Below are 57,671 nucleotides of genomic sequence, written 5' to 3'. Positions count from 1 at the left end.
AAACCGACTTTATCCGCTACGTTTAAATCACGAATGGTTTCTAACATGATGCGTGCTGATTCTAAAGTTGCGTTTACCGGCACTTTGCCCGTTGAGGTTTTAATAAAATCTGCGCCTGCTTTAATTGAAATCTCACTTGCTTGACGAATTAATTCAGCGTTTTTTAGTTCGCCGGTTTCAATGATCACCTTCAATAATACGTTTGATGCTTGGCAAACCGCCTTACATTGTTGAACCAGCTCAAAACCAATTTGCTCATTACCTGCCACTAATGCTTTGTAAGGGAATACCACATCCACTTCATCAGCACCATAAGCCACAGCTGCTTTGGTCTCCGCGACTGCGATTTCAATATCATCATTACCATGCGGGAAATTAGTTACCGTGGCAATTTTAACTTGCTCCGTACCTTGTGCTTTTAGCGCTTTACGAGCAACCGGTACAAAACGCGGATAAACGCAAACTGCTGCCGGTGTACCGAATTCCGTCTTACCTTGCTGACAAAGAGAAATTACTTTCTCATCCGTGTCATTGTCATTCAATGTAGTTAAATCCATTAAAGATAAAGCGATTTTTGCCGAATCTTTTAAACTCATACGAGCCCCCGTTTTACTTTTGTAAAAATATAGAAAAATTAGACCGCTTAGTCTTATAGACCATACGCAAACGTTTACCTAAACTCAAAACAACAACACCACTGTTTCCAGTGGTGTTGTTTGCTTAAAAGTGTAACGCTTACATTACCGCTCCGCCGATACCGATAAATAAACCGGCAATCGCTGCACTCATTAAGTTAGAGAGTGTACCTGCAATGACTGCTTTAACCCCCATACGAGCAACATCACCACGACGGCTTGGTGCCATACCACCTAAACCACCGATTAAGATTGCGATTGAGCTTAAGTTTGCAAAACCGCATAGTGAGAAGGTGATGATTGCAATTGTTTTTGGACTTAATGCAACGGCTGCTTCAGGTTTTAAGTAATTCACGAAATCAGCATAAGCTACGAATTCATTTAAAATTAATTTCTGACCGATTAATGAACCTGCAACTTGAGATTCTGCCCCCCAAGGTACACCGATTAACCATGCTAAAGGTTGGAACACATAACCGAACAGTGATTGTAATGTCACGTTTTCATAACCGATAAGTGAAGAAACGCCACCGATAAAACCGTTAAGCATTGCAATTAATGCGATAAATGCTAATAACATTGCACCTACATTCATTGCTAATTGCATACCTGAGAATGCACCAACCGCTGCTGCTTCAATTACGTTAGACGGTTTTTCGTCAATGTCATCTGCGCTTAATTCATCTTTAAACTGTTCTGATTGAGGATGAAGAATCTTAGCAAATAATAAACCACCCGGTGCTGCCATAAATGACGCTGCAATTAAATACGGTAGTGGTACGCCCATGCCCGCATAACCAATCATTACTGCGCCAGCAACTGATGCTAAACCACCACACATTACTGCGAATAACTCAGAATTAGTCATTGATTTAATATAAGGTTTTACTAAAAGAGGTGCTTCTGTTTGACCAACAAAGATATTTGCCGCCGCAGACATAGATTCTGATTTTGATGTACCTAATACTTTTTGTAACGCACCACCAAGGATACGAATGACAATCTGCATGATACCTAAATAGTAAAGGACAGAAATGAGAGATGAGAAGAAAATAATCGGAGGAAGAACTTTTAATGCGAAAACGAAACCGCCGCCGCCAAATACTTCAAACATTTTATCGCTTACTAAGCCACCAAATAAGAAGCTGATACCATCGTTACCATAACTAATAACTTTACTTACACCTTCTGCTGCCGCTAATAAGCCTTTACGACCCGTTTCCCAATAAAGGATTACCGCACCAATCCCGACTTGTAGAATTAATGCACCTAATACTGTACGAAAACTAATTGCCTTACGGTTATTTGATAATGCAAACGCAATAAGCAGGAGTACAACAATACCTAAGATACTATTTAACGCACCCATTTGAAAAAACCTCAAAAGTAAAAGGAATGAAAACATCATTTCAAAAGAAAATGACATGTAAAAAAGTTACGCCACTATACCTTTTTTTACATAAAAAATCTCTAAAATTTTATTGTTAAACGCACGAGATTTTAAATTTGAGAGGTAAATCACGTTCTCTGAATTTCAGATACTATACATCCCCTTACATTTTGAACAAAAAAGCCATCTTAATTTTACTAAGAACTAAGATGGCTTTTTTACTTAAGCAGTAAGTTGAATAACCTCTTTGACTAACTTACCGATTTCATCCCAATTCTTCGCTTGAATCAAGGATTTCTCCACAAACCAAGAACCACCACATGCCACAATATTCGGAATCGCTAAATATTCTTTAATATTGCTCGGACTAATACCACCGGTCGGCATAATTTGCAAGTTACCATAAGGACCCAGTAAGGCTTTAATCATTTTCACCCCTCCACTCGCTTCTGCCGGGAAGAATTTGACCGCTTCAATACCTAATGCCAATGCTGCTTCAATTGACATCGGGTTATTCACACCCGGGGTAATTGGAAAGTCTAAATCTTGGCAAAGTTTCACGATAGTCGGATTTAATCCCGGTGTTACTACAAAATCCGCACCAGCATTTTTCGCTTTAACGACTTGTTCTGCCGTTAATACCGTACCGGCAGCAATTAATACTTCCGGATAGTGCTGACGGACTAAACGAATCGCTTCTTCTGCGGCTGCCGAACGGAACGTAATCTCTGCAACCGGCAAGCCGTTTTCCGATAAGGTTTTCACTAACGGTAAAATATCTTCCGCTTGTTCTACCGCAATTACCGGCACCACTTTTAGTTGGCGGAGTTTTTCAATAATTTGAGTTGTTGTGTATTTCATTCTCTTTTTCCTTACTACATTACGACATCGCATTAAACTCAGCAAAGAGATGCGCAGTTGCCGATTTCTCAATAATCGCCCCTTGATGCTGAATCACAATGCCTGCTAATTGATTACCTTGACGACAACACACCTCTAACGGTTTACCTTGTAAATAACCGGCTAAGAATCCGGCATTGAAGGAATCGCCTGCTGAGGTCGTATCCACCACCTGCTCTACTGGCTGAGTCGGTACGAAAGTTTGCTGTTGATGTTCGCACACCACCGCACCACGACTGCCTTGTTTGACAATGATTTTAGGAATCCCATATGCCGATAAACGCATGATTGTCTGTTGCTCATCGGTATCCTGCCATAACATCGCTTCATCATCGAATGTTACTAAAGCGACATCGACTAACGGTAATAAAGCTTGATAACAGGATTGTGCCTGCTCAACGCTTTCCCATAGCTTCGGACGAAAATTACTGTCAAAAGCAATTTCTACACCGGCTTGTTTTAATTTCACTAAATAGGTAATCAATAACTTTCGATCATTTTCAGGCAGGATCGCTAAAGAAATGCCACTTAAATAAATCATATCTACCGAATCTAGCTCACTTAATACTTGAGGGAAATTCGGATGTTGCAATAAATAACGAGCTGCCGATTGATTACGCCAATATAAGAAAGTCCGTTCTCCTTGCTCATCTAATTGAATTAAATATAAGCCCGGCGAACGCTGTTCGTCTTTTAAAACCCATTGGGTATCAATGCCGTCCGCCTGCCAATAAGCTAACATCCCTTGGCTTAATTTATCTGTCCCTAAGGCAGATACATAATACACTTGAATCTGTTCGGAAGTGGATACTCGTGCCAAATAGGTCGCTGTATTGAGCGTATCACCGCCATAAGTCTGACGCATCTGCCCAAACGGCTCTCCATTCAGCTCTATCATACACTCCCCTAAAAGGGCTATTTTTTTCATCTGTTTTACCGATTATTTGAAATAAGTTTTTGCATTATGGTAACAAATGTTTTTGACCATATTACCTAATAACTCAATATCATTAGGAGCCTCACCTTTTTCCACCCAAGTGCCAATCATTTCACATAAAATACGGCGGAAATATTCATGACGAGTATAAGAAAGGAAACTTCTTGAGTCTGTAAGCATGCCTACAAATTGGCTTAGTAAGCCTAATTGTGAAAGCTGTTGTAATTGCCTTTCCATTCCGTCTTTTTGGTCGTTAAACCACCAACCTGACCCGAACTGAATTTTCCCTGCAATACCGCCTGTTTGGAAATTTCCAATCATCGAAGCAATCATTTCGTTATCACGAGGATTTAAGCAATACAAAATTGTTTTTGGTAATTGGTTAGTTTGATCCATAGCATCTAATAGATGGGAAAGTTGTGAAGCATAGGTAAGATCAGCGATTGAATCAAAACCAGAATCCGCACCAAGTAATTTAAACATCCTTGTGTTATTGTTACGTAAAGCGCCAATATGCAGTTGCATTACCCAATTACGTTTACAATATTCTGAAGCTAGCCATACTAAAACGGCAGTTGTAAATTGAGCTGTTTCTTGCTCTGAAAGCGGTTTATTTCCTAGTCTTTTTTGCAAAATTTGATCTAAATCTGCTTCATCGGGAATAGATGCAAATCGTAAGACTTCAATCCCATGATCCGCAGATTTACAGCCGTGTAAATCAAAATGTTCAATTCGTTTTAGTAACGCTTTCTTCAAATCAGCAAATGAATTAATTTCAATATCGCTCACATTGCCGAGTTGCTCTATATAATCATTAAAAGCAGGTAATTCGATTTTAAATGCTTTATCTGGTCTAAAACTTGGAATAACTTCAATATCAAAATTCGGATCATCTTTAATTATTTTATGATATTCCAAGCTATCAATAGGATCATCTGTTGTACCAGATAATTTGACATTCATTTGTTGCATAATGCCACGAGCAGAAAATTCGGGTTGTTGGAGCATTTCATTACATTCATCCCAAATTTGCTTTTCTGTTTTCGGACTAAATAAGATATTGGTTAACAAAAATGGACGACGTAACTCTAAATGCGTCCAATGATAAATCGGATTACCAATACATTGTGGAACAGTTTTTGCCCATGCTTGATATTTTTCATAATTGCTGGCATTACCGGTAATTAAGTTTTCACTAACGCCAGCAGAACGCATTGCTCTCCATTTATAATGATCGCCTTCTAGCCAAATTTCGGAAAGATCTTTAAATTGTCGATTTTCAGCAATTTCTTTTGGCGAAAGATGGCAGTGATAATCAAATATAGGCTGCTCTTTCGCATAATTATGATATAGCTTACGAGCAATATCATTGGATAACAGAAAATCTTCACACATAAATTGTTTCATGATTTATCTCCTATACCCCACTGTATGCAGAGAAACCGCCATCAATCGGTAGCACCACACCATTAATAAAACTTGCGTATTCTTCATCCATTAAGAATAAAATTCCGCCCATTAATTCATTAGCTTCGCCAAAACGTCCCATTGGGGTATTAGTGAGAATTTTATTTGCTCTTGGGCTTGGATTTCCTTGCTCATCAAATAATAAAGTACGATTTTGGTTACTAACTAAAAAGCCTGGAGCAATGGCATTACAACGAATACCTACATGAGAAAAATATACTGCTAACCATTGTGTAAAATTGCTAATTGCTGCTTTTGCACCTGAATATGCTGGAATTTTTGTTAATGGAGTGTAAGCATTCATACTTGAGATATTAATGATATTTGCTCCTTTCTTGCCAATCATATCTTTAGCAAAGACTTGGGTTGGTAATAACGTTCCTAAGTAATTCAAGTTAAAAACAAATTCAATGCCTGATTTATCTAATGAGAAGAAAGATTTTGTAGTGTCCGGTAAATTCAGTTCATGAAACTCATTATCTGTTGTTGCTTTAGGGTTATTACCTCCCGCACCATTAATCAAAATATCACAAGTCCCAAAATCTTGGGCGATTAAATCACGCGTAGATTTGATACTATCTAAATCTAAAACATCAGTTTTATAGGCTTTCGCAATATAGCCTTCTTGGTTGATTTCATTTACATAATTTTGTGCAGCTTCCAAATTAATATCTAATAATGCAACTTTCGCTCCGGTTTTTGCAATTTCCTTAGCAAAATAAGCACATAGCACACCACCAGCACCTGTAATAACAACAACTTTATCTTTAAAATTATGATTTCTTGCTAATGTCATTTCTCAATTCTCCCGAACATAATTTGTAAAAAACAGAGGGCGTGCTCACTCACGCCCGAAGGTAACAATTATCTTGCAGCATCGATTTTTTTAACAAACGGACCAATTACAGTATCTGCAAGTGCTTTATCGTGCATTGGTTTTACAGCATCAACAAACGGCTGTTTATCAACTTTTACAAATTCAACACTGAGTGTTTCTTTTGCTTTCTTCACTTCTTCAGCAGTCATTTTTGACCAAAGTTCTTTATGGCTCATCATTGAATTATCCGCAGCTTGTTTTACTGTTGTTTGTTGTTCAGGAGTTAATTTTGCCCAAGATTTTTCACTGATTAATAAAACATCCGGAATAATTGTATGCTCATCTTCACTGAAGAATTTAGATACTTCACCGTGTCGCATTAACGTCAATGCCGTCGGATTATTTTCAGCTGCATCCACAACCCCTTGCTGTAATGCAGTATAAAGCTCACCAAATGCTAACGGAGTAGGAGATGCTCCCATTAATTTCACCATTTCTAACGCACTCGGACTTGGTTGAACACGTACTTTTAAGCCTTTCAAGTCAGCAGGTGTTTTAATTGGTTTTGATGCATAAAAACTACGAGAGCCTGCATCATAATAAGTTAAACCAATAAAGCCTTTTCCTTTTGTTGACTCTAAAATTTTTCCACCGATTTCAGGATCTTTTAATACTTTGTAATAGTGTTCGCTATCTTTAAATAAGTAAGGAACATTAAATGCACCATATACAGGCTCAAAAGCTTCCAATTCACTCGCATTTGATTTTGCCATATCTAACGAACCTGCTTGGATCAATTCCATTGATTCACGTTGATTACCTAATTGGCTGTTTGGATAAATACGAATAACAACTTCACCGTTAGTTAATTTTTTAACTTCATCTGCCATATTTTGCATAGAGATATGAACCGGATGGGTTTTATCATTATTATGACTTAGTTTTAGTGTTGTTTTTGCTGAAGCTGATAATGAAACAGTAGCAGCTAATAAACTGCTAATCGCAATTGCTAAGGCACTTCTTTTTGTGAACATATTTGAGTTCTCCATCGTGAATGATATGAAAATAGAAATAACACTATATCTAGATAAAATTATTTCCCGCAAATAATGTTAGACCAATTAACAAAACTGTTCTAGCCAATTTAATTAAATCTGTGATAAATCTCACAAAACTCACAAAAAAAACTGTTTAAACATCAAAAATAGAGTATATTTGGTTTACCAATTTTGATAAAACATCAAAATCAGTCGTATTTTATTATCTTTTTTAGGAGAAACTTATGGTTCGGTTCATATCTTTACTTGATCGCATCTTAGCCACATTTTGTGTTGTTTTATGTATCGGACTTGTTATTTCTGTTGTATGGCAAGTATTCTCTCGTTATGTTTTAAATGATCCCAGTACGGTAACTGATGAGTTAGCCCGATTTCTATTTATTTGGGTCGGACTTATCGGTGCGGCTTACGGATTAGGAAAGAAAAAACATTTAGCAATAGATTTATTGTTAATGAAATTAGAAACCAGTCCAAAAAAATACCTTTTACTCCAATTTGTTATCAATGCAATTAGTATTTTCTTCGTCAGTATCATTATGTGTTATGGTGGTGGACGTTTAGTCTTAGATACAATTGCTGCCGGACAAATATCTCCCGTTTTAGGGATTCAAATGGGGCTTATTTATCTCGCCTTACCTGTAAGTGGATTCTTTATGCTCGTATTTCTAATGAGAGATGTATTCACTGATATTTATAAACTTTCAGCTCTACATTAAGGAGTCTATTTATGGAATGGACAACGATTATCACATTAGCCGGTAGCTTCTTCTTTTTTCTTGCTATTGGTGTACCAATTTCGTTTGCTATTGGTGTATCTTCATTTTTAACTATTTTATTAGCTATCCCTTTTGATTCCGCTATTGCCGTTATTTCTCAAAAAATGGCATCCGGTCTAGATAGCTTTTCTTTACTCGCTATCCCATTCTTCATTCTTGCGGGTAATATTATGAACCGAGGTGGGATTGCTATTCGATTAATCGAATTTGCTAAAGTATTAGGCGGTCGCTTACCAGGTTCTCTTGCTCATGTAAATGTATTAGCAAATATGATGTTCGGTTCTATTTCAGGATCTGCCGTTGCAGCTGCAGCGGCTGTGGGCGGAACAATGGCTCCGTTACAAAAGAAAGAGGGATATGCTCCGACATTTTCAGCAGCGGTAAATATTACTTCTTCTCCGACAGGTTTATTAATTCCACCAAGTAATACCTTCATTGTTTACTCATTAATCTCAGGCGGTACATCTATCGGTGCTTTATTCTTAGCCGGATATATTCCCGGTATTTTAATGGGCTTAGGTATTATGGTTATGGCATATTTCTTTGCTAAAAAACATAAATATCCTGTATCTCCAAAGCCAACACTTAAAGAAGTAACACACCGTACATTAGATGCTTTACCGAGTTTAGGGCTAGTTATTGTCATTATTGGCGGTATTATCGGAGGGATCTTTACTGCAACTGAAGCCTCTGCAATAGCGGTCGTTTATACATTAATTCTTTCAATGATTATCTATAAAGAAATTACTTTAAAAGAATTACCGTCTATCATTCTTGATGCAATGGTTACCACATCGATCGTGTTATTACTAATTGGAGCTTCAATGGGTATGTCTTGGGCAATGGCAAATGCAGATATTCCTTACACAATTAGTGATGCCTTATTTGGTATTTCTGATAATCCGATTGTGATTCTATTAATTATCAATGTTATCTTACTTATTGTTGGTACATTCATGGATATGACTCCGGCATTATTGATTTTCACACCAATCTTTTTACCTATCGTAACTGAATTAGGAATGGATCCCGTTCACTTCGGTATCTTAATGGCATTTAACTTATCTATCGGTATTTGTACACCTCCAGTCGGTTCAACATTATTTGTCGGTTGCTCCGTTGCAGGTGTAAAAATTGATAAAGTCATCAAACCGTTATTACCATTTTATGCCGTATTAATCGTAACCTTATTTATGGTCACTTTCGTTCCTCAATTAAGTTTATGGTTACCACAAATGTTATTAGGTTATTAATATAAGGAATTGATAATGAAAACATTAAACTTAATAAAGTTTCTAAAAGAAGAAAATAATCGAATTGATATCGAATGTGAACGTGATTATTTATTACATATTTTTGTTTTGGAAAAAGATATTATCCGTGTTGCATTTAGTAAAAATTATCAATTCAAATTAGATAGAACATGGGCTATTACTCCACATCAAGAGGATATTAATTGGTCAGGTAGAAACCGTTTTTTAACGGATGGTTTTTCATTACCTAATTATCAATTAGAAATAAATGATAATGTTATTGAAATTGCTACGGATTTATTAAAACTTCGTATACGTAAACCATTATATTTAGAATGGCAATATAAAGTTAATAATAGTTGGCAACCTTTAAGTCAAGATAGAAAAACCGGTGCTTATTTATTTAGTACGGACGACAGCAAAATTAGCCATTATATCGAACGGAATGCTTCGGAGAATTATTATGGCTTAGGCGAAAAATCAGGAAATCTAAATAGAAAAGGTCGCCGCTTTGAAATGCGTAATCTTGATGCTATGGGGTATAATGCAGAAACAACAGATCCGCTTTATAAGCATATCCCATTCTATATTACTCGTAAACATGATGTCAGTTTTGGTATCTACTATGATAACTTAGCCTCGTGTTGGTTCGACTTAGGTAACGAATTAGATAACTATCACATTGCATATAAAAGTTATCGTGCAGAAGATGGTGATCTAGATTACTACGTTATTCTTGGTCCTACTGTGCTTGATGTTACTAAAAAATATACAGCATTAACTGGTGGTACAATCTTCGGTCCTAAATGGAGCTTAGGTTATAGCGGTTCTACAATGAGTTATACCGATGCCTCTGATGCTCAAGAACAGTTAAAAAAATTTGTAGATTTATGTGCTGAATATGATATTCCGTGTGATTCATTCCAATTATCATCGGGTTATACTTCTATCGGTAATAAACGATATGTGTTTAATTGGAACTACGATAAAGTCCCGGATCCTAATGCAATGTCAGCTTATTTTCATCAAGCAGGTATGCATTTAGCTGCCAATGTAAAACCTTGTTTACTCCAAGATCATCCTCGTTATGAAGAAGTAAAAAACTTAGGTCTATTTATCCAAGATTCTGAATTTAACCTGCCGGAACATTCGGTATTCTGGGATGACGAAGGTTCGCATTTAGACTTCACTAATCCGAAAACTATCGAATGGTGGAAACAAAATGTAACTAAACAACTTCTAGAATATGGTATTGATGCAACTTGGAACGATAATAATGAATACGAAGTTTGGGATGGTAATGCAAAATGTGTCGGTTTCGGCAAAGAAATTCCGATTAAACTTATTCGTCCGTTACAACCGTTATTAATGATGAAATCTTCCTACGAAGCACAACGTGAATTTGCTCCTAATTTACGTCCGTATCTAATTTCTCGCTCAGGAAGTCCGGGCATGAATCGTTATGTACAAACTTGGTCGGGAGATAATAGAACCAGTTGGAATACCTTACGTTACAACATTCGTATGGGGCTTGGTATGAGTTTATCTGGTTTATATAACTTAGGCCATGATGTCGGTGGTTTCTCCGGAAATAAGCCTGAACCAGAATTGTTTGTTCGCTGGGTTCAAAATGGTGTAATGCACCCTCGTTTTACCATTCATTCTTGGAATGACGATAAAACAGTTAACGAGCCTTGGATGTATCCCGAAGTCACTCATATTATTAGAGATACAATTAAACTTCGTTATCGTTTAATGCCTTATCTCTACAATATTTTTTGGAAAGCCCATAATGAACTAGAGCCGATGTTACGTCCAACATTCCTAGATCATGAACACGATGTAAATACCTTCGAAGAAAATGACGATTATCTTTTAGGTAAAGATTTACTTGTTGCATCTGTAGTAGAAGCAGGGCAACGTAAACGAGAAGTTTATTTACCGAAAAATAATGTGGGTTGGTATGATTTTTATGATCGTACGTATTACCTCGATGGGCAAACGATTATGGCAGATGCGCCTCTTGAGAAAATCCCACTCTTTGTAAAAGCAGGTACAATCATTCCGATGTCAGCAAGAGAAGCTTATGTAAATTCTCAAAACGATACCTATAGAGAGCTTATGGTTTTCCCATTTATAAAAGAGGGTGAAGCAATAAATACGATTTACGATGATGACGGAGACAGTTTCGAATATCGTAATAATGAGTATTTACAATTAATGGTAAAATTACGTTGTACAGATACGAGTGTCTATATCAATATCCATAAACAAGGTAATTGGATTCCGTCTTACAAAGAACTAAAAATAACCCTTCTAAATGATGAAAAAAGACAACTTATCGTAAACGGTAATATTTTCATAGAAGGTCAGTTATTTTCACTAAATGATATTCCTAAAGAGAGTTAAAAATGACAACAAATGCAGATTTACGTTCATATAAAAAAATTGGTTCAATTTTAAAACAAGAATTAATTGACGGTGTTTACCAAGTCGGTGAACGATTGCCTCCTGAACGAGATCTTGCAGAAAAATTAAATGTAAGCCGAACAGTCATTCGTGAAGCAATCATTATGTTGGAATTGGAAAATCTAGTTTCCGTTCGGAAAGGTTCTGGTGTTTATGTTATCCGTCAACCACTCTCCGAAGCACAGAATGATGCCATTTATGAATATGAAGATGTTGGTCCATTCGAATTACTACAGGCTAGACAGCTATTAGAAAGTAGTATTGCCGAATTTGCTGCTATTCAAGCGAATAGAAATGACGTATTAAGATTAAAAGAAATTTTGAATCAAGAACGCATTACTCTAGAACAAAATGATGAAGACTATTCCGCTGATGAAGAATTCCATAGTGCTATTGCTGAAATTACACAAAATGAAGTGTTGATCAAAATGCAAAAGGAATTATGGAAATACCGAACAAATTCAATGTGGAAAGGCTTACACACACATATTAGTGATCAAAAATATCGTCGTAAATGGCTAAAAGATCACGAAAATATTTTAAATAGCATTCAACGTAAAGACCCTGCTCTTGCTAAAAAAGCAATGTGGCAACATTTAGAAAACGTTAAACAAAAACTATTCGAATTATCCGATATAGAAGATCCTAATTTTGACGGTTTTTTATTTAATGTGAATCCTGTTGCTGTCGGTCTTTAAACCATAATTAAGATTAAGGAGTTTCTTATGGAACAAGCATGGCGTTGGTATGGTCCTAATGACCCGGTATCCCTTTCTGATGTTCGTCAAGCTGGTGCAACCAGCATTGTAACGGCTTTACACCATATTCCGAACGGACAAATTTGGACGGTAGAAGAAATACAAAAACGCAAAGATATTATTGAAGCGGCCGGATTAGTATGGTCCGTTGTGGAAAGTGTACCGGTACACGAAGAAATAAAAACTCAGACAGGAAATTATCAAGAGTGGATTGATAACTATAAACAAACTCTGCGTAATCTCGCTGATTGTGGCATTGATACGGTATGTTATAACTTTATGCCTGTTTTAGATTGGACTCGTACGGATTTGGCTTACGAAGTAGCTGACGGTTCAAAAGCACTTCGCTTTGATCATATTGCGTTTGCCGCCTTTGAATTACATATTTTAAAACGTCCGGATGCAGAAAATACTTATACTGAATCAGAACGTCAACAGGCAAAAGCCTATTTTGATAATATGACCGATGAAGATATTGCAACGCTAACAAAAAATATCATTGCCGGCTTGCCAGGTGCTGAAGAAGGCTATACGTTAGAAGAGTTTCAAGCACAGCTAGATCGTTACAATGGAATTACTCCGGAAATTTTCCGCACTCACTTAGCTTATTTCCTCAATGAAATTATTCCGGTTGCTCAAGAAGTTGGGGTTAAGATGGCGGTTCATCCTGATGATCCTCCTCGCCCGATTTTAGGATTACCACGTATTATTTCTACAATTGAAGATATGCAATGGTACGTCGATACTCAACCATTATCGGCAAACGGTTTTACTATGTGTACAGGCTCTTATGGTGTTCGTCCTGATAATGATCTTGTAGAGATGACAAAACGCTTTGCTGACCGGATCTACTTTGCTCACTTACGTGCGACTCAACGAGAAGAAAACCCGTTAAGTTTCCACGAGGCAGATCATTTAGCTGGTGATGTTGATATGTTCGGAGTTGTTAAAACCTTATTGGATGAAGAATACCGTCGTAAAGCTAACGGAGATTCACGTTTAATCCCTATGCGTCCGGATCATGGGCATCAAATGTTAGATGACCTCCATAAAAAAACTAATCCGGGATATTCAGCTATCGGACGTTTACGTGGTTTAGCCGAGTTCCGTGGGTTAGAACTTGCATTGAAAAAAGTTTATTTTGAAAAATAATTTTAGTTAATTTAAGCCTAACGAGATATAAAATATTTCATTAGGCTTTTTTATTGGAAGTATACTATGCTTAGAAAATATCGAGGCGAAATTATTTTATTTTGGTGACGTTAATTACTGCGTCAGGATGGTTTTTCTCTAAATTTTCATTAGTTGAATTTCCTCCAATCGAATTTATTGGAGCAAGATTTTTCTTAGCATTTTTAATTTTTCTACCCCTTGCTTATAAAAAATTAAGAATACTCTCTAGTCGACAAATTATTAGTGCTTGTTCTGTTGGACTATGCTATACAATCTATCTGATACTATGGTTATTAGGCTTAATGCACAGCGAATATTTCGGTGAAGGAGCATTTATTATGATTCTTGAACCGGTTTGGACCTTATTACTTGGTATCATCATCTTAGAGGAACAACTCAATTGGTTAAAAGCAATGGAATGTTTTTTTGTCCTCTGTGCCCTAATCATTTATCGTTTCCCCTTCTCTCGGTTTAGCTCCTCTAAAAACATCTATAGTACTAAGAAAAACTAACATCTTGACAATAAATCACTATATGCTATGAATACTTAATATAAGCGGTCTAATTCCGCAAAATTTTTACCAAAATTGGGAGAAACATATGACGAACATTCGAGAAATTTATTTGGCCGGCGGGTGCTTTTGGGGGACCGAAGCATTTATGCAACGCATTAATGGCGTGATTGATGCACAATCAGGTTATGCAAACGGCAATACTGAAAACCCGACTTATCAAGAAGTGTGTGCCGGTAGCGGTCATGCGGAAGTGGTCAAAGTAACTTATGATGCGAATAAAATCAGCTTAGCAAAATTACTAGATTACTATTTTAAAGTGATTGATCCGGTGAGTGTGAATCAACAAGGAGAGGATAAAGGAATTCAATATCGTACCGGGATTTATTATGTTGATGCGCAGGATATTCCGATTATCAATCAAGCGCTTGCCGATTTACAAGCACAATATGCAGAGCCGCTTGCGGTAGAAAATACGAAACTTGAACATTATTTCCCAGCGGAAGAATATCATCAAGATTATTTAGATAAGAACCCGAACGGTTATTGCCATATTGATTTACAATTAATGAATGAGATTCTACGTAATCAATAAAAAATTAAGGCGTATCATTCGATACGCCTTTTACTTATTTACGAGTTAAGCTGTAAATTGCTTTTAATGCGCCAAGCGGTAAAATTCTTGGTAAACCTCGCATTAAGAAAATTGCGAATCCGGTTAACGGATCGTGAATTTTACATTCATTTTTTAGCTTCATTAAACGCCATTCGCTTTTGAAATAATTCCAACCGTGACGACGGCTTACCATACCGTTGCCTACTCGAGCATATACTAATAAATCGGCTAAGTTCGCCACGTTATTGCCGTTTGCCACCATTTTTACCCAAAGATTATAGTCTTCTTGTAAATCTTGATAACCGCCGCACGCCTGAACTGCTGATTTTTTATAAGCAACCGTCATATGATTAAACGGGCAACGCAAGCGGGTAAATTTGACAATGTCTTCCGCTTTGGTCGGTACATTTCGGTAAGCAACAATATCTCTAATATTCTCACCAAATTCAGCGATTTGCCCGCCAAAAATAACCATATCCGGATTTTGTTCGATAAAAGCCACTTGTTTTTCAAAACGTTCCGGCAAACAAATATCATCGGTATCCATACGGAAAACCCATTCGTGCGAGCAATAATTCAAACCGTCATTAAGCGTTTTACCTAAACCACGATTTTGCTCAAAACGCACCACTTTAATTGGCAATTGTTGCTCATATTCCACCACAATCGCATCCAGCTCCGGAGTGACTTTTCCGTCAAATAACACCACGATTTCATCTGCCGGTCGAGCTTGTGCTTTTAAGCTTTCAAAACATTCTCTTAAAAACTGCGGATTTTCTTTGAAATACAAAGACATTAAAACAGAGAATTTCATTAAATAAACCTTTTCATATTAATTGCCAATTTTGGCGAGATAAACGTAACCATTGCGATAATTAAATGTTTCAAGCTGTGACTACGTTTGAACATTTGCCAATAATAACTTGCCGCTTGGCGGGAAAGATTCATCGCACAAGGGTAAGATAAAATATACAGCGAATTCATATCAAAATTTGCTGCTTGCGCATCCGTTTTCACATATTTTTGGCGAATTGCAGCTAATGCCAATTCGGTATTCGTCGTATTAGTCGAAACACTGGAACGCTTAGTGTGGAAACCACAAACACTGAGAGGTTGCTCCACAAAGACCGGCGTAAAGTTTGAGCTCGAGACTAATTTCAGCACAAACTCATAATCTTCCAACGATTTCAAATCCGTAGCTAAACCGCCCAATTCAAAAAAGAATGATTTTTTGATACCAAACATCGGCATTCCACCAATTTTATTGGCAAGCAACATTGCATCTAAATTCAACTTTTCCGGAGGAAACGGTTTGGTTACATAACTGAATCCCTCATTTACCATCACACACTCGGCCGGATGATAGACAAAATTCGCTTGAGGGTGTTGTGCCAGAACTTGAGCAAGCACTTCACATTTTTGCGAAGCAAAACGATCATCATCATCAAGGAATAACAACCATTCATAATTGGCTTGTTCCGCCCCAACATTACGACTGCCTGCCGCCCCTTTATTCGTTTCATTACGAATTACTGTGACCGGAAATGTAAAATTTTGCTCAATTACGACCGCTTGTGTAGAGCAATCATCCACAATAATCACTTCAAAATTCTTTTTCGTCTGCTGCTCAAGACTAGCTAGCAATGCCGGAATTTCATTCGCACGATTATAAGACGGCACAATAATACTAAACATTTTTTCCATCTTTTCTTTTTAACAATACGAGCTGTTTACCTTTATCGCCAAATAACGATAAAAACATAAGTAGCACTAACATAATGCCCGGATAAGCATAAGTATCAGCTTTAATATTTAAAACACTCAGAATAAACAGTGTAGAAAGCGTAAATTTCCAACTTCCATCAAACCAGTTATCCGCAATACGCTTGACAAAATAAGCCATAAAGGCAAAGCAAACCAATACATAGCCCAGTCCACCATATAATGTTTGGCGAATAAAACCAGAGTCCGAGCCACCATAATAATGTAACTCTGGCGTATAGTAATAACCATCGCCCATCAAAATCTGTTTAATCTCCGGTAAAAATAAATGCTTATTCACCAAAGTATCGGTCGAAGAACTGACTCGATCCGCACCGGATAAAATATTAATCACCGGTTCTAAGGCATGTGCAACATAAGGATGTTCAGGCAAATAAATCGCTAATCCCAATACAATTGCAACAAAGAGCAACAGATAAGGGAGGTAACGCCACTTAAAATACAACAAGATACTTAGTACTGAAAAAGTAAAAAATGTCCGTCCGGAGATCACCCCAATAAATAAAATCAATAACACGAAAACACCGTGCATATTATTGTGTTTCGCATTGTACGCCAACAGAAAATTAAGCAGCATTAAATAAAAAGCGCTTAATTGGAAAAAGGCAGCGGAAGTAATGTTATATAAGCGATACTCTTGCTCTGATCCTCTAAATTTAGGTAAAAACAAACTCATGTTTGTACCTAAAGCGATGTCCGAAAAAATAGCGATTCCGGTTAAACCCAAAACACCAATAAGCGCTTGTGTTCCAATCCCCCATTTTAGATCGTTAACCAGTTGATTCTGCTTATCGGCACGGCTATAAAGCAGATTATAAATTACAACCCCGAAACTAAATAAAATCAAGGTTTTCGAATACATAATCAATACGGAAAAATCTTTCGTACCGTTAATCAGAAGAGGCACTGCTGATAATGCAATTAATGCAAAAATTACCGCAATACTATCGATCGGTACTCGAATACCGTCAATTCGTTTTTGGTACCAACGATAAGCAAGTAATACACAGGAAAATGCCCCTGCTACAAATGCCATTCGAATAAAGTGCATTACCCATGGATCATAGATATAAAACAAATTAATTAATACGCTCATATTTTCTCTAATTAAAAGCGTTACGTTTAATTGCTAATAATTTTTTCAGCGGATATTTTAAAATTTTCTTAAAAGTAGCTTGTCGCTGCGAAGCTCTTGCGCCTTCCAAATTACTGGTTAAGACCGGATTTTCAATTGCCATTAAAGGGCGAACCACAAAAATATCCAATCCCCACTGTTGCTCAAATAAAATAAAATCATCCGCTAACCAAAACGGTAATGCCCCCGTTGTTAACAATTTTCTAGCACTGGATTTTTTGATTAAATAAGCAACCGTACCTGCATAATAATTTCTATAAGGATAGGCAAAACGATAAGCTGTCTTCTCAATCACTTTCATTTGCTGCTTAAAAGTTGTAGGGAATTCAATTTCCAACAACAGATCTTCAAAACTTAAAATTTTAGATTGACCAACCAAAATAATATCTGCTGCAAAATCTTGCTGAACCAACTTATCTAACGTAGATTGAAAATCTTGATTAAAGAGTGCATCATCTTCGCATACTAAACAATATTCTTGTTCGGCAATACTTTCATCGTTGATAATTTGTTGATACACCCCCAAATGACTAAATGTACAACCGACCTCACCTTTGGTGGCTTTACGCTGATAGCGTTGCTCAAATTTGGTTAAATCATATTTTTGTGCAAGTTCTTGCCATTCAAGCGACATCGTATTGATTGCATCAAATACTTGAAAATCCGCTGTATCCGGTTGAGAAAAAAACAGTTCGCGGCGCGCACTATCTTTTGCTAAAGAAATTAAATATTTTTTCATTGTTTAAATATCAATAATATTAATACCAACTTGATCAAATAAATCATAACAAGCTAAGTACACAGGATTATTTAATGGTGGTCGAATTGAAATCACTTCAATATTCCGATGATTCATTACATTCAATACCGCACCACTAAAATAAGTATAGATAATATATTTCTGTTCGTTCGCAGCTTGGTAAATATAATCTTCAAAAATTAAATCCGTATTGATGTATTCAACTCCAGTCAAATGATAGCGTTCTCGAGGATGAGGTAAATACGCCGTAATCCCAAATTGTTGAATAACTCGCTCTGCCAACGCAATATTTTCCTTGGCATCATCAAAAAGCGGCTGGCCAAGTAATAACTTAATTGGTTCGTGCTGACAAGCGGTCTGATTTGGCGTTAATTTTGCAAAAGAAACCGCTTCAACATTCTCAATAATGTTCGGTAAATTCGGATATATCGTATAATGTTTATTCGATAATGCTCTCAAGGTTTGAGTGCTATAGCGATTTCCTAATAAACAATTCACCATTTTACGCTTTAATGTTTTCGGAGAATCTTGATAATAAATACTATTCGGTACGATATTTGCCGTACCGTCATCAAATGTATGTAGCTGCTTAAAGCTCACCGTACTGCAAATTAATTGCACCAATTGATCATCAATACTTGCTACAAATAATTTTTCAACATTTAAATTTTTTACTTTTTGCTTAGCACGCAATAGTGCGATTAATAAGTTCAGCTTGCCGGACTTTGGATAGCTAAATAAAAAAGCCTCTTTGCAAAACTTGCTAAATCGAGCCCAATAATTCTGAAACTTATGATTATTATAAGATTCAAAAGTAAACATGATGCCGAAAAATTCCTGTTCTGGGTATTTCTGCATAATTTTTTCCGCCACAAGCACCTGTAAAGGGGTATGGCAAATAATTAAATTCATTAGGTTTCCGCTCTCACTCTTTTAGTCATGCTATATAAAATTGGCAGTAAACTTGCTCCGCCAATAATACTTGCATAAGGCATATACTCAATTTTAGTCTTCGCTAACAATAATAAGCTGATTACATATACCACGGTAGATAATAGCGAAGAAAGTGAAATAATTTTATTTTTTCCGTAATAAAACAAATAATTCACCAAAATAAAATAGGGAACTGTTAACGAAGTTGATAATAAAAATAAGATAATAAAATACTTCGTGCCAATAAATTGATTCCCTAATAGCCAAACTACCACGGATTCAGGAATCATCCACATAGTTAATGAAGGAATCGGCACAAATAATAGTGAATAAGCAGCCCATTTATGCACCTTATTCAAAGTAATCGTTTTTTGTTTTAAGCCTTCATAAAAATAAGGAAGCGTCGCTTTATTTAATGCCTGCAATAAAATCATTAAAATTGCGGCAATTTGCGCCCCCATTGCATAAAGTCCTAAATCAATTTGGCTAAATTGATGGAAAATAAAAATTCGGTCTAACTGACCTTTTAAATAAAAGCTCGCTTGGTGTAACAACAGCGGCACACCAAACCCTAATAGATACATTAACCCAAGCTTATGCTGATGTAAGCTAAATCTTCTATGGCTGTTAATTTTTCTGGAATACAGAAAGTACGCTAAACAGAATACAATCAAATTACCAAACAAAATCGCTAAAATGCGTTTTTCAACCAAATCTGTTTGGTAAGACTCCAACATCGCCACTGTCAGAATTACAGAAACAAAACTCGTCAGCGATTGAATAACCATATACGGAATCGCTTGTTTTTGGCATTGGCGGACACTCAACTGCACCGCTAAAAACGATTGAAACACCGCAGAGATCGCCAAATAAGCAATGATTTCAGTCTTAAAGTACCAACAAACTGCCAAAATAATCGAGCCGACCAACATAGTATAGGCGTATCCGGTTGAGACAACTAAATTCAGCGAACGTTTTCCATAAAAATAAAAATAACGCGCTACCGCACCTTCTTGACTTAACCCAACTAAAATCAGGAAAAGAACAAGGTAGGTCTGATAATACGACAATTCACCATAACCCTGAACCCCTAACTTACGAGATAAATAAGGCAATAGCAAAAAAGGAACGGCTTTTGAAATCAACTCACCGCCAAGGTAAATAACACTATCTTTTACAGCTTTCATAATTTGCAAAAAATAAAGAAAATTAACCGCTTGTAAACACACAAGCGGTTAATTTTAAGGAAGATCATAAAAAGCTTTCGGTTGATCTTTTTCAACGTCATTCAAAAAGTGTTTAATCACTTTATACGCTTTTTCCATTGCATTTTCTTGGTAATAAGGATTTGTCATCTGCGGTAAGCGCTGATGAAAATCCACTGAAATTAATTGCTCAATGCCGACTTTAATCGCTTCGGTGGTCGTTTCCACGTCAATCACCGTTTCACCACGTACACGTCCTTGTTGGCGGTTGCCGATATTTAGCGTACCGACACCGCAACTTGGCGCTTCCAGTAAACCGGACGAGCTATTACCAATTAAGCCTTTCGAATATTTAATCAGTGCTAAATACTCTTCTGGTTTCACTGAAGTGAAAAAGCAATAGCCGTTCTGTGCGGTATAAGCTTGGAAACGGTTAAAGATTTGATCCGCACTTGTGTCAGAATTCGAACCGATAAACACAAATTGATAGCGGTCTTTAAACTGATCTAACGCAGCTAACAATTGATCCACTTGCTCTAACACCGGTTGCTCGGTAAGCGTTTCCGGATGAAACACGACCATAAAATAATCACCGCTCGGAATCCGGCGTGTTTCAATTAATTGTGCTCGGCTCGGTAAGCTGAGCAATACGCTGTTTTCTGCACCTAATGACCCCACATTATGCACATATTTCGGATCTTCACCCAGCTGAATTACACGCTTTTTATATTCTTCGGTCGCAGTTAAATGCAGCTTTGCCATTTTAGTAATGCAATGACGAATAAATTCATCATAATTACCAAGTGTTTGTTCGCCGCCGTGTAAATGAATCAATGGAATATTATGCATTGCCGCCGCCGTTGCCACCGCAAGCATTTCATAGCGATCACCTAACACCATCACCGCATCATATTTGTGTTGCTGAAAATGCGCCCCAAAATGGTCTAAGCACTCCGCCATCGAATGAATTATGGTTTGGTTATTTTCAGCATTGAGTGTAAGCGGAATACGTGCGACAATCTCAAAGCCGTCTTGTTCGATAACCGTCACTGTATTGCCGTACTGGGCATCTAGGTGCATTGCAGTCACCACCAATGAAAAATCCAATGCCGGATCGTCATTTAATTTTTTTAGCAGGCGTTTTACGATACCATACTCGGCTCTTGAACCTGTTATATACGCAATTCGTTTCATTACTTGATCTCTTGTTCCAAAATAGCGGTCAATTTTTCATAGCCTTTTGCGTTTAAGTGCAAGCCATCCGTAGTAAATTCCATCGCAAGTTTGCCGTATTGGTCACAAAATGCTTGGTATAAATCTATCCAAATCACATTGGTTAATGATGCTTTTAGTAACTGATTCAGTGCGATAATTTTCTCGTTACTACGTTCCGCTCTAAAAGCAACCGGAGTAATTTCTAAAAAGTAAATATTGATATCCGAGCGAATCGCTTTGAGCTTAGCAATAAAATCTTGAATGGCACAACAAATAGACTCATTCGTCTCACCATAGCGAGTCAAATCATTTGTGCCTAACATCACGACAACATCGTTACCCAATGTTTTAATTAATCCTTTGTCGATAACTTCTGCCAAATATTCTTTCGCTGAAATACCGGAAAAACCAAGGTTACACACACTTTTGCCGTTTAGTGATTGAATCGACCACTGATCTAAAATCGAATGCCCGACTAAAGTAATGTCCGCATTTTGTGTAAAACATTCTTTTTTACTCAAAATTCGGATACGGATGCGATCTAACTGTAATTTTTCTTGCTGACGCTGTTGCATGATAAAGTAGAAATATTCAAAATCCTTACGATCGTCAATATCAATCGAAACATCCTTATCCATAAAGTAAGCCAATGACTTAGCACCATAGAAATGTTTCTGCTCAAGATAAGCGGTCGGTTTTGCAATAAAAATTGCACCGTTCGGCGAATATTCCGGATGATATTGCTGACGAGCGTAATTGGAATAATCCAATTGGAAATGTTTCAGACTTTCGTCTTCTTCAATCGGGCGAGTTAATGTGGTTGGCTTGTGCGCATCAGAGACCGACACACAAAAATCGAAATGTTCAAACTGCGCTTCAAACTTGGCACATGCTTCTTGAATATGCTGTGCGGTGCGAAGCGGCGAGGTCGGTTGCAATAACACAAAATAATCAAACACAGTCGATTGATATTGTTGTAACACATCTTCAATAACCACAAATGAGCTGGCTTTATCGCCAGCTAAATGCGGCGCACGTTTGATGAATTCAATCGGATAATGTGCAAGCAAATCAATATATTCTTGCGAGTCTGTACTCACAATAATTTTTTCAAACTCATCTGACTCAATCGCCGCTTCAATCGAATATGCCATTAACGGTTTACCTTCGACCAATAACACATTTTTATTCGGCAACCCTTTTGAACCGGAACGTGCCGTAATAATTGCAATTTTTTTCATAAATTTGACCGCTTATAAGCTAAAAATGCCCCCAAATGGGAGCGAGAATTACATTTGGTTTTCAAAACGACTGTCGGCAATCAGCTGATCTTCTTCAAAATCCTGTTGAGCTTCTTTACCTAATACCTCATACCAGAACATCGGGCTAATACCATTGCCCGGGCGTTTGGTGGTAATGTTATCGGTGGTAAAAATTTCACCTTTTTTGATTGGACGAGCGGCAATAATCGATTTACGTGCCACGATTTTGTTTTTCGCTTCCGAATTGGTCACGATTTTTTCTGAAGAACCCAGTGATTTTTCTACCGCACGAATCCCTTCACATAATAACTTTAATTCTTCTGGAGTAACCGACGCTTTATGGTCCGGGCCTTCGAAGTTTTTATCTAACGTAAAATGTTTCTCAATGAAAGTAATACCGTAAGGTACTGCCGCAAGCCCCGCAAAGTAGCCTGCAGAATGGTCTGAGAAACCTAAACTGTATTCGCCGAACTCCTGTTTTAATTGATGGAACGCATTTAGGTTCACATCTTCGTAAGGGGTCGGATATTCGGTATTACAGTGTAAAATGGTGATGTCTTTTTTCGCCATCCCATTATCTTCCAAGACTTTAAGTGATTGTTTCGTCTCTTCAATCGTTGCCATACCGGTTGAAATCACAATCGTTTTGCCTTCAATCGGTAAACGTGCAATTTTTTCTAAATACGGTAAGTTGGTTAATTCGCCTGACGGAATTTTCCACACTTTTTGCTGCTGGTCGGCTAAGAAATCAATCGATTCGAAATCGAACGGTGTTGAAAATACTTCTAAACCTAATGAACGTGCGTAAGCTTCTAATTTCACAAATTCATCATAAGGTAATTCCAGTTTACGGGTCATTTCTAATTGAGAATCTGCCGTACCGGTCGTGACTTTTTGATATTCCGCTTTTGGCGCATATTTTGAAATTAATTTATCCGCTTTGAAGGTTTGGAATTTTACCGCATCTACGCCACACTCTTTCGCCACATCCACCATTTTTTTCGCTAACGCAGGGTCACCATTATGGTTACAACCGATTTCTGCCACGATAAATACTTTACTCATTTAATTTGCTTCCTATAGAGACTTTTCTTAATGATTATGTTCTTTAATAAATTTAGCCGGTACACCTGCCACCACAGTACGAGGTTCGACATTACGAATCACCACCGCACCAGAGCCAACCATCGCTTTTTCACCGATACGCAGCTGACCATTCACCACAGACGAGCTGCCAACAAATGCGTAATCTTCGACAATCACATCGCCGTTTAGTGTCGTATTGGTGGAAATATTGCAATGATTGCCGATAAAACAACCGTGTTCGACCAAAGCTTTGGTATTGATAACCACGTTATCACCGACCGTTACCCCCGCATTCACGATTGCCATCTTACCGACAAATACACCTTTCCCCAGTTGAGAACGGTTGGACACAATGGCGGTTTTATCAATCACATTGACAATTTCACAACCTAACTGAGTTAACGCTAAAAATTTTTCGAGACGATGCTCGTTATTGCCAATACTAATGAAATAGCAATATTGATCTCGCTGTTCAAATTCTTGGATCGTATGTGCCAGAATCGGATAGCCTAAGTGCGAACAACCGGTTGGTTTGAAATTATCAATAAACCCACAGAATTCGAACTGTTGCTCATCTAACGAGTCTAAAACAGACTTGGCATAACCGCCGGCACCTATTAGTACAATTTTTTTTCTCATCGTATCTTTCACTCAAAGAGAAATAGAATGTGCATTTTAGCAATAAATCGTAGAAAATACGCAAAATATTTATCTATCGGGAGCAACAATGTTTTTTCTAACCAAACTGCTGACATCAATTATCTTACCGCCGTTTAGCATTGCGCTACTTTGGATCCTTTCTTTAATACTCGCACATTTTCACTACAAAAAATTAAGCCGTTTCCTAGCCGCATTCGGCATTATCGTCTTGTATCTGATCAGCACTCCTCTTGTTGCAACCAAGCTCAGTGATTCATTAGTAACCAATGATAATTTAACCCTTGATGATTACCGAACTGCGCAAGCAATCGTGGTATTAAGCGGCGGTATGCGCGACAGCCAAGAATTATTCGGCAACATTGCTACCGGTGATTCCACCCTTGATCGTATGCGTTATGGGGCTTTTTTAACTAAAGAAACATCACTGCCGATTTTAGTAACCGGAAGCAGCCCAAACGGCAATTCCGAAGCAGCAATGATGGCAAAAGAATTTGAACAATTCTTCCAAGTCAAAGCAAAATGGTTGGAAGAAAAAGCGAAAACCACCAAAGAAAACGCTCAATTTTCTCGTGAAATGTTAGCTAAAGAAGGCATCAATAAAATTGTCTTGGTCACGAATCAATGGCATATGAAACGCGCCAAAATGTTATTTGAAAAGCAAGGTTTTGAAGTACTGCCGGCGAGTACCGGCGCTGGCGTCACACCGGAAGATTACTACAATTATTTCTATTATCTTCCGCAAGCCGGAGCATTGAGCAGTGTGATGATCTCACTGAAAGAATGGATGGGCTACCTAAAAGAATCCCTCTAGCCTTACATAACAAGCGGTCTGATTTTCGTTATTTTTTGCAAAAAACGAGGAAAATTAGACCGCTTGTCGTATGAATCCGCTGTTAGCCTATTTCTTGCGGATCAATATCTAAGGTTAAACGAATATTGTTTTGTAAGCCTAAATTGGCTTTATCCAAATCAAATTGATCGATCAGCTGTTGTAATACGCCTCTTGAGCGATGTTGAATTAATAAAAGCCAGCGGTAATACCCCGCTTTTTTTGCCATCGGTGCAGAAAAAGGCGGTAGAATTTGAATATCCTGTAAACCGAGTTCCGTGCTTTTTTGCTGGAAGTAAGCGGTCAAATTTTGCAAAAGATTTACTACTTGCTGATTGTCTTTACCGGTTGCTCGTAACAACACTTGCGCAGCAAACGGCGGCAGGCCCATCACTTTACGCATTTTTAATGCTTCTTGTGCAAACGCCAAATAACCTTGTTCTAACAAAGTCTTGAGCAACGGATGTTCCGGATAATGCGTTTGTAACACCACTTCGCCCTGCTTTTCCGCTCGTCCGGCACGCCCTGCTACTTGTACATAAAGCTGTGCCAAACGTTCTTCCGCTCGGAAATCAGTAGAGAACAACGCCGAATCGACATTCACAATCGCCACTAACGTTACATTCGGAAAATGATGCCCTTTCGCTAACATTTGCGTGCCGATCAGAATTTGGCTTTTGCCTTCTCGAATAGCATTTAAGTGACTTTCCAATGCCCCTTTACGAGCGGTGGAATCTCGGTCGATACGGCTAATTTGGTAAGTTGGGAACTGCTCACTTAACACTTGCTCCAACTGTTCCGTCCCCACTCCGGTGGTAATCAGATTGGTTGAACCGCAATGTCCGCACTGGCGAGGGATCACCCGCTGCGAAGAACAGTGATGACAACGCAAGATTTTTTGTTTCTGATGATAAGTGTAAGGCTTTTCACAAGCGTCACATTCACACATCCAGCCACACTCATGGCAGAGCAAAACCGGCGCAAAGCCGCGGCGATTTAAAAACAACATTACCTGATTTCCTTGTTCCAAATGCTGTTTCATCATCGCTAATAAGCGGTCGGAAAGTCCGGCGGTAATACGCTGTGTTTTTAAATCAATCAGTTGCTGTTTCGCCTGTTGGGCATTACCGGCACGGGCAGTTAAAGATAGTTCGATAAACTTGCCGTTTTGGGCATTTTGCACGCTTTCTAAACTTGGCGTTGCAGATCCTAAAATGATCGGAATATGTAAATTTTTTGCCCGTAAAATCGCCAGATCTCTCGCGTGATAACGCCAGCCGTCTTGTTGTTTGAAGGAACTATCATGCTCTTCATCAATAATCATTAAGCCCAATTTCTCAAACTGGCTAAACAATGCCGAACGAGTGCCGATGATAATCGCACTTTCACCGTTTTTTGCTCGCAACCAAGCATTCAAGCGTTCGGTTTCATTCATATTCGAATGTAGTACATCAATTTCAACATTAAAACGGGCTTTAAATCGTTGTACCGTTTGCGGGGTCAGTCCGATTTCCGGCACTAACACCAACACTTGTTCGCCTCGCTTTAACACCTCTTCAATCACTTGCAGATACACTTCGGTTTTACCCGAACCGGTCACACCGTTTAATAAAAAAGCTTCAAAACCGTTTTGTACTGTTAAGCGGCTCACCACTAAGCTTTGCTGTTTATTCAACACCAACCGATTCTGCAAGTTTACAAGCGGTCGATTTTGCAATTTTTTTTGCCAATGTTGCGGCTCAAACGGCACATTAACCGACTCGATATAGTTTTTTTCCAATAGCCCTTTCCAAGCCGATTGACTACAAGCGGTCGGTTTTTCAAAAAAATTTGCAATTTCTGCCAGTTCCGCCAGTAAATCTTGTTGTTTTTTTGCCCGTTTGTTCTCATCCGAGAGCAATGCCGCATGTCCGGCTTCGGTAACCGCAAAGTAATCTGGCTGCGATCTCTCGGTGCTATCACCATTGCGCAATTTCACCGGCAAAGCATTGATCGCCACTTCACCAATAGGCGCGTGATAATAACGAGCCGCCCAACTGAGCAGTGCCCAAATTTCCTCGTCAAAAATCGGTTCTAAATCTAATACCGCTTTAATCGGTTTGAGCTTATCTTCGGAAACATCGCTTGTTTTAGGGAAATCCACCACCACGCCGATTTTCGTTTGATTACCGAAAGGCACTTCAACACGCACGCCTTTGACTGCCGACAAAAACGGTGGCAGTAAATAATCAAAATAACGATGTAATGGCACAGGCAATGCCACTCTAACTAGCTTCGACATAAAATTAAAAAATGAGAGAGTAATAGATTAAGATCTATCACCCTCGTAGGTTGCTAATAGGTTTATTGAATCACAACATAACGTTGCTGAATAATCTTTCTGAAACTTTCGCTCGTACTTGCCCAATCAACAATATCGACTTTCCAAACTAAATCTGATTCTGAAAAGGCTTCTCGCAAATGATCACTTTCTAAAAAAGTTAAGGGCGTATCTGTAATAATAGCCAGATCGAGATCAGAATACTTTTTAGCTGTGCCTTTTACTCGTGAACCGAATGCCCATACCGATAAATTCGGTACATATTTTTGTAGAATTTCTTTTACGATACGTAATTCTTCAGGCTGAATATCAAGGCTATAATCACTTATCATCTTGGTTTCTCTGGCGTAATTGTTCTACTAAAAAACGGCTTTGCTCAAGAAAATCACTTATTCGGCTATAAACGGCATCCGCTTTTTGCTGATCATAAGTGTGCGAAGTTATATTACGCATATCTCGATACTCTATCCACTTGCTCATATCATTGATCAATCCTAAACGTAACGCTTCACGTAAAATATCTTTAAAACCGTAGCCACCGACATCATCATTATTAATCGCTTCTTGTTGTAATTGGCGTTTCATCATTTTTAAACTGAGTTCATAAACGAATTCGAATTTCTGAATAGCACCGGCAATTAAAGTATCTTGAACAATCCATTTTTGTTGATTAAACCATGCTAAATCCGAAAGCTGTTTGATTGTTTCTTCTAATGAATAAAATGCGTCTTCCAATGCATCTATCTTTAAACGCTCAACCATTAATTACCTCTCCTTAACTATTTATTCTGCCGAGAATTTACAAAAAAATTCAAAATTTTTAACCGCTTACTATTTAGTGTACCAACCCAATATTAGCGGCTAATAAGATACAAATAACACCGCAAACTTTATTCATTGTAGCACCTATTTGTCGGTTGTTCCGCAGTAAATTTCCGAATGGAGAAGCTAAAAAGATTAACACAATAACCCAAACCGTAGTGGTTGAAAATGAGGTTAATCCTAATAAGAAAAAGGGTAAAAAAATATTTTCCACGTTTGGGGCAATAATGTTAAAAAGAATAAAATTACTTTAGGATTCAATAAGCTAGCCAGCAATCCTTGACGACAAATTTGCCATAACGGTAATTTGTATAAATTTATTTACTTGACTAAAAACGGCTCTCGCCACATTTTAATCCCTAACCAACATAAATATGCACAAGAAACCCAGTCAAAATCCCAAATGAGGACATTAAACCGGCTTTTTTACCCTCTACAATCGTTCGGGTAAGAATATAAATCGTATCGGAACCCTGTGTCAGATTCAGTAAAATACAAGCGGTCAAAAATCCCCAATAATTAACAATATCACTCATCTACGTGCTAACCTAAAGTTATCAATAGTTAATAAAGTAATCGCTAGCGCTAAGCAAATCATTAACAGATAGGATTTGGAATCCAATACTTCGCCAATCATAAATGAAACGCAAAGCATCACCAGCGGTTCCACATAACCGAGTAAACCAAGCACATTGACCGGTAATAAATTACTGGAAGCAATATATAAAATAAACGCCGCACCGTTGACTAAGCCGAACAGTGCCAAGAAATAATAGATATGCTGATTGTTAGCCCACATCGGCTGCATATCGGTTTGAGCAATAAAATAACCGGCAAACGGCATCACTAACAGCAATTCAACGAAAAAGGTGGCAAGCGTATTAATACCGAAATAGCGGCGTAGCGTAATGTACAGCGGATAACCTACACCGGCGACAATAGTCGCCCACGAAAACGAACCGGTCAGCCAAATATTGGAAACCACACCGATCACCGCAAAGCCGAGGGACAGCCATTTTAACAGGGTAAAATGCTCTTTAAACACAATTTTACCTAACGCCACCGCCACAATCGGCAGCAATAAATAACCGATCGAAACTTCAATTGCTTGCCCGTTGTTCGGCGCCCATAAAAATAACCAAAGCTGAATGCCGGTATTCAAAGCAAGCAATAAAAGCACCAAGACAAGCGGTGGATTTTGCTTAATTTTTTGCCAAAGCTGCTGAAATTTCGCCGTTTGTTTAAACAGTAAAATCGCCAATAAAATAAAGGGCGCTAGCACCACAATACGGAAGCCAAACATACTTTCGCCATTGAGCGGACGTAATAAGATCGCAAAGTAATAGCCCAATCCAAATAAGAAATTGGCGCTCATACAGCATATTATGCCCTTTAACATTTAATTCTCCGCGATCACTTTTTTACGCTGTTTTCGGATACTGAAAAGACCGTCTAAAATTAAGAAAAATACTGCGATCACCAAACAGGTCATCAGAAAATAGGAGTTAGGCTCCAATCGCTCACCGATTAAAAATGAAATAATCATCATAAATGTCGGCTCTAAGTAGCCTAATAAGCCAAGCACATTAAACGGCAATATGGTGCTGGCTAATGTATAGGAAAGTAGCGCCGAACCACTCACTACACTTAGAGCCACAATAAAGTAGTAAATATTCGGATTTTGCGCATAAATAAAATCCATATCAGTATTCCGAATAAAATACAGCGAAATTGGAATTAGGAATATAATTTCGAAGATAAAACTATAGATATTACTTAGCTGGAATTTCCGACGGATATGGAAATAAATAGGATAACCAACAAAAACAAAAACGCCTTCCCAAGAAATACCTCCGGCAAAAATAACACTATTTAACACGCCTAATGTTGCAAAAATAATCGCTAGCCATTTAACACGGGATAAACTTTCTTTATAAACCAAACGTCCGAAAGCCACCATGACGATCGGCATCAGCAAATAACCTATTGAAACTTCTAAGGCTTTGCCGCTATTTGGTGCCCACAAGAAAAGCCACATTTGAGAACCGACAATTGCGGAAGTTATTAAGATAATGAAAATTAAATGAGGCTGTTGTTTCAAACGCTTCGCAAAAGCAAAAAATTCATGTTGTTTCTTTAATACAAAAATCGCTAAAAATAAAAATGGCAAGGTAACAACCATACGAATGCCGAATAAGCTCTCACTGGAAAGCGGACGTAATAAAGTGGCGAGATAATACATTCCACCGAATAATGTAGAAGCAGAAAGTGAATAAATAATACCGAGTTGCATATAGACAGATAAAAGTAATCTGCCCCGTAGATGGGGCAGAGAAAAGATTAAGATTGTTTATAATTTTTTAAGAAGTTAGCGAGGCGTCCCAATGCTTCTTCAATTTGATGCGTATAAGGCAGTGTTACAACACGGAAGTGATCCGGTTTATGCCAGTTAAAGCCTGTGCCCTGTACTAGCAATACTTTTTCTGCTTGTAATAAGTCGTAAATAAATTTCGTATCGTCTTTAATACCATACATTTCCGTGTCAATTTTTGGGAACATATAGAGTGCACCTTTCGCTTTCACACAAGAAATGCCCGGAATTTGTACCAACAACTCATACATTTTATCTCTCTGTTCTAATAAACGTCCGCCTGATAACACAAACTCATCAATACTTTGGTAACCACCGAGTGCCGTTTGAATTGCGTGTTGCATCGGCGTATTGGCACATAAACGCATTGAAGACAGCATATCCAAGCCCTCAATAAATCCTTTCGCATGTTTTTTCGGCCCGCTTAATACCATCCAACCTTGACGGAAGCCGGCAACACGATAGGCTTTCGATAAGCCGTTATAAGTTACACATAATAAATCCGGCGCAAGTGCCGCAATATGGTGGTGAACCGCCCCGTCATAAATGATCTTTTCATAGATCTCATCTGCAAAAATAATCAGATTATGCTGACGAGCAATTTCAGCAATCTCTAATAAAACAGAACGGCTATAAACCGCACCGGTCGGGTTATTCGGGTTAATCACCAAAATGGCTTTGGTACGAGGTGTGATTTTCGCTTTAATATCTTCAATATCCGGAAACCACTCGTTTTCTTCATCACACAGATAATGTACCGCTTTGCCACCGGCAAGCGTCGATGCCGCTGTCCAAAGCGGGTAATCTGGCATTGGAATTAAAATTTCATCGCCGTCATTCAGTAACGCTTGCATCGACATAGTAATTAATTCCGAGACACCGTTACCGATATAGACATCATTTACATCTACGCCACGAATCCCTTTAGATTGATAATATTGAACAATCGCTTTACGTGCTGAATATAAGCCCTTTGAATCACAATAGCCTTGCGCTTTCGGTAAATTGCGAATCACATCAACTAAAATTTCATCTGGCGCTTCAAAGCCAAATGGCGCAGGGTTACCGATATTAAGTTTTAAAATTTTATGTCCTTCTTCCTCAAGGCGAATTGCCTCTTTATGAATCGGCCCACGGATATCATATCGAACCTGTGCTAATTTATCTGATTTAGGGAAACGTTCCATTGTGTTTGTCCTGTTATGTTTTAGGTAAATTGGTGGTTTATTTTAGAAAATTGTTCAACTTTACTCTGATTTGGTAGGAATTTAAAGAGGAAATAAGCTAAAATAACCACCTTTTTTTACAATAGCTAAAAACTAGCGGTTAAATTCTTTAGAAATTTTGCAAATGTCTATTTTTAATCAATTAAAACAACAACTTAGCGAACAACCTACGGAAAACAAAACACACTTTGGTTTGATTGAATATCAAGCCTCCGTGCAATTTCCTGAAGAAAATGTTGCTTTATTGAACTGGTTAAAGGCGCAGGAACATTATCCGCATTTTTTTTGGCAAGCTCGCGACACTGATCAGACCATTGCTAGTGTCGGAACCGCTAAATCGTTTTCCAGCCTTGAAGAAGCGCAGCAATTTGTAACACAAACGCAGCTTGGTTTAGTCGGCGGCATTCAATTTGAAGGCAATTGCCAATTTATTCTGCCTCGTTTGCAATTAGTAAAAAATCAGCAAAATCTGACCGCTTATTTCTACTTGAATGAAACTGAATTAGCCCAACAAGCGGTCATTTTTGAACAATTTTTTGCGAATTTCACCCAAACCTTACCGCTTGAATTAACGGAAAATAATCTCCTTTCTCTGACTTCCGTTTACGACTTTGATAGCTGGCAACAAAATATTGAGCGAGCAATTAGTTATATTCAACAAAACAAATTTAACAAAGTGGTACTGGCCAATGCGAAAACATTGCAATTTGAACATGAGCTGTCCGCTTATGATCTACTTGCAGCTAGTCAAACCACTAATTTAGGTTGCTATCATTTTATTTGGGCGGAGAATGCCGACTCGGCATTTGTCGGCTCAAGCCCTGAACGCTTATATCATCGAAAAAGTGATCAATTGAATACGGAAGCGTTGGCTGGTACAGCTCCGGTAACCGACAGTGCAATACAAACCGAATTAAATGCGGAATGGTTACTCACTGATCCTAAAAATATTTATGAAAATCAATTGGTTGTAGATGATATTCAAATGCACTTGGGTGATTGCACCACAGAATTTGTCGTCAACCAAGCGGAAATTAAGCGTCTGCATAATGTGCAACATTTACGCCGTAAAATCGCTGCCCAATTAAAACCCAATATGAGTGATGCCGATTGTCTCGCTCGTATTCATCCGACTGCAGCTGTTGCCGGCTTACCTCGCCAAGCAGCAAAACAATTTATTGCGGAATATGAACAATTCTCACGTTGTTGGTATGCCGGCACATTCGGTTATTTACAACCGGACGAGGCGGAATTTTGTGTTGCTTTGCGTTCTGCGCAAATTGAACACAACCGCGTTACGCTCTACGCTGGTGCTGGAATCGTGGAAGAATCGGAACCGCAATCGGAATGGCAAGAAATTGAACGTAAGTCATTAGCATTAGCTAAGCTACTTAAAGTGAATTAAGACAAAAAATGGCAGGTATAAACCTGCCATTTTGTTTTATTCGGCTAAGCCGATAAATAGCGCTAATAATAATGGTGCAACCACATTCACGATAAAACCGAAGCTGATTGCCAGCGGTACAACTTGCGTACCGCCCGATTTTTGAATCACCGGCAACATACAATCTAGCGAAGTTGCTCCGCCTAGCCCGACAGCAGTAGAAGGAAATGCTCTCATAAAAAACGGAATGGTAAATAAACAGAGGATCTCACGAGAGAGGTCATTAAAGAAAGCAATGCTGCCATATATCGGCCCCCAAGCGTCATTCACCAACACGCTAGATAATGAGTACCAACCAAATGCCGAAGCAAAAGTGAGCCCTTGCACAATGCTTAAATCCAATACCAAAGCAGCAATAACCCCACCGACAAGACTACTAACAACCATCACTAAAGAAGTATAAATTCCTCGTTTGTTAAAAAACACCTCTCGCAGAAGAATCCCACTATTACGTAACTGAATCCCAACACCAAAGATCATCACTTCTAACACATAAGTACTGGCGTGTAATGGGAAATCTAATGTGCCTTTGCTCACAAAACCAACGACTCCGCCGGTAATGGTAGTACCGATTAATTTAAATGAATCCATTAGCATTATCCAACGAGAAGGGATTTCTTTCGGATTTACTTCTTCACGAACCATCGGTTGCCATTTATCGTAAATCGTTAAACCGATAATATTCGAAAATTGAATAATTAAACTCAAACCGAGCGCAATCCCACCGATTTGCGGCAACTTACTGCCAATATCATCTAACTGCCCGAGCGAAATTCCCATCACAAATAAAATCAAATATAAACAAATAGTTACGACCTGATTAACAACCTGCAATTTGCCTTTACCGACTTTAAATAAATAGCCCAAAAACAAGGGAGTCAGCACAATGACTAAACCGTATAACATTTCATCTTCCTTATCGTTACATATTTTTTGAGTTGAAATTTTAACGGTCCCCCCATAAAATAAAACTGTTTTTATATACAGCTAAATTATAAATAATCTAAATCATATGGCAATGCAACGCAAAATAATTCACATTGATATGGACTGTTTTTATGCTGCAATCGAAATGCGAGAAGATCCGACTTTAATCGGTAAACCTGTTGCTGTTGGCGGTTCTGTTGAAGGTCGAGGTGTACTGACCACTTGTAACTACGAAGCCAGAAAATTCGGCTTGCACAGCGCGATGCCGACTGCTCAGGCATTAAAACGTTGCCCGAATCTGATTCTTGTACCAGTTAATATGCCGCTATATAAATCGGTTTCCGAGCAGATTCATCAAATATTTCGCCGCTATACTGATATTATTGAACCGCTTTCATTGGACGAAGCTTATTTAGATGTGACAAATTGCCAACAATGTTCCGGCTCCGCAACTTGGATTGCTCAAGAAATTCGCTCGACAATTTGGAACGAACTATATTTAACCGCCTCCGCTGGCATTGCACCGCTGAAATTTTTGGCAAAAATCGCTTCGGATCAAAACAAGCCGAATGGACAATGTGTGATTTCTCCGGAAAATATGACCGCTTTTATTTATGATTTGCCGCTAAAAAAGCTCCCTGGTGTCGGTAAAGTAACCAATGAAAAACTGGCACAACTGGGATTACATACTTGCGGAGATATTCAGCATAGCAATAAAGCTTTTATTTACAAGACATTTGGTAAGTTTGGACAACGACTTTGGGATTTCAGTCATGCGATTGATAACCGGCAAATCGAAGTAAATCGCCCTCGTAAATCCTTAGCGGTTGAAAATACGCTACCGACCGATATTTGGTCTTTAGAGGAAGCCGAACAAATCGTTGATAAATTATTTAATAAACTCGTATTTCGTTTACAACGAAATTGGGGGGAGCGTTCTCTGCAAGAATTTAAAAAATTAGCGATCAAACTAAAGTTCGGTGACTTTACGCAAACTACCTTGGAGCGCACTACTGACGGTCTGTCATTAGAACGTTTTATCGAATTACTTCAACAAGTTTGGCAACGGACAAATCATCGTTCGGTACGCTTAATCGGGCTTTCGGTTCATTATCCGACAGAAAAAGTTAAAAAACAGTTAAATTTATGGGAATAATTGTTGCTAACGGCTTGAATTCTTATAAAATTACCTCATTTAATAACCCGTTTTTCCTCACTCTTTTTTGGAGATTTATCTATCTATGGCAAAAAGAATTGTCTTATTTTTATTAACTAACTTAGCGATTACCTTCGTACTCGGTATTGTGTTAAATATCATTTTCCAAGTAACCGGTATTCAAGGCGGTAGCACTGCTGGTATTTTAATGATGTCGCTTTTATTCGGCTTCGCGGGTTCTTTAATCTCATTATTTATGTCAAAAAGCATGGCATTACGTTCCGTTGGCGCAGAAGTTATTCAACAACCTCGCAACCATGCGGAACAGTGGTTATTTGATACGGTACGACGTCAATCACAGCAAGCAGGCATTCCAATGCCGGATATTGCGATTTATCACTCTGCCGATGTCAATGCATTTGCAACCGGAGCAACAAAAAGTAATTCGTTAGTCGCAGTAAGTACCGGTTTATTGGATAACATGACCGAAGATGAAGCTGAAGCAGTGGTTGCGCATGAAATTGCACACATTGCAAACGGTGATATGGTAACGATGACCTTATTACAAGGCGTACTGAATACCTTTGTTATCTTCTTATCTCGTATTATTTCAACCGCTGTTGCAAGTGGTAAAGATGAAAACGGTAATAACACACAAAACACCTTAGTTTTCTGGATTGTGGATATCGCTTTACAAATGATCTTTGGTGTAATCGCAACCATGATTGCGATGTGGTTCTCACGTTACCGTGAATACCGTGCGGACGCTGGTTCGGCACAATTAGTCGGCAAAGAGAAAATGATTGCGGCGCTACAACGTTTACAACACGTACACGAGCCACAAGAAATGGAAAGTTCTCTAGCGGCATTTATGATTAACGGCGTACGTTCTAAAGAATTATTTATGAGCCACCCGCCACTTGAAAAACGTATCGAAGCGTTAAGAAACTTATAATCGACAAGCGGTCTGATTTTGCAAAAAAATTGCAAGAATAGACCGCTTTTTTATTACGATTAAAATATAAAAGGATAAAGCATAAAAAGTAGTAACAAATAGCGCACTAACTTTCCTAATGTAATGAAAAATACCGTTTGCCAAATATTCAATCTGAGCCAGCCTGCCATACCACATAATACATCGCCAATAACCGGTAAGCTCGTCAGAAGAAGCGCAAACACACCATATTTTTCACATAAAGACAGCGCTAATCTTGCGGAACGATGTTGCAAATTAACCGGCTTAGGAATTAATAGCCCCATCGCATAAGTGACGATACTGCCGAGGCTATTGCCTAATGTGGCAATCAAAACTAACCACAGCATACTTGCAGAAAAAATCGTTTGTTCCGCCAATAAATTTTTTGATGCTAAAGCACTAAAAATTAATTCAGAATTACCGGGCAAAACCGTCGCACTTAAAAAAGCGCTAAGGAACATTGAGATTAATTGGTTTTCTTCTGAGAAAAAGAAACTAAATACGGAACTAAAATAATCTATCATGCTAATTTGTAATATTTTTGTTAATAAAATGATTGGTGTATTTTAACTAAAATTTTCAATTAAGTTTCAATTTGATTTGCATCAAAATTCGCTTTTGATTTACCTCAATATAATGGCAATTTTATTTTGAGTATTGCATTAACAGGTCTATAATTCTCAACAATTTCTGTAATTTTTCAAATTTATATTTAAGGATTATAAATGTTCTCACCTGCTGAAATGGCAAAAATCGCTGAAGACGGTGCAGTCTATAAGGCAACTAAACACCAATTATATTCTTTCATCTCGGCAATTTTAGCAGGCGGTTTCATCGCTCTTGCTTTTGTCTTTTACACCACAACACAAACCGATGCGGCAGATGTGCCGTGGGGGATGGCAAAACTCGTCGGAGGTACCGTTTTCTCTTTAGGCGTTATCTTATGTGTCGTATTCGGTGCGGAATTATTTACTTCATCAACACTAACCGCTGTTGCGAAAGCGACACATCGTATCACTTGGTTCCAAATGTTTAGAAACTGGTTCATTGTGTATGGCGGTAACTTTATCGGTGGTTTGAGTATGGTTGTACTTATTTGGCTTTCCGGTCAAATTATGGCGGCAAACGGTCAATGGGGATTAACCATTCTTAAAACGGCACAACACAAAATTCATCATACTTGGATGGAAGCTTTTACCTTAGGTATTTTATGTAACATTATGGTTTGTCTTGCGGTATGGATGGCAAATGCCGGTAAAAGTCTAACAGACAAAGCGTTTATTATGATTATGCCGATTGCATTATTCGTATCATCAGGCTTCGAGCACTGTGTTGCAAATATGTTTATGATCCCGATGGGTATGATGATTTCGCAATTTGCATCACCTGAATTCTGGACGGTTATTAATGTCGATCCAGCACAATACGCAGACTTAGATTTATATCATTTTATTGTTAAGAATCTTATTCCGGTAACATTAGGAAATATTGTCGGCGGGGTGTTCTTCATCGGCTTAGTACAATGGTTCTTATATATTCGTAAACACTAATAAAATTTCGATTTAAGCGGTTTAATTTGTGTAATTTTTTGCAAAAAGACCGCTTATAAAACTTAATTTACTAACAAACAGAGGACTTAAAATGACTCAACTAACTGAAGCTCAACAAAAAGCATGGGCAGGGTTTACTGGTGGCGACTGGCAAACTGAAGTAAACGTACGTGATTTTATCCAAAAAAACTATACTCCATATGAAGGCGATGAGTCTTTCTTAGCTGGCGCAACAGCTGCGACAACTAAGTTATGGGAAGAAGTAATGGAAAAAATCAAAGTTGAGAACAAAACTCACGAGCCGTACGATATTGATTGCGAAATTCCATCAACGATTACTTCTCACAAAGCGGGTTATATCGATCAAGCTTTAGAGAAAATCGTAGGTCTTCAAACTGATGCGCCATTAAAACGTGCGATTATCCCGTTTGGTGGTATCAAAATGGTTAAAGGTTCTTGCGATGTTTATCGTCGTACCTTAAACCCTGAAGTAGAAAAAATCTTTACTGAATATCGTAAAACACACAACCAAGGTGTATTCGATGTTTATACTCCGGACATTTTACGTTGCCGTAAATCGGGTGTAATTACCGGTCTTCCGGATGCTTACGGTCGTGGTCGTATTATCGGTGACTACCGTCGTTTAGCCGTATACGGTGCGGATTTCTTAATGAAAGACAAGCAAAAACAATTTGCTTCATTACAACCTCGTTTAGAAGCGGGTGAGGATATCCAAGCAACAATCCAATTACGTGAAGAAATCGCAGAACAACACCGTGCATTAGGTCAAATCAAGCAAATGGCTGCATCATACGGTTTTGACGTTTCTCGTCCGGCTGAAACTGCACAAGAAGCGGTTCAATGGACTTACTTCGCATACCTTGCCGCAGTTAAATCACAAAACGGTGCGGCAATGTCATTCGGTCGTGTATCTTCATTCTTAGATATCTATATCGAACGTGACTTAAAAGCAGGAAAAATTACCGAAGAAGAAGCGCAAGAGTTAATCGACCACTTAGTAATGAAATTACGTATGGTGCGTTTCTTACGCACGCCTGAATACGATCAATTATTCTCAGGCGACCCAATGTGGGCAACCGAAACTTTAGCTGGTATGGGCTTAGACGGTCGTACATTAGTAACTAAAAACAGCTTCCGTATCTTAAATACCCTTTACACAATGGGTCCATCACCAGAACCAAACTTAACTATCCTTTGGTCTGAACAATTACCGGACGGATTCAAACGTTATTGTGCAAAAGTATCTATTGATACTTCATCAGTACAATACGAAAACGATGACTTAATGCGTCCTGACTTTGATAACGATGACTATGCAATCGCATGTTGCGTATCTCCAATGGTTGTTGGTAAACAAATGCAATTCTTCGGTGCACGTGCAAACTTAGCGAAAACAATGTTATACGCAATTAACGGCGGTATCGATGAGAAATCTGGTGCACAAGTCGGTCCGAAAACTTCACCAATTACAGACGAATACTTAAACTTCGACGATGTAATGGATCGTATGGATCACTTCATGGATTGGTTAGCAACACAATATGTGACCGCATTAAATATCATCCACTTCATGCACGATAAATACAGCTACGAAGCGGCATTAATGGCATTCCACGATCGTGATGTATTCCGTACAATGGCATGTGGTATCGCAGGTCTTTCTGTTGCGGCGGACTCATTATCTGCAATTAAATACGCAAAAGTTAAACCAATTCGCGGCGACATCAAAGATAAAGATGGTAACGTAGTGGCTTCAAATGTAGCGTTAGACTTTGAAATTGAAGGTGAATATCCGCAATTCGGTAACAATGACAACCGTGTAGACGAAATCGCTTGTGACTTAGTTGAACGTTTCATGAAGAAAATTCAAACGCACAAAACTTACCGCAATGCAACTCCAACACAGTCAATTCTTACTATCACTTCTAACGTGGTTTACGGTAAGAAAACTGGTAATACGCCTGACGGTCGTCGTGCTGGTGCTCCATTTGGACCGGGTGCAAACCCAATGCACGGTCGTGACCAAAAAGGTGCGGTTGCATCATTAACTTCTGTTGCAAAACTTCCATTTGCTTATGCGAAAGATGGTATTTCATATACCTTCTCGATCGTACCAAACGCATTAGGTAAAGATTACGAAGCACAAAAACGTAACCTTGCAGGCTTAATGGACGGTTACTTCCATCACGAAGCAACTGTTGAAGGTGGTCAACACTTAAATGTAAACGTATTAAACCGCGAAACATTATTAGACGCGGTTGAGCACCCAGAAAAATATCCACAATTAACAATTCGTGTATCTGGTTATGCGGTACGTTTCAACTCTTTAACCAAAGAGCAACAAATGGACGTAATTACCCGTACCTTCACTGAAAGTATGTAATCTAAATTTGCAAAACTTTTAGAAAAATCAACCGCTTGCGGCATTTATGCCACAAGCGGTTTTTTGTGATCTCGCTCGAAAAAATGGCTATTCATTTACACAGCTTTAGAAATATTGTTTATAATTACAGTATTCTATATGGGAGAAAGAGATGCTTAAGCAAGATTTAATTCGTTCCTCTGTGGCAGAATATCTGACCTTTATCACGGCAACAGGGGAAAGCCAAGTTGATGCTATTTACTCTGATGAAAATGTTTGGCTAAGCCAAAAAATGATGGGAGTACTTTATGAGGTAGAGTCTCATACTATTACTTACCATTTACAAAAAATATTTTTTGATAAGGAATTAGATGAAAATTCAGTTACTCGAAAATTTCGAGTAACTGCCCAAGACGGAAAAAACTACCAGACGAAGCACTATAATTTATCTGCCATTATTGCAGTTGGTTATAAAGTCAATTCCGAGCGAGCAGTACAGTTTCGCAAATGGGCAACTGAAATTGTACAGAGCTTTGCGATTAAAGGCTTTGCGATGGACGATGAACGGCTAAAAAATGACGGCACTATTTTAGGCAAAAAATACTTTGAAGAACAGCTCGCCCGCATTCGGGAAATTCGATTATCCGAACGCAAGTTCTACCAAAAAATCACCGACATTTATGCAACCGCAGTGGATTACGACCGTACCGCCACTGCCACCAAACGCTTTTTTGCTACAGTACAAAATAAATTGCACTGGGCAATTCACGGACATACTGCTGCTGAGCTGATTATGGCAAGAGCCAATGCCGAAAAACCGAATATGGGGCTAACGAATTGGAAAGACGCTCCGCAGGGTAAAATTTATCCCTTTGATGTAGTCGTTGCCAAAAATTACCTGTCTGACAATGAGCTGGCACAATTACAACGGCTGGTATCGGCTTATTTAGATATGGCAGAAGATATGGCAGAACGCCAAATTCCTATGACAATGGCAGATTGGGAAACCCGCCTCAATCGCTTTCTTGCCGCCACAGACCGAGAAATTTTACAAGATGCCGGTAAAGTTACTGCTGAAATCGCTAAATCGTTTGCTTTAAGCGAATTTGAAAAATACCGAGTGAAACAAGATTTGAGTTATGAAAGTGATTTTGACTTACTGGTAAAAGAGATAGCAGCCAAATACCACGCAGGTTAGGTTTGCAAATTTTTACGGAAAACTGACCGCTTGTAAGCGGTTGGGATAGCCTTAAAACAATATACTTTAAAATAAAACAGCCCTGAATTGGGCTGTTTGTCAATAAATTGAGTACGCTAAATACAATAAATTTGTTTTGAACCTTTCGATTTAGGTTGGTAACACTGACCTCTAAAGTGAGCGGGAATACCTTTTAATCGTTTCACTTCTTTCGCCTCTTTCCCATTGATATAAGCATCAGTTTGATAGCCGTTTCCGCCCGTTGTCATTGCTAGATTGATATTGATGAAACTCACCACCGTGCCATTTGCAAAAGTATGGCTCTGTTCTTGCATTCCGTTTGAGCAGTTTTCGACTTTACTTTTAGTTAGCTTACCGTTTTTAAGATAGTAACCTGTGGAATAGCGTTGTCCTTAACCATAGTCTTCATTGCAGGCAACGGCAGGTAAGGAAATGGTAAGTACGAATAAAGTAAGTAGAAATTTCTTCATTTTTACTCCCTATGTATGGTAAACAGCAAATTCTCGGTAACTAAAGATTGTATAGCGAAATACCGATTGTAATAAACGGTGTAGAACTTACTTAGGTTTTCTCAGAAAAAAGATTTTTCCAAAACTTTCTGTATCATAGTAATTATAACTTATATCCTCACTATGAACTATCTCATATCCAGCATTTAAATAACCCATTAAGTCAGTTTGAAATTTATCATAATCATTATGAGTGTCATTATGATAAAACGGCTGAGCTATTTTTAGTAGCTTATAATCATACATATATTATTCCCGCCAGCTATTTGTTTCAGGATTATATTCAATCGAATTAGGGCAGTAAGAGCCACTTACTCTAATTGATATAGTCTCTCCTCCACCAAAAGGAGATGTACTATATCTACAGGTACGAAATGAAGCACCAAGATTTCCATTTGAAATACCATCTATACTATACATTGTAATCCAGTCAGCAAAAGCACTTACAGACGTTCCTAAACCAATAGTTAAAACAGCTAATTTTCTTAAACTACGCATAATGTTCTCCTATTAAGGTTAATTAAGAATTTGTTTTCTTCCAAAACGGAACTTGAGGTTTGCCAAAATCATTTTCTCCCTCATTACCTTTTTTAAAAGCAAGAGTAATCAGGCAACTAATAGAAAGTACGGCCATTACCAAATTAATTAGAAGCTTAATATCAGAAGTAATCAGCAAGGTAAAAGGTGAAAGAATATCTATCCACAAAATAGTTTGGAATAAATTAGTATTCGTCGCTTTTTTATTGAGATCGTGTATGCGTCTAACAATATGGGAATATTTAAACACCAGAACTAATGCAACAACTGCAAAAATTACGGCTAAACCTAAAAAATCCTCTGCGGAGCCAAATGTACCACGCATTGTTCTATTACTTATATTTTGGTTTATTAGTGTTATAAAACCCGTAATAAACAGATAAATTATTGTAAAAACAGGTAAAAATAAACCATAGTGTAATCGTCCAATTCTCCCATTAAACCCAAAGAAAAAACCGAAAAAATTTTTTAAGCTATTCATTTTTTATCTCCTATAAAGAAATTTTAGTTAGTAGGTGAATAATTTTTGCTAATTGTATTCCTCTACTGGTATTCAGTCAATGCACAAAATCACAAAAAATTATGCCATAAACGCATAATTTTATGAGATAGCTATGGCACAACTGATTTCAACAGACATCGACCGTCTTGTCGGTCAACGCATTCAACAAAAACGCAGAGAAATGGGCTATTCGGCGGAGAGGCTGTCGGAGTATGTGGATATTTCTCAACCACAACTTTCACGCTATGAACGAGGGGCAAATAAAATCAACGTGGCACATTTGGTAGCGATTGCGACCTTTTTGAAAACGCCGATCAGTTACTTTTTTGCCGATTGTATGGAGGGCTTCGATTGGAATAGCGATGAAGCCGACCGATATTGGCAGGAATTAACCCAAACGCAAAAATCGCTATTAGTAGATTTTCTGAAAGAGATCAAAAAATAGTTGGGATTTCTCGCTGAGTAAAGTTTGACGGCTTGATTTATTTCTGCGAACAATCTAAAAATTTGCTACAATTTGTCAAAATTTTTTGAGGTTCGAGGTAAGCAAATGTCTGTTGTTGGACGTATCCATTCTTATGAATCCTGTGGCACGGTAGATGGTCCGGGGATTCGCTTTATTCTTTTCTTGCAAGGCTGTTTAATGCGTTGTAAATATTGCCATAATCGAGATACTTGGGATCTGGACGGTGGCAAAGAAATTACCGTTGAAGAGCTGATGAAAGAAGTAACGACTTACAAGCATTTTATGAAAGCAACCGGTGGCGGTGTAACAGCTTCGGGTGGGGAAGCAGTGTTGCAAATGGAGTTTGTGCGTGATTGGTTCAGAGCTTGTAAAGCAGAAGGTATTAACACTTGCTTAGATACTAACGGTTTTGTTCGTAGCTATAGCCCTGTGGTTGATGAGATGCTGGAAGTTACCGATTTAGTTCTGTTAGATTTAAAACAGCTAAACGATGAAGTTCACCAAGATTTGGTCGGTGTGTCTAATAAACGCACGCTGGATTTTGCTCGTTATTTACACAAAATGAATAAGCCGGCTTGGATTCGCTATGTGGTTGTGCCGGGTTATACCGATGATGATGATTCTGCTCACCGCTTAGGGCAGTTTATTCGGGGAATGGATAATATTGAGAAGGTAGAGCTTCTACCTTACCACCGTTTAGGAGCTCATAAATGGGAAACCTTAGGCTATAAATATGAGCTGGACGGCGTGTTGCCACCACCGAAAGAAGATTTAGAGCGTATCCAAAAAATCATTGAAAGCTATGGGCATAGCGTAAAATTCTAAATACAAGCGGTTATATTTTGTAATTTTTTTGCAAAAAATTATGTAAATATGACCGCTTGTTTTCTTTTCTCTCCAACTTTGTGTATTATCTTGATACGAATTTTCATTTTGACCATATAAAGGAAAAAATAATGTCTAACCCTCTTTTAAATTACACAGGTTTGCCTGAGTTTTCCAAAATCAAACCTGAACATATCAAACCTGCGGTGGAAGCCGTGATTAAAGAGTGCCGTGAAACTATTGAGGCGGTGGCAAAAATTGAAACCCCAACGTGGGAAAATTTCTATATGCCACAAGCAATGGCGGGCGACAAATTCTCTCGTGCGTGGTCGCCGGTAGGACATTTAAATGCGGTGAAAAATTCCCCTGAATTGCGTGAAGAATACCAAGCCTGCTTGCCGTTATTATCGGAATACAGCACTTGGGCAGGACAACACCAAGGCTTATATCAAGGCTATGTAAAACTTAAAAACTCACCGGAATTTGAGAGCTATTCGCTTGCACAAAAAAAAGCGATTGAAAACAGCCTACGTGATTTCGAACTTTCAGGAATTTCGTTACCAGCGGATAAACAAAAACGTTATGGTGAAATTTCTGCTCGCTTATCGGAACTCAGCTCACAATTTAGCAATAACGTGCTAGATGCGACTATGGGTTGGGATATCGTGATTACCGATGACGCCCAATTGAAAGGCTTGCCGAAATCTGCACTTGAAGCAGCGAAATTGTCGGCTGAAAGTAAAGGTAAAAAAGGTTACCGCTTTACCCTTGAATTTCCAAGCTATCTGCCGGTGATGACTTACTGCGAAAACAAAGCCTTGCGTGAAGAAATGTATCGAGCTTTTGTAACCCGTGCCTCAGAACAAGGTCCAAATGCAGGAAAATGGGATAACTCGGCCAATATTGATGAAAAACTCAAATTACGCTTAGAAATGGCACAATTATTAGGTTTTGCAACCTATGCGGATCTTTCTCTAGCAACAAAAATGGCGGAAAATCCTCAACAAGTGGTTAATTTCTTAGAAGATTTGGCCAAACGTTCAAAAGTACAAGGCGAAAAAGAATTAGCAGAATTACATGCCTTTGTTGAGCAAGAATATGGTGTAATCGAACTTCAGCCATGGGATATCGCATTTTATAGTGAAAAACAAAAACAAGCGTTATATGCGATCAATGATGAAGAATTACGTCCATATTTCCCAGAAGATCGCGTACTCTCAGGTTTATTTGAATTAATGAAACGTATTTTCGGTTTACGTATCGAAGAAAAATTCGGTATTGATACTTGGCATGAAGATGTGCGTTTCTTCCAAATCTATGACGAACAAAACGAAGCATGTGGTTCATTCTATTTAGATTTATACGCACGTGAAAATAAACGTGGCGGAGCGTGGATGGACGATTGTATCAACCAAAAACGCCTTGCCGACGGTTCATTACAAAAACCTGTGGCATATTTAACTTGTAATTTTAATAAGCCGATTGGCGACAAACCTGCATTATTCACGCACGATGAAGTGACCACGTTGTTCCACGAGTTCGGCCACGGTATTCACCATATGCTAACCCAAATTGATGTCGGTGATGTTGCGGGGATCAACGGTGTGCCATGGGATGCCGTGGAATTACCAAGCCAATTCTTAGAAAACTGGTGCTGGGAAGAAGAAGCATTGCAGTTCATTTCAGGGCATTACGAAACAGGCGAACCGTTGCCGAAAGAGAAACTGACACAGTTGCTCAAAGCAAAAAACTTCCAAGTGGCGATGTTTGTGTTACGTCAGTTAGAATTCGGCTTGTTTGATTTCCGTTTACACTTGGCAGAGCCTCGCGAAGGCTTGGTGTTGGAGACTTTACAAGCGGTGAAAAAAGAGGTAGCAGTGGTCAAAACCCCTGAATGGGTACGCACGCCACACAGTTTCAGCCACATTTTCGCAGGTGGTTATGCAGCAGGCTATTACAGCTATTTATGGGCGGAAGTTCTGTCAGCGGATGCGTTCTCAAAATTTGAGGAAGAGGGCATTTTCAACCGTCAAACAGGTGCATCGTTCTTAGCGAACATCTTAACCCGTGGCGGTTCAGAAGAGCCGATGGTGTTGTTTGAACGCTTCCGTGGTCGTAAACCTACACTTGATGCATTGTTGCGCCATAAAGGCATTGCTAACTAAATTTAAAAGGGCTGAATATGAAATTCAGCCCTTCCTTTTTTATTTACTTTCTAAAATACGTTTTACGTTCTCATCAGTAATAAATTTCTCATACCCTGCACCCATCATTCTATATATTTGGGCGATAATTTCATGAATAGTAACCGTAAATTTAGATGTCGTTACTTTATTTGGTCTATAATCTTCACTCCAAACTGGCATATTATTTTTCAAAATTTGATAATTAATAATGTATGAATAATCAATACTATAGCCTAAATCATCCATTTTTAATTCTTTAACTTTACCTAGTATTTTAATATTTCCTTGTCCTAAAGTAACACCACTTTGTACTAATTCTTTTGCTGTTACTTGTTTGGCTATATCAGCAATAGAACGTTCAAGATATAAAGTGCCTACTGCAGTATTTTCAATTTCACTTTCTTTTAGACGTCCTTGTTCTGCTGGAAGATAGGTAAAATCACCTAATACAACAGAGGCGTTTACTTTATTGTAATTTTGAGCTTGATATGGGAGTTGAGCAGTATTTATCGTTGCAGAACAACCTGTTAATAACAATAATGTTGCAATAATCAGAAATTTTTTCATTAATCAAGTCAAATAACTAAGCTTTACAAGCGGTCGGATTCTGAAAAAAATTGGCAAAATTCGACCGCTTGTCTTTCATTTATCCCTCAAATAGCTATAATCGTTTCATTAAAGCAATACAACGAGAACTACACAATGTCTTTAGATTTATCGGATATCCGTACGCAAATCACACAACTTGATAGAAATTTATTAAAACTGCTTGCCGAGCGCCATCGCCTCGCATTCGACGTTGTGCGCAGCAAAGAAATTACCCAAAAACCGCTACGTGATGTGGTGCGTGAAAAAGAACTTTTACAAGAGCTGATCAACTACGCCGAAGCGGAAAATTACCAATTAGATCCGCAATATGTCACACAAATTTTCCAACGTATTATCGAAGATTCCGTGTTGACTCAGCAAAATTATCTGCAAAATAAATTAAACGAGCAGAAAGAACAGAATGTATCGATTGCCTTTTTAGGTATGCGTGGTTCTTATTCCAATATGGCGTCTCGTCAATTTGCTAAAAAATATCAAGGTTCTTTAATTGAATTGAGTTGTGATTCGTTCCAACAAGTGTTTGATAAGGTGAGTGAGGGTGAAGCCGAATTTGGTGTGCTTCCACTTGAAAACACCACTTCAGGTTCAATCAATGACGTATATGATTTACTACAACATACCGATTTAACGGTGGTCGGTGAATTGGCTTATCCGATCAAGCACTGCGTACTGGCAAACGGTAATATAGATCTTGCTGAAATTGATACGTTATACAGCCACCCGCAAGTGATTCAACAATGCAGCCAATTTATTCAAAGCCTTAATAAAGTCCATATCAAGTATTGCGAAAGCAGCTCACATGCAATGCAGATGGTCGCTCGCTTAAATAAGCCGAATATCGTCGCATTAGGCAATGAGGATGGCGGAAAACTCTACGGTTTAACTAATATCAAAACCGATATTGCCAACCAACAGAATAATATCACTCGCTTTATCGTGGTAGCAAAACAAGCAATTAACGTTTCACCGCAAGTACAAACAAAAACATTATTGCTGATGACCACTTCTCAACAAGCCGGTGCGTTAGTAGATGCGTTGATGGTATTCAAACAGCATCAAATCCGTATGACCAAACTGGAATCTCGTCCGATTTACGGCAAGCCTTGGGAAGAGATGTTCTATGTGGAACTAGAGGCGAATACGCATGCTGAAAATACCCAGCAAGCGTTAAAAGCCTTAGAAGATGTAACCAGCTATGTCAAAGTTTTAGGTTGCTACCCAAGTGAAATTATTGAGCCGGTAAAACTATAACAAGCAGTTAAATTTTAAGATCTTTTTGCAAAAAAATGCCCGATAAACAATGAATTATCGGGCATTTTAATTAGAAAGTTACCTCTGCGGTTAACTTAAAGTTTCTTCCAGGAGCAGTGAAACGATTTAATCCTTTACCTGTCGCTTGATTAATTAAGTTACTTGTACCAAACGGACGAATTGAACGAACCGATTCCCAAGTCAGATATTTGTGATTCTGTAAATTATAAACGCCTGCTTGTAAGGTGACGTTTTTCCACGGTTTAACATAAGCAATCATATCTAACAACGTATAAGCATCGCTACGCCATTTTAAGTAGCTGTCTTTTGCTTTTTCTTCGCTGTGATACATATTGTAAGTATCTTCCGCTTTCTTCGCGCTTACACGGGTAACATACACATCTACGCCAAACTTCTCTTCCGGATGTTCATAGCCTAAACCAAATACAGATGTTCGTGGCTGAATCGCATTTAACGGTAAATTACCTTCCATTTTCCCTTTCTGATAGATGTATTTATAACTTGCGTTAAAACCTTCTAAAGCTTGCCATAATTGACCAAAGTCCAATTTAGAACTAATTTCTAAGCCGTTAACTCTAGCTTCTTGACGGTTTACATTTTGATAAATTTGATAAGGTCTTGCCGTTGCACTACCGCCAAAAGCATTCATTAGATTTTTAGAACCAAGATACTTCAAATCAATAAAGTTATCATAATCCGTTTTAAAGTAACTAGTTGTAATAAAGCCCAAATCACCATGTAAAGTTAATGCGACTTCTTTGGTTTCGGCACGTTCAGATTTAAGCTCCACATTAGGCAATACGGTAAAATCCGGGTGCTTAAAGGTAAAATAAAGCTCATCAGAAGTCGGCGCTCTAAATCCATTTGCATATTTAACTTGTACGCGTAAGAAGCTAAATGGTTCCGCTGTTGCCGCTAATGAATAAGAATGTTTTTGATATTTAACATTGCGTGATAAATATTTAATATTTTCTTCCGCATTTTGGCGAATTTGCTCTTTTGTAGGTTGATCTGGTAACGGTACAAATAACCCTTGCAGCATATCATCCGGAATTTTTGCCGTTTGCCCAGCAATATATTTAGGCTTATAGCTAATATCATCATAGCGGTAGCCGATATCAAAACTTAAATAGTCATTCACTTTCAAATTATCAGCAAAATATAATGAACCGTTTTTAGCTTCAACCGGAATTAAGAACGAAAACGTGCCTTCATTCGGGCAAAGTAAACCGTTCCATTGATCGCTGCCGGTCGCATTTTTACAATTGATAGGTTCTTCCGTTCCCTTAAAGAAATCCCGTTTTATCCCCAGAAAACGTTTTGCCCACCATTGGGGGTTACTCGTTGCACCGAAACCGCTGCGGTTAACCATCTTTTTCTCTGTACGGCTATAGCTACCGCCATATTCCAACGAATGCTCTTGACCGAGTAAAGAGAAGGATTTGGTTAAATCAAGATTAAGTTGCTTCGTATCCGTATCTAAATCTCGTTCAGTATAAATATTTTCCGTATAGCCTTTACTTCCTGGTAATAGAATGTTTTTAAATTTACTTTTTGGATCTAAAGTCGCAAACTTACGTCCTTTTTCGTCCATATACGTTCTTGTAAGTAGGACCTCTTCCGAGGTTATATTATTTGAATAATCTTTATAATATGCCGTAACAGATTTATTACAGTCAAAAACACTACAATCAAACCAATAATCTCTCACCAAATTTACACCTGCAGTGTAAGTACCTTTTGAATCGGTAATTGTGGTTAAACCTAATTCATCCACACCTAAGTTCGGTTGATTACCGTCTCTATCCACTACTTTGCCGTCTTTTAACTGTAAACCTGCAGGGTTACTGCTTTCTTTACAATGGGCTCCATCACAATAATCATCCGTTCTGGCACGATTTTTAATTTTTTGTGTTGAGTAGGTAAGCTTTAATGTATCCCATAATGGATTAGCGCTAAAATTCTCATATACAAATGCATAATTTTGGCGTTTACTTTTGTCGTTCGTATGGCGTAACTCATATTCATCAACGTTAATGTAAGTTGTCGGCTTTAAGTTGTAAGAAAAGTCGTGTCCTCTATTTTTCTTCTCATACAAATCCGCAACGACACTAAAACGGTGATTATCCGAAGGTGAATAACCGAATTTAATTAAAGTACTGTCTTTCTTAATTGAATAAGGATCGGCTTTTTCTCGTTCTTTCCCTTGTACACTACCGTCAGCTGTCTTGTAATCATAATTTTCCAATTCATGACCGTCACGCCAAGTTTTTAACGCTAAAATATCAAAGTCTTTATAACGGCCGGCAAAAGTCAAAGAATTGGCTTTTTGATTATCCGCACTTGAATAACCGGTTTTATAACCAAAGTGGTAATCTTTTTCTGTTAAAAAATCGCGAGCATCTTTGGTTTCAAACATTACCGCTCCGCCTAAAGCGCCACTACCGACACGAACGGAATCCGCTCCTTTACGAATGGTTGCTTGTTTCAGAGTTTCGATTTCTACTGAGTTGCGGGTATTATTAAAATTGCCGTACCCTTCAAATAATTCTTTAAAACCCTGAGATGAAAGTGTTTCCGCTTGATGTAAGCCATCTACTGTAATTGCAACACGGTTCTCATCTACCCCTCGCACCGCATAACCGCTACTCCCCATACGTCCGGTTTCAACCACCGTCACACCGGTTTCATAACGTACGAGATCCCGTGAGTCTTGTACTTGCTGTTTTGCCAGTTGTTTTGCAGATTTTTTGATTTCAGAAATTTTTTGTTGCTGAATACCGTCCTTTACAATCACGGTGTCGAGTTGCATTTGCTCTTGTGCCAATGCACTGTTGTATTGCAAAACACAAAGTGCTGCAATAGACAGATTAAAACGAAGCTTAATCACAATCATTCTCCTTTAGGTGAAATAAAAAAACTGTGCCAGCAAACCACCAGCACAGTAAACGTTTAATAAATATAGTTATTCTGTTTTATGGCCTTCATCTAAGTGAACGATATTCACTAGATCATCCGAGCTAACTTCAAACGCTTTACCAAAGCCTTTTACAAAAAGCCCTTGCGTCGGTTTAAAGCTAAATAATTTGAAATCTTTCATTTTCGAAAGCTCATCAATAAGATCACCATGGCGAGCTTTCAATGCTTTCAAACCGCTTTCCCATTCTTCACCTTCACGCTCAATTAAACGAGAAGTCGCATCAAAGGTTAAACGGCGGCGCGCAAAAATTTGGCGGCTTTTAGATTCATCATCAATTAACATTAATGATACTTTCGGTACTTCAATTAAATTGCGTGCATGACGAGCAATTGTTGAAATAAGAACTTGGTATTCACCATTATTGATCACAAAAGGCGCATAGCTCACATTCGGGTTACCCTCTTTATCCACTGTTGAAAGAACAATAGTTTGAATATTTTCTTTTAATTCTTGAATTTCAGGTCCTAAACGATTTTGTAAGACTTCTTGGCGATTAGTCGCAGGCATAAGATCTCCTTCTCTAAAATTTATGTAAATTTTATCAACAGATATTATTAATACAAATTATTTTTAATTATATTTATACTGTTTTTTTTCGCAATGTTAAAAATGTAAATTTTTACTTTTGACGAACAAATGCTAAAACAGTGGTTGTATCTCTTTGAATTTAAGAGTAATTAATTACCCCTAAAGGGCTTTTCACTTTACTAAACTTACAATTTTGTGTCAAAATGAATCTATTCTTCTTGAATATTTACTTGGCCAAAAAGGATTTTGCTTATTAAACAGTATGTCAAAACATTTAAAAACTGACATATCTTACACTTATTAATAAATAGGGGTCCATATGCAGAAACGCATAGCTAATTTTTTCAATAAAAAATACCTCTGCACTTTGTCTGTGACAGAAAATAACCAACCTTGGTCTTTTGCATGCTTTTATAAATTTGATGAAGCTAATTGCCGCTTAATCTATATGAGCTCAGAACAAACCACCCATTCTAAAATCGTGCATAAAAATCCTAAAGTCGCTGGCACTATTTTCTCTCCAACCCGCTTTCATTCTTCTATTCAAGGTATCCAATTTCTCGGTACAGTAAATCGCTTAAGCGGCGAAGATGCTCAAGCTGCAAAAGAATTATATAAAGCAGAATTTAAACCTTATGTCGATGATGAGTTACCTATTTGGGAAGTACAATTAGAACAAGTTCGTCTTATTGATAATTCACTTGGTAAATTTGGCAAAATGGAATGGAAAAAAGGAGATCCGGAAGTATGCGATGATTTTCAAACCATACAGAAACAAGAATAGACAGTGAAGCATAAATAAAATAGCCCTTGAAAATCACACTTTAAGAGTTTGCTTTTCAGGGGCTGTTAATTTTTATTTCAAGGATTGACGAGCCATTTCAATACTTTGAATAATCGCTCTGCGATCGATTGATTCATTCTCTCCATCAAGCACTTGTCGCCAGAAATCAATCGCTTGTTGATACTGTTTATTCACATAAGCATGAGATGCGAGTAACAGTAAACTGGTACTCTCTTTTTTATCTAAACTCAGCGCTTTATCAAGCCATCGTTGGGTCTGAGCCGAGATTATTTTTCCTTCTTGATAATATTTGGCGGTTGCCATTGCACCAAAAATAGCGGCTTTCTCGCCCAAAACTTTTTGCGCATTGCCATAACAAATTAAGGCGGAATCAAAATCATTATTTAATGCGTAAGCTTGCCCCAATTCATACCATAATTCCCCGTTATTCGGGTTTTCTCGTAAGCGATCTTGTAGACTTAAAACATAACGATTATTTTTTTGTTCTTTATCTTCTTGCCCGGCTTGGATTTGAAAAGCTTGATGCAACTGCTCACCACGGTTCACAATTTGATAGCGCTTTGTTTGCCAATAAAAAATAGCAGCTACCATAAAGCTCAACACCAATAGAAATAGCCCGACAAGCGGTCTGTTTTTAGAAAAATTTTGCAAAGATTGGCTAGCCTGCTGCTCAAAATGATAGCGTTGTGCCGCTTCATTGAGATACTCCGCTTTCAGCTCATCTGCAAAATTTTCGGCAAATTTAACCGCTTGCTGATAATTTTCGTGATTAATTTCTGCTCTTGTTTTCATATTATCGCCATCAAATTCGCTTCAATAAATACGAGTTACTATTTCTTTTTCGTACGCCAAACAATTAGACTTAATAAAATTAGACATAATCCGAACGGCATTCCCCATAACACCCAAGTTTGGGCATTAACCGGCGGATCGTAATTCACAAAATGGCCGAAGCGATTAGTCATAATTTGAATAATTTCTTCATTGCTTTTACCTTGATTCACCATTTCATAAACTTCCAAACGTAGTTTATAAGCGGTAGTAGCATTCGATTCCACCAAGTTTTGATTTTGACATTGCGGGCAGCGCAGAGATTTCGCTAACGCCACAGCTCTTACTCGGTCTGGCTCTCGCTGAAATTGGAAGGTATCGACCATTTCCGCTTGTGCAATACCACTCAATACAAGCGGTAAAAAAAGCCAAATTTTTTGCAAAAGTTTCATTAAGGTTCCTTACGTAGCACTTCTAAACGAGGAAGAAAATCTTTTTCGAAATCCGGGTTATAGCCTTTTTGCTGATAACGCACGATCCCGTGTTTATCAATTAAATAACTTGAAGGCGCAGAAGAGACTTTTAACGTTTGAATTAAAAAGCCGCGTTCATAATCATCAATAATCAAGTTAAATGGGTTTCCCCAACGATTTAATGCCGCTCTCGCCGCATTCGGTTCATCGGTGTAAGTTAAGCCGACAATCGGAACGCCTTGCTCTTTAAGCTTTAATAAAATCGGAAATTCTTTAATACACCAAGCACACCAACTTGCCCACACATTCAGAATATAAGGCTCTTTCGGTAAGCTGTTATTATTTAAACGTGCGTGCGGATCTAATAAATTCTTACCGACAAATTCAGGAAACGGTTTATCGCGCCAATCTTCGGTCGGCGCTAATGCGTCTTTATTCATTAACGGCACGGTAAGAAACGCCACTAAAGCAACCAATAATAATAGAGGCAAAAACAAAAAGGCTTTTTTCATCTTATTCATCCATCATAAAATTTATTTACGGCGATAACCAAACAACGCCAAAATTGAGGCGATAACCATCATAATACCGCCAAGCCATAATGCTCTGACATAAGGCTTATAATGTAAGCGGAACGCATATTCTAAGTTACCGAATTTATCGCCCATTACGATATACACGTCATCTAAACCATGATGATACAAACCGACTTCCGCCATTGTCATGGTTCTCACATCATAATAACGGCGCTCCGGTATGACTATTGCTAATTCTTCTCCCGCTTTAGTAATACTAAAAATCGCTTGCTCCGCTGTATAGTTGGCTCCGATAACATCACGATAGCCTTCATATCGGAAAGTAAAACCGGCTAAATTCGCTTGTTGATCCGGCTTGAGGCGCACACCAATCTCATCGCCATAATAACTATTCATCATCGCGCCAATCACACAAATGGCAAAACCGATATGCGCTAAACGCATTGCAAGCGGTCGAATTTGCCACATATATTGCAAATAAGGAATATGGGTCAAAATGATCCACATAGCTAACGTCACAAATAATAAAGGTAATAGCTCGAATTGGTATAGCTGCATTTGCGCAATCGTATGTTGAATCAACCCGACCGCCAATCCTAATGCAATCGGCAACAAAGCCAGTTTGAATAAAATCGTTTTTAGCGGAATCTGCTTCCAACGCAATATTGCCGCCAGCCCCATCGCTAACATAAGAAACATGGTTAACGGCGCAAATATGCTATTAAAATAAGGCGCACCGACTGAAATTGTCCCCCAATTCATTGCAGTAAAAATCATCGGATAAAATGTACCGAGTACTACAGCACAAGTAGCAATCGTCAATAATCCGTTCAACAACAGAAAGCTGGTTTCTTTTGAGAACAAGCGGAAACGCACCTCGCCTTGCCATAAATTTACACGGAAAGCGAATAGCGCTAATGCGATAAAACTTAAACTGAAAAATAGAATTAGTAATGCCATACCGCGATCCGGATCAACCGCAAAAGCATGTACCGAGGTCAGAACACCAGAACGAACAATAAAAGTCCCGAGCAAACTCAATGCGAAAGCAAAAATGGCTAATAAAATCGTCCAATAGCTAAAAATGCCTCTTTGTTCGCTCACAATTAAGGAATGAATTAATGCCGTACCCAATAGCCATGGCATTAATGAAGCGTTTTCGACCGGATCCCAGAACCACCAGCCGCCCCAGCCCAACTCATAGTACGCCCACCAAGCACCTAAAATAATACCGGCGGTTAAAAATCCCCATGAAATCATTACCCATGGACGAATCCAGCGTGCGGTTGCCGCATCTAATACACCGGAAAGTAAACTCGCCACAATCATCGCAAAACTTACCGCAAAGCCGACATAGCCCAAATAAAGTAACGGCGGATGAAAGATCAACCCGACATCCTGTAGCATCGGATTTAAATCTCGCCCTTCCGGCGGCGGTGGGAAACTACGTTCAAACGGATTGGAAACCAATAAGATAAACAGCATAAAGCCAAGGCTAATCAACCCTAGCATCGCTTGGGTACGGTAGTTAAACAAGCGGTCGGATTTATCGGAAAAAATGCAAAACACGCCGGTCCAAAGGGTTAATGCGGCGAGCCAAAACAGCATTGAGCCTTCATGTCCGCCCCAAGTCGCTGCAAATTTAAAGAAGTCCGGTAATTGACTATTTGAATGCTGCGCAACATAAATGACAGAAAAATCATCGCTCAAAAATGCGTGCGCCAACGTCCCGAACGAGACAATGCAACATAGCGCCTGTACTCCGCTAAATAACGGATTCAAACTCAACAATTGCGGGCGTTTAAATAGTTCGCCCCACAATGATAAACCCACTTGAAAAACAGCTACGACCGTAGCCAAAATCAATGCAAAATAACCCAACTCAGGGAGCATAAATAAACCTTATCTAACTCTATAAAGACAAACGACTGCTAACCGAAATACGTGTTTTTCATAGCTATGCCATCATAAAGAGTTGTTAGCATGATGTAAATGAAAAGGGCGATAACTCGCCCTTTGTTGTAAAAAGATTTGATCTAATCCGAATTTTATTGCTTCGATAAATTAGCCGTTATTTATTTTCATTGCTCGCCGCCTGCTCGCTCTCGTCCTCTGCCAAAATTTCTGCGGCAGATTCATTCAGCGCTTCCGCTTCTTGTTGCGGTCTCACAAACGGTTTCGGCGTAAAGTATTTGCGTACAATTTCAACCGAAGAGCCATAAATTAGTTCTTCTTTAAAGCGTTCCTTATCCAAGGCTCTCACGCTCTCAATCACACTGTCCGCTTCAATATCATCAATACCTAATTTCATCATTGCCGCTTTACTTAACACTAAAGCCGATTCAAACGTCTCACGAATTTGGAAATCGACATGTCGCTTAGTTAATTCAATCGCACTATGACGATCATAGGTGCGAGCCAAAATCGGCGTTAACGGAAACTCTTGTTTAATCTGTTCAACAATGAGTGCGCTTCGCTCCGGGTTATTGATACCTAATACCACACAGTCCACTTTCGCCAAACCGCTAGCGCGTAATACATCTAAGCGAGTGCCGTCCCCATAATATACTTTAAAACCGAAACTTGCCGCCGCACGAATACGATCGGTATTAGAATCGATCACCGTTACTGTAATACCTCTCGCTAATAA

Annotated in this window: 55 protein-coding genes and 1 pseudogene (2 of these 56 cut by a window edge); 19 read left to right on the top strand and 37 right to left on the bottom strand. The window is 38.4% G+C overall.

Going from position 1 to position 57,671, the window contains the following annotated elements:
• From deoC to C228_RS0105460, 7 genes are all read right to left on the bottom strand, one after another.
• On the bottom strand, positions 1-596 hold the 5' portion of the coding sequence (gene deoC / locus C228_RS0105490; protein WP_018651681.1) for a deoxyribose-phosphate aldolase. The gene continues 181 nt to the left of window position 1, outside the view; the window shows 596 of its 777 coding nt (coding positions 1-596); it begins with the start codon at positions 594-596; its stop codon lies beyond the left edge, outside the window.
• 139 nt (positions 597-735) lie between these two features.
• Entirely contained in the window at positions 736-2,004 is a 1,269-nt protein-coding gene (locus C228_RS0105485) for a NupC/NupG family nucleoside CNT transporter (RefSeq protein WP_018651680.1), read from the bottom strand.
• 243 nt (positions 2,005-2,247) lie between these two features.
• Positions 2,248-2,886, bottom strand: a complete 639-nt coding sequence (locus C228_RS0105480) for a bifunctional 4-hydroxy-2-oxoglutarate aldolase/2-dehydro-3-deoxy-phosphogluconate aldolase (protein WP_018651679.1) — start codon at positions 2,884-2,886, stop codon at positions 2,248-2,250.
• Positions 2,887-2,905: 19 nt separating this feature from the next.
• Positions 2,906-3,853 carry a sugar kinase gene (locus C228_RS0105475; RefSeq protein ID WP_081618465.1) on the bottom strand — a complete coding sequence of 316 codons (948 nt, stop codon included), beginning with the start codon at positions 3,851-3,853 and terminating at the stop codon, positions 2,906-2,908.
• Positions 3,854-3,865: 12 nt separating this feature from the next.
• On the bottom strand, positions 3,866-5,269 hold the full coding sequence (uxaC, locus tag C228_RS0105470; protein ID WP_018651677.1) for a glucuronate isomerase: 1,404 nt from the start codon (positions 5,267-5,269) through the stop codon (positions 3,866-3,868).
• A 10-nt stretch (positions 5,270-5,279) separates the two neighbouring features.
• Positions 5,280-6,125 (bottom strand): SDR family oxidoreductase, encoded by an 846-nt coding sequence (locus tag C228_RS0105465; RefSeq protein WP_018651676.1) that lies wholly within the window; start codon positions 6,123-6,125, stop codon positions 5,280-5,282.
• A gap of 68 nt (positions 6,126-6,193) precedes the next feature.
• Positions 6,194-7,180: a TRAP transporter substrate-binding protein gene (locus C228_RS0105460; RefSeq protein WP_018651675.1), complete on the bottom strand. Its 987-nt coding sequence runs from the start codon at positions 7,178-7,180 to the stop codon at positions 6,194-6,196.
• 248 nt (positions 7,181-7,428) lie between these two features.
• Between C228_RS0105460 and C228_RS0105455 the strand changes: the two genes are divergently transcribed.
• The 7 genes from C228_RS0105455 (at position 7,429) to msrA (ending at position 14,740) form a co-directional block, all read left to right on the top strand.
• Positions 7,429-7,920 (top strand): TRAP transporter small permease, encoded by a 492-nt coding sequence (locus C228_RS0105455; RefSeq protein WP_018651674.1) that lies wholly within the window; start codon positions 7,429-7,431, stop codon positions 7,918-7,920.
• Positions 7,921-7,931: 11 nt separating this feature from the next.
• On the top strand, positions 7,932-9,233 hold the full coding sequence (locus C228_RS0105450; RefSeq protein WP_018651673.1) for a TRAP transporter large permease: 1,302 nt from the start codon (positions 7,932-7,934) through the stop codon (positions 9,231-9,233).
• Positions 9,234-9,248: 15 nt separating this feature from the next.
• On the top strand, positions 9,249-11,642 hold the full coding sequence (locus tag C228_RS0105445) for a glycoside hydrolase family 31 protein (protein ID WP_018651672.1): 2,394 nt from the start codon (positions 9,249-9,251) through the stop codon (positions 11,640-11,642).
• A gap of 2 nt (positions 11,643-11,644) precedes the next feature.
• Positions 11,645-12,400 carry an FCD domain-containing protein gene (locus tag C228_RS0105440; protein WP_018651671.1) on the top strand — a complete coding sequence of 252 codons (756 nt, stop codon included), beginning with the start codon at positions 11,645-11,647 and terminating at the stop codon, positions 12,398-12,400.
• Between the two features lie 27 nt (positions 12,401-12,427).
• Positions 12,428-13,612 (top strand): mannonate dehydratase, encoded by a 1,185-nt coding sequence (gene uxuA / locus C228_RS0105435; protein ID WP_018651670.1) that lies wholly within the window; start codon positions 12,428-12,430, stop codon positions 13,610-13,612.
• A 104-nt stretch (positions 13,613-13,716) separates the two neighbouring features.
• Complete coding sequence (locus C228_RS14070; RefSeq protein WP_245552750.1) at positions 13,717-14,145, top strand: EamA family transporter; 429 nt, start codon at positions 13,717-13,719, stop codon at positions 14,143-14,145.
• An 88-nt stretch (positions 14,146-14,233) separates the two neighbouring features.
• Positions 14,234-14,740 carry a peptide-methionine (S)-S-oxide reductase MsrA gene (msrA, locus tag C228_RS0105425; RefSeq protein ID WP_018651668.1) on the top strand — a complete coding sequence of 169 codons (507 nt, stop codon included), beginning with the start codon at positions 14,234-14,236 and terminating at the stop codon, positions 14,738-14,740.
• 34 nt (positions 14,741-14,774) lie between these two features.
• Here msrA and C228_RS0105420 read toward each other — a convergent pair whose 3' ends face one another.
• From C228_RS0105420 to C228_RS0105375, 10 genes are read right to left on the bottom strand one after another with little or no spacing between them, the layout of a single operon-like run.
• Positions 14,775-15,575: a glycosyltransferase family 2 protein gene (locus C228_RS0105420; RefSeq protein ID WP_018651667.1), complete on the bottom strand. Its 801-nt coding sequence runs from the start codon at positions 15,573-15,575 to the stop codon at positions 14,775-14,777.
• Positions 15,575-16,456, bottom strand: coding sequence for a glycosyltransferase family 2 protein (locus tag C228_RS0105415; RefSeq protein ID WP_026313201.1), 882 nt, complete (start codon positions 16,454-16,456; stop codon positions 15,575-15,577). Before C228_RS0105415 ends, C228_RS0105420 begins: the two co-directional genes overlap by 1 nt.
• Positions 16,449-17,639, bottom strand: coding sequence for a hypothetical protein (locus tag C228_RS0105410; RefSeq protein WP_018651665.1), 1,191 nt, complete (start codon positions 17,637-17,639; stop codon positions 16,449-16,451). The genes C228_RS0105415 and C228_RS0105410 overlap by 8 nt, the downstream gene beginning before the upstream one ends.
• Before the next feature lie 7 nt (positions 17,640-17,646).
• Positions 17,647-18,417, bottom strand: a complete 771-nt coding sequence (locus C228_RS0105405) for a glycosyltransferase family 25 protein (RefSeq protein ID WP_018651664.1) — start codon at positions 18,415-18,417, stop codon at positions 17,647-17,649.
• 3 nt (positions 18,418-18,420) lie between these two features.
• The gene (locus C228_RS0105400) at positions 18,421-19,350 is read right to left on the bottom strand and encodes a glycosyltransferase family 52 (RefSeq protein WP_018651663.1); all 930 of its coding nucleotides are present in this window, start codon (positions 19,348-19,350) and stop codon (positions 18,421-18,423) included.
• On the bottom strand, positions 19,350-20,558 hold the full coding sequence (locus C228_RS0105395; protein ID WP_018651662.1) for an oligosaccharide flippase family protein: 1,209 nt from the start codon (positions 20,556-20,558) through the stop codon (positions 19,350-19,352). The genes C228_RS0105400 and C228_RS0105395 overlap by 1 nt, the downstream gene beginning before the upstream one ends.
• A 54-nt stretch (positions 20,559-20,612) precedes the next feature.
• Positions 20,613-21,770 carry a UDP-N-acetylglucosamine 2-epimerase gene (gene neuC / locus C228_RS0105390; protein WP_018651661.1) on the bottom strand — a complete coding sequence of 386 codons (1,158 nt, stop codon included), beginning with the start codon at positions 21,768-21,770 and terminating at the stop codon, positions 20,613-20,615.
• A complete protein-coding gene (locus tag C228_RS0105385) occupies positions 21,770-23,032 on the bottom strand; it encodes a cytidylyltransferase domain-containing protein (protein ID WP_018651660.1) in 1,263 nt (420 codons plus the stop codon). Before C228_RS0105385 ends, neuC begins: the two co-directional genes overlap by 1 nt.
• A 48-nt stretch (positions 23,033-23,080) precedes the next feature.
• The gene (gene neuB / locus C228_RS0105380; RefSeq protein WP_018651659.1) at positions 23,081-24,118 is read right to left on the bottom strand and encodes an N-acetylneuraminate synthase; all 1,038 of its coding nucleotides are present in this window, start codon (positions 24,116-24,118) and stop codon (positions 23,081-23,083) included.
• A gap of 27 nt (positions 24,119-24,145) precedes the next feature.
• Positions 24,146-24,778 (bottom strand): acetyltransferase, encoded by a 633-nt coding sequence (locus C228_RS0105375; RefSeq protein WP_005624353.1) that lies wholly within the window; start codon positions 24,776-24,778, stop codon positions 24,146-24,148.
• An 88-nt stretch (positions 24,779-24,866) separates the two neighbouring features.
• Between C228_RS0105375 and C228_RS0105370 the strand changes: the two genes are divergently transcribed.
• Positions 24,867-25,610, top strand: coding sequence for a YdcF family protein (locus C228_RS0105370; protein WP_018651658.1), 744 nt, complete (start codon positions 24,867-24,869; stop codon positions 25,608-25,610).
• 82 nt (positions 25,611-25,692) lie between these two features.
• On the opposite strand, the gene priA is transcribed toward C228_RS0105370, so the two are convergent.
• The 7 genes and pseudogenes from priA to C228_RS0105335 all read right to left on the bottom strand — a co-directional run bounded on the left by priA (position 25,693) and on the right by C228_RS0105335 (position 32,328).
• Complete coding sequence (gene priA / locus C228_RS0105365; protein WP_245552749.1) at positions 25,693-27,909, bottom strand: primosomal protein N'; 2,217 nt, start codon at positions 27,907-27,909, stop codon at positions 25,693-25,695.
• Positions 27,910-27,971: 62 nt separating this feature from the next.
• Complete coding sequence (locus C228_RS0105360; protein ID WP_018651656.1) at positions 27,972-28,280, bottom strand: nucleotidyltransferase family protein; 309 nt, start codon at positions 28,278-28,280, stop codon at positions 27,972-27,974.
• Positions 28,270-28,710, bottom strand: a complete 441-nt coding sequence (locus tag C228_RS0105355) for a nucleotidyltransferase substrate binding protein (protein ID WP_018651655.1) — start codon at positions 28,708-28,710, stop codon at positions 28,270-28,272. Before C228_RS0105355 ends, C228_RS0105360 begins: the two co-directional genes overlap by 11 nt.
• Positions 28,711-28,783: 73 nt before the next feature.
• Positions 28,784-29,306: pseudogene (locus C228_RS15060) on the bottom strand (LysE family translocator).
• Positions 29,303-30,169 (bottom strand): EamA family transporter RarD, encoded by an 867-nt coding sequence (rarD, locus tag C228_RS0105345; RefSeq protein WP_081618463.1) that lies wholly within the window; start codon positions 30,167-30,169, stop codon positions 29,303-29,305. The pseudogene C228_RS15060 and the gene rarD (C228_RS0105345) overlap by 4 nt, the downstream one beginning before the upstream one ends.
• On the bottom strand, positions 30,170-31,063 hold the full coding sequence (gene rarD, locus C228_RS0105340; protein ID WP_018651652.1) for an EamA family transporter RarD: 894 nt from the start codon (positions 31,061-31,063) through the stop codon (positions 30,170-30,172).
• A gap of 47 nt (positions 31,064-31,110) precedes the next feature.
• Positions 31,111-32,328, bottom strand: coding sequence for a pyridoxal phosphate-dependent aminotransferase (locus C228_RS0105335; RefSeq protein WP_018651651.1), 1,218 nt, complete (start codon positions 32,326-32,328; stop codon positions 31,111-31,113).
• Positions 32,329-32,491: 163 nt separating this feature from the next.
• Here C228_RS0105335 and C228_RS0105330 point away from each other — a divergent pair, with 163 nt between their 5' ends.
• Positions 32,492-33,772 carry an isochorismate synthase gene (locus C228_RS0105330; protein ID WP_018651650.1) on the top strand — a complete coding sequence of 427 codons (1,281 nt, stop codon included), beginning with the start codon at positions 32,492-32,494 and terminating at the stop codon, positions 33,770-33,772.
• Positions 33,773-33,808: 36 nt separating this feature from the next.
• Here the strand turns inward: C228_RS0105330 and C228_RS0105325 are convergent, their stop codons facing one another.
• On the bottom strand, positions 33,809-34,717 hold the full coding sequence (locus C228_RS0105325) for a LysO family transporter (RefSeq protein ID WP_018651649.1): 909 nt from the start codon (positions 34,715-34,717) through the stop codon (positions 33,809-33,811).
• 106 nt (positions 34,718-34,823) lie between these two features.
• Between C228_RS0105325 and dinB the strand changes: the two genes are divergently transcribed.
• Together dinB and htpX are read left to right on the top strand one after the other, a co-directional pair.
• Entirely contained in the window at positions 34,824-35,894 is a 1,071-nt protein-coding gene (dinB, locus tag C228_RS0105320) for a DNA polymerase IV (protein ID WP_026313200.1), read from the top strand.
• 85 nt (positions 35,895-35,979) lie between these two features.
• Positions 35,980-36,849, top strand: a complete 870-nt coding sequence (gene htpX, locus C228_RS0105315; protein ID WP_018651647.1) for a protease HtpX — start codon at positions 35,980-35,982, stop codon at positions 36,847-36,849.
• A gap of 59 nt (positions 36,850-36,908) precedes the next feature.
• On the opposite strand, the gene C228_RS0105310 is transcribed toward htpX, so the two are convergent.
• Complete coding sequence (locus C228_RS0105310; protein ID WP_026313199.1) at positions 36,909-37,394, bottom strand: YqaA family protein; 486 nt, start codon at positions 37,392-37,394, stop codon at positions 36,909-36,911.
• A 201-nt stretch (positions 37,395-37,595) separates the two neighbouring features.
• Here C228_RS0105310 and focA point away from each other — a divergent pair, with 201 nt between their 5' ends.
• The 3 genes from focA (at position 37,596) to C228_RS0105295 (ending at position 42,001) form a co-directional block, all read left to right on the top strand.
• The gene (gene focA, locus C228_RS0105305) at positions 37,596-38,420 is read left to right on the top strand and encodes a formate transporter FocA (protein WP_018651645.1); all 825 of its coding nucleotides are present in this window, start codon (positions 37,596-37,598) and stop codon (positions 38,418-38,420) included.
• A 91-nt stretch (positions 38,421-38,511) separates the two neighbouring features.
• Complete coding sequence (gene pflB / locus C228_RS0105300; protein WP_018651644.1) at positions 38,512-40,824, top strand: formate C-acetyltransferase; 2,313 nt, start codon at positions 38,512-38,514, stop codon at positions 40,822-40,824.
• Positions 40,825-40,975: 151 nt separating this feature from the next.
• The gene (locus C228_RS0105295; protein WP_018651643.1) at positions 40,976-42,001 is read left to right on the top strand and encodes a virulence RhuM family protein; all 1,026 of its coding nucleotides are present in this window, start codon (positions 40,976-40,978) and stop codon (positions 41,999-42,001) included.
• 116 nt (positions 42,002-42,117) lie between these two features.
• Here C228_RS0105295 and C228_RS0105290 read toward each other — a convergent pair whose 3' ends face one another.
• The 3 genes from C228_RS0105290 to C228_RS0105275 form a co-directional block, all read right to left on the bottom strand.
• On the bottom strand, positions 42,118-42,336 hold the full coding sequence (locus C228_RS0105290) for a hypothetical protein (RefSeq protein WP_018651642.1): 219 nt from the start codon (positions 42,334-42,336) through the stop codon (positions 42,118-42,120).
• Positions 42,337-42,780: 444 nt separating this feature from the next.
• Positions 42,781-43,029: a hypothetical protein gene (locus tag C228_RS0105280; RefSeq protein ID WP_018651640.1), complete on the bottom strand. Its 249-nt coding sequence runs from the start codon at positions 43,027-43,029 to the stop codon at positions 42,781-42,783.
• Between the two features lie 22 nt (positions 43,030-43,051).
• A complete protein-coding gene (locus C228_RS0105275) occupies positions 43,052-43,549 on the bottom strand; it encodes a DUF805 domain-containing protein (RefSeq protein ID WP_018651639.1) in 498 nt (165 codons plus the stop codon).
• Between the two features lie 133 nt (positions 43,550-43,682).
• Between C228_RS0105275 and C228_RS0105270 the strand changes: the two genes are divergently transcribed.
• The 3 genes from C228_RS0105270 (at position 43,683) to prlC (ending at position 47,026) form a co-directional block, all read left to right on the top strand.
• On the top strand, positions 43,683-44,015 hold the full coding sequence (locus C228_RS0105270; RefSeq protein WP_018651638.1) for a helix-turn-helix domain-containing protein: 333 nt from the start codon (positions 43,683-43,685) through the stop codon (positions 44,013-44,015).
• Positions 44,016-44,120: 105 nt separating this feature from the next.
• The gene (gene pflA, locus C228_RS0105265) at positions 44,121-44,861 is read left to right on the top strand and encodes a pyruvate formate lyase 1-activating protein (protein ID WP_018651637.1); all 741 of its coding nucleotides are present in this window, start codon (positions 44,121-44,123) and stop codon (positions 44,859-44,861) included.
• Between the two features lie 131 nt (positions 44,862-44,992).
• Positions 44,993-47,026, top strand: coding sequence for an oligopeptidase A (gene prlC, locus C228_RS0105260; protein ID WP_018651636.1), 2,034 nt, complete (start codon positions 44,993-44,995; stop codon positions 47,024-47,026).
• Positions 47,027-47,065: 39 nt separating this feature from the next.
• On the opposite strand, the gene C228_RS0105255 is transcribed toward prlC, so the two are convergent.
• Complete coding sequence (locus C228_RS0105255; RefSeq protein WP_018651635.1) at positions 47,066-47,614, bottom strand: hypothetical protein; 549 nt, start codon at positions 47,612-47,614, stop codon at positions 47,066-47,068.
• A 135-nt stretch (positions 47,615-47,749) separates the two neighbouring features.
• Between C228_RS0105255 and C228_RS0105250 the strand changes: the two genes are divergently transcribed.
• On the top strand, positions 47,750-48,907 hold the full coding sequence (locus tag C228_RS0105250) for a chorismate mutase (protein ID WP_018651634.1): 1,158 nt from the start codon (positions 47,750-47,752) through the stop codon (positions 48,905-48,907).
• A gap of 70 nt (positions 48,908-48,977) precedes the next feature.
• Here the strand turns inward: C228_RS0105250 and C228_RS0105245 are convergent, their stop codons facing one another.
• Together C228_RS0105245 and hutZ are read right to left on the bottom strand one after the other, a co-directional pair.
• Positions 48,978-51,824: a TonB-dependent hemoglobin/transferrin/lactoferrin family receptor gene (locus C228_RS0105245; protein WP_018651633.1), complete on the bottom strand. Its 2,847-nt coding sequence runs from the start codon at positions 51,822-51,824 to the stop codon at positions 48,978-48,980.
• 69 nt (positions 51,825-51,893) lie between these two features.
• Positions 51,894-52,415, bottom strand: coding sequence for a heme utilization protein HutZ (gene hutZ, locus C228_RS0105240; protein WP_018651632.1), 522 nt, complete (start codon positions 52,413-52,415; stop codon positions 51,894-51,896).
• A gap of 469 nt (positions 52,416-52,884) precedes the next feature.
• Between hutZ and C228_RS0105235 the strand changes: the two genes are divergently transcribed.
• Positions 52,885-53,220, top strand: coding sequence for a pyridoxamine 5'-phosphate oxidase family protein (locus C228_RS0105235; RefSeq protein WP_483756904.1), 336 nt, complete (start codon positions 52,885-52,887; stop codon positions 53,218-53,220).
• Between the two features lie 72 nt (positions 53,221-53,292).
• Here C228_RS0105235 and C228_RS0105230 read toward each other — a convergent pair whose 3' ends face one another.
• From C228_RS0105230 to C228_RS0105210, 5 genes are all read right to left on the bottom strand, one after another.
• On the bottom strand, positions 53,293-54,033 hold the full coding sequence (locus C228_RS0105230; protein ID WP_018651630.1) for a TPR domain-containing protein: 741 nt from the start codon (positions 54,031-54,033) through the stop codon (positions 53,293-53,295).
• 38 nt (positions 54,034-54,071) lie between these two features.
• A complete protein-coding gene (gene nrfF, locus C228_RS0105225; protein ID WP_018651629.1) occupies positions 54,072-54,464 on the bottom strand; it encodes a heme lyase NrfEFG subunit NrfF in 393 nt (130 codons plus the stop codon).
• The gene (locus C228_RS0105220) at positions 54,464-54,997 is read right to left on the bottom strand and encodes a redoxin family protein (RefSeq protein ID WP_018651628.1); all 534 of its coding nucleotides are present in this window, start codon (positions 54,995-54,997) and stop codon (positions 54,464-54,466) included. The genes nrfF and C228_RS0105220 overlap by 1 nt, the downstream gene beginning before the upstream one ends.
• Before the next feature lie 21 nt (positions 54,998-55,018).
• Positions 55,019-56,914, bottom strand: coding sequence for a heme lyase NrfEFG subunit NrfE (gene nrfE, locus C228_RS0105215; RefSeq protein ID WP_018651627.1), 1,896 nt, complete (start codon positions 56,912-56,914; stop codon positions 55,019-55,021).
• 178 nt (positions 56,915-57,092) lie between these two features.
• A protein-coding gene (locus C228_RS0105210) for a monovalent cation:proton antiporter-2 (CPA2) family protein (protein ID WP_018651626.1) crosses the window boundary here: on the bottom strand, positions 57,093-57,671 show its end. Its footprint extends 1,284 nt past the window's final position; 579 of the gene's 1,863 nt are visible here — the last part of the coding sequence; its start codon lies beyond the right edge, outside the window; its stop codon occupies positions 57,093-57,095.

This window comes from Actinobacillus capsulatus DSM 19761, assembly GCF_000374285.1.
GTDB classification, from domain to species: domain Bacteria; phylum Pseudomonadota; class Gammaproteobacteria; order Enterobacterales; family Pasteurellaceae; genus Actinobacillus; species Actinobacillus capsulatus.
This window is presented reverse-complemented; position numbering and strand designations above follow the sequence as displayed.

Bases quoted from the DNA above. Each gene is read 5' to 3' on its own strand.
- C228_RS0105485 (WP_018651680.1), bottom strand. From the start codon at position 2,004: ATGGGTGCGTTAAATAGTATCTTAGGTATTGTTGTACTCCTGCTTATT.
- C228_RS0105480 (WP_018651679.1), bottom strand. From the start codon at position 2,886: ATGAAATACACAACAACTCAAATTATTGAAAAACTCCGCCAACTAAAA.
- C228_RS0105475 (WP_081618465.1), bottom strand. From the start codon at position 3,853: ATGAAAAAAATAGCCCTTTTAGGGGAGTGTATGATAGAGCTGAATGGA.
- uxaC (WP_018651677.1), bottom strand. From the start codon at position 5,269: ATGAAACAATTTATGTGTGAAGATTTTCTGTTATCCAATGATATTGCT.
- C228_RS0105465 (WP_018651676.1), bottom strand. From the start codon at position 6,125: ATGACATTAGCAAGAAATCATAATTTTAAAGATAAAGTTGTTGTTATT.
- C228_RS0105460 (WP_018651675.1), bottom strand. From the start codon at position 7,180: ATGTTCACAAAAAGAAGTGCCTTAGCAATTGCGATTAGCAGTTTATTA.
- C228_RS0105455 (WP_018651674.1), top strand. From the start codon at position 7,429: ATGGTTCGGTTCATATCTTTACTTGATCGCATCTTAGCCACATTTTGT.
- C228_RS0105450 (WP_018651673.1), top strand. From the start codon at position 7,932: ATGGAATGGACAACGATTATCACATTAGCCGGTAGCTTCTTCTTTTTT.
- C228_RS0105445 (WP_018651672.1), top strand. From the start codon at position 9,249: ATGAAAACATTAAACTTAATAAAGTTTCTAAAAGAAGAAAATAATCGA.
- C228_RS0105440 (WP_018651671.1), top strand. From the start codon at position 11,645: ATGACAACAAATGCAGATTTACGTTCATATAAAAAAATTGGTTCAATT.
- uxuA (WP_018651670.1), top strand. From the start codon at position 12,428: ATGGAACAAGCATGGCGTTGGTATGGTCCTAATGACCCGGTATCCCTT.
- msrA (WP_018651668.1), top strand. From the start codon at position 14,234: ATGACGAACATTCGAGAAATTTATTTGGCCGGCGGGTGCTTTTGGGGG.
- C228_RS0105420 (WP_018651667.1), bottom strand. From the start codon at position 15,575: ATGAAATTCTCTGTTTTAATGTCTTTGTATTTCAAAGAAAATCCGCAG.
- C228_RS0105415 (WP_026313201.1), bottom strand. From the start codon at position 16,456: ATGTTTAGTATTATTGTGCCGTCTTATAATCGTGCGAATGAAATTCCG.
- C228_RS0105410 (WP_018651665.1), bottom strand. From the start codon at position 17,639: ATGAGCGTATTAATTAATTTGTTTTATATCTATGATCCATGGGTAATG.
- C228_RS0105405 (WP_018651664.1), bottom strand. From the start codon at position 18,417: ATGAAAAAATATTTAATTTCTTTAGCAAAAGATAGTGCGCGCCGCGAA.
- C228_RS0105400 (WP_018651663.1), bottom strand. From the start codon at position 19,350: ATGAATTTAATTATTTGCCATACCCCTTTACAGGTGCTTGTGGCGGAA.
- C228_RS0105395 (WP_018651662.1), bottom strand. From the start codon at position 20,558: ATGAAAGCTGTAAAAGATAGTGTTATTTACCTTGGCGGTGAGTTGATT.
- neuC (WP_018651661.1), bottom strand. From the start codon at position 21,770: ATGAAACGAATTGCGTATATAACAGGTTCAAGAGCCGAGTATGGTATC.
- C228_RS0105385 (WP_018651660.1), bottom strand. From the start codon at position 23,032: ATGAAAAAAATTGCAATTATTACGGCACGTTCCGGTTCAAAAGGGTTG.
- neuB (WP_018651659.1), bottom strand. From the start codon at position 24,118: ATGAGTAAAGTATTTATCGTGGCAGAAATCGGTTGTAACCATAATGGT.
- C228_RS0105375 (WP_005624353.1), bottom strand. From the start codon at position 24,778: ATGAGAAAAAAAATTGTACTAATAGGTGCCGGCGGTTATGCCAAGTCT.
- C228_RS0105370 (WP_018651658.1), top strand. From the start codon at position 24,867: ATGTTTTTTCTAACCAAACTGCTGACATCAATTATCTTACCGCCGTTT.
- priA (WP_245552749.1), bottom strand. From the start codon at position 27,909: ATGTCGAAGCTAGTTAGAGTGGCATTGCCTGTGCCATTACATCGTTAT.
- C228_RS0105360 (WP_018651656.1), bottom strand. From the start codon at position 28,280: ATGATAAGTGATTATAGCCTTGATATTCAGCCTGAAGAATTACGTATC.
- C228_RS0105355 (WP_018651655.1), bottom strand. From the start codon at position 28,710: ATGGTTGAGCGTTTAAAGATAGATGCATTGGAAGACGCATTTTATTCA.
- rarD (WP_081618463.1), bottom strand. From the start codon at position 30,169: ATGTTAAAGGGCATAATATGCTGTATGAGCGCCAATTTCTTATTTGGA.
- rarD (WP_018651652.1), bottom strand. From the start codon at position 31,063: ATGCAACTCGGTATTATTTATTCACTTTCTGCTTCTACATTATTCGGT.
- C228_RS0105335 (WP_018651651.1), bottom strand. From the start codon at position 32,328: ATGGAACGTTTCCCTAAATCAGATAAATTAGCACAGGTTCGATATGAT.
- C228_RS0105330 (WP_018651650.1), top strand. From the start codon at position 32,492: ATGTCTATTTTTAATCAATTAAAACAACAACTTAGCGAACAACCTACG.
- C228_RS0105325 (WP_018651649.1), bottom strand. From the start codon at position 34,717: ATGTTATACGGTTTAGTCATTGTGCTGACTCCCTTGTTTTTGGGCTAT.
- dinB (WP_026313200.1), top strand. From the start codon at position 34,824: ATGGCAATGCAACGCAAAATAATTCACATTGATATGGACTGTTTTTAT.
- htpX (WP_018651647.1), top strand. From the start codon at position 35,980: ATGGCAAAAAGAATTGTCTTATTTTTATTAACTAACTTAGCGATTACC.
- C228_RS0105310 (WP_026313199.1), bottom strand. From the start codon at position 37,394: ATGATAGATTATTTTAGTTCCGTATTTAGTTTCTTTTTCTCAGAAGAA.
- focA (WP_018651645.1), top strand. From the start codon at position 37,596: ATGTTCTCACCTGCTGAAATGGCAAAAATCGCTGAAGACGGTGCAGTC.
- pflB (WP_018651644.1), top strand. From the start codon at position 38,512: ATGACTCAACTAACTGAAGCTCAACAAAAAGCATGGGCAGGGTTTACT.
- C228_RS0105295 (WP_018651643.1), top strand. From the start codon at position 40,976: ATGCTTAAGCAAGATTTAATTCGTTCCTCTGTGGCAGAATATCTGACC.
- C228_RS0105290 (WP_018651642.1), bottom strand. From the start codon at position 42,336: ATGCAAGAACAGAGCCATACTTTTGCAAATGGCACGGTGGTGAGTTTC.
- C228_RS0105280 (WP_018651640.1), bottom strand. From the start codon at position 43,029: ATGCGTAGTTTAAGAAAATTAGCTGTTTTAACTATTGGTTTAGGAACG.
- C228_RS0105275 (WP_018651639.1), bottom strand. From the start codon at position 43,549: ATGAATAGCTTAAAAAATTTTTTCGGTTTTTTCTTTGGGTTTAATGGG.
- C228_RS0105270 (WP_018651638.1), top strand. From the start codon at position 43,683: ATGGCACAACTGATTTCAACAGACATCGACCGTCTTGTCGGTCAACGC.
- pflA (WP_018651637.1), top strand. From the start codon at position 44,121: ATGTCTGTTGTTGGACGTATCCATTCTTATGAATCCTGTGGCACGGTA.
- prlC (WP_018651636.1), top strand. From the start codon at position 44,993: ATGTCTAACCCTCTTTTAAATTACACAGGTTTGCCTGAGTTTTCCAAA.
- C228_RS0105255 (WP_018651635.1), bottom strand. From the start codon at position 47,614: ATGAAAAAATTTCTGATTATTGCAACATTATTGTTATTAACAGGTTGT.
- C228_RS0105250 (WP_018651634.1), top strand. From the start codon at position 47,750: ATGTCTTTAGATTTATCGGATATCCGTACGCAAATCACACAACTTGAT.
- C228_RS0105245 (WP_018651633.1), bottom strand. From the start codon at position 51,824: ATGATTGTGATTAAGCTTCGTTTTAATCTGTCTATTGCAGCACTTTGT.
- hutZ (WP_018651632.1), bottom strand. From the start codon at position 52,415: ATGCCTGCGACTAATCGCCAAGAAGTCTTACAAAATCGTTTAGGACCT.
- C228_RS0105235 (WP_483756904.1), top strand. From the start codon at position 52,885: ATGAGCTCAGAACAAACCACCCATTCTAAAATCGTGCATAAAAATCCT.
- C228_RS0105230 (WP_018651630.1), bottom strand. From the start codon at position 54,033: ATGAAAACAAGAGCAGAAATTAATCACGAAAATTATCAGCAAGCGGTT.
- nrfF (WP_018651629.1), bottom strand. From the start codon at position 54,464: ATGAAACTTTTGCAAAAAATTTGGCTTTTTTTACCGCTTGTATTGAGT.
- C228_RS0105220 (WP_018651628.1), bottom strand. From the start codon at position 54,997: ATGAAAAAAGCCTTTTTGTTTTTGCCTCTATTATTATTGGTTGCTTTA.
- nrfE (WP_018651627.1), bottom strand. From the start codon at position 56,914: ATGCTCCCTGAGTTGGGTTATTTTGCATTGATTTTGGCTACGGTCGTA.